41 protein-coding genes and 1 pseudogene are annotated in these 44,698 nt (G+C 71.5%); 25 read left to right on the top strand and 17 right to left on the bottom strand.

The window, feature by feature from the left end; all coding sequences use genetic code 11:
* Positions 1-28: 28 nt before the first annotated feature.
* Positions 29-1,426 carry an MFS transporter gene (locus ACYVM4_RS07105; protein WP_460668084.1) on the bottom strand — a complete coding sequence of 466 codons (1,398 nt, stop codon included), beginning with the start codon at positions 1,424-1,426 and terminating at the stop codon, positions 29-31.
* A 178-nt stretch (positions 1,427-1,604) separates the two neighbouring features.
* Here ACYVM4_RS07105 and ACYVM4_RS07100 point away from each other — a divergent pair, with 178 nt between their 5' ends.
* Together ACYVM4_RS07100 and ACYVM4_RS07095 are read left to right on the top strand one after the other, a co-directional pair.
* Positions 1,605-2,516, top strand: coding sequence for a LysR family transcriptional regulator (locus tag ACYVM4_RS07100; protein ID WP_368821917.1), 912 nt, complete (start codon positions 1,605-1,607; stop codon positions 2,514-2,516).
* 228 nt (positions 2,517-2,744) lie between these two features.
* Positions 2,745-3,506 (top strand): GAF and ANTAR domain-containing protein, encoded by a 762-nt coding sequence (locus ACYVM4_RS07095; protein WP_460668083.1) that lies wholly within the window; start codon positions 2,745-2,747, stop codon positions 3,504-3,506.
* A gap of 158 nt (positions 3,507-3,664) precedes the next feature.
* Here ACYVM4_RS07095 and ACYVM4_RS07090 read toward each other — a convergent pair whose 3' ends face one another.
* Entirely contained in the window at positions 3,665-4,303 is a 639-nt protein-coding gene (locus ACYVM4_RS07090) for an NAD(P)-dependent oxidoreductase (RefSeq protein WP_460668082.1), read from the bottom strand.
* 341 nt (positions 4,304-4,644) lie between these two features.
* On the opposite strand from ACYVM4_RS07090, the gene ACYVM4_RS07085 reads away from it, so the two are divergent.
* Both ACYVM4_RS07085 and ACYVM4_RS07080 read left to right on the top strand, forming a co-directional pair.
* Positions 4,645-5,721 (top strand): aldo/keto reductase, encoded by a 1,077-nt coding sequence (locus ACYVM4_RS07085; protein WP_460668081.1) that lies wholly within the window; start codon positions 4,645-4,647, stop codon positions 5,719-5,721.
* A 49-nt stretch (positions 5,722-5,770) separates the two neighbouring features.
* The gene (locus ACYVM4_RS07080; RefSeq protein ID WP_460668080.1) at positions 5,771-6,841 is read left to right on the top strand and encodes a lysostaphin resistance A-like protein; all 1,071 of its coding nucleotides are present in this window, start codon (positions 5,771-5,773) and stop codon (positions 6,839-6,841) included.
* A 66-nt stretch (positions 6,842-6,907) separates the two neighbouring features.
* On the opposite strand, the gene ACYVM4_RS07075 is transcribed toward ACYVM4_RS07080, so the two are convergent.
* A complete protein-coding gene (locus tag ACYVM4_RS07075; RefSeq protein WP_460668182.1) occupies positions 6,908-7,204 on the bottom strand; it encodes a hypothetical protein in 297 nt (98 codons plus the stop codon).
* 157 nt (positions 7,205-7,361) lie between these two features.
* On the opposite strand from ACYVM4_RS07075, the gene ACYVM4_RS07070 reads away from it, so the two are divergent.
* Positions 7,362-8,468 (top strand): zinc-binding dehydrogenase, encoded by a 1,107-nt coding sequence (locus ACYVM4_RS07070; RefSeq protein ID WP_460668079.1) that lies wholly within the window; start codon positions 7,362-7,364, stop codon positions 8,466-8,468.
* Here the strand turns inward: ACYVM4_RS07070 and ACYVM4_RS07065 are convergent.
* On the bottom strand, positions 8,465-11,674 hold the full coding sequence (locus tag ACYVM4_RS07065; RefSeq protein ID WP_460668078.1) for a DUF3427 domain-containing protein: 3,210 nt from the start codon (positions 11,672-11,674) through the stop codon (positions 8,465-8,467). The two genes, ACYVM4_RS07070 and ACYVM4_RS07065, sit on opposite strands and share 4 nt — an antisense overlap.
* 303 nt (positions 11,675-11,977) lie before the next feature.
* Between ACYVM4_RS07065 and ACYVM4_RS07060 the strand changes: the two genes are divergently transcribed.
* Genes ACYVM4_RS07060 through ACYVM4_RS07050 form a run of 3 tightly spaced genes read left to right on the top strand, consistent with a single transcriptional unit; the run spans position 11,978 to position 15,293 of the window.
* The gene (locus ACYVM4_RS07060; protein WP_460668077.1) at positions 11,978-13,258 is read left to right on the top strand and encodes an MFS transporter; all 1,281 of its coding nucleotides are present in this window, start codon (positions 11,978-11,980) and stop codon (positions 13,256-13,258) included.
* 14 nt (positions 13,259-13,272) lie between these two features.
* The gene (locus tag ACYVM4_RS07055) at positions 13,273-14,388 is read left to right on the top strand and encodes an NAD(P)-dependent alcohol dehydrogenase (RefSeq protein WP_460668076.1); all 1,116 of its coding nucleotides are present in this window, start codon (positions 13,273-13,275) and stop codon (positions 14,386-14,388) included.
* Between the two features lie 2 nt (positions 14,389-14,390).
* Positions 14,391-15,293 (top strand): AraC family transcriptional regulator, encoded by a 903-nt coding sequence (locus tag ACYVM4_RS07050; protein WP_460668075.1) that lies wholly within the window; start codon positions 14,391-14,393, stop codon positions 15,291-15,293.
* Between the two features lie 185 nt (positions 15,294-15,478).
* Here ACYVM4_RS07050 and ACYVM4_RS07045 read toward each other — a convergent pair whose 3' ends face one another.
* Positions 15,479-15,823, bottom strand: a complete 345-nt coding sequence (locus ACYVM4_RS07045; protein WP_460668074.1) for a hypothetical protein — start codon at positions 15,821-15,823, stop codon at positions 15,479-15,481.
* Between the two features lie 80 nt (positions 15,824-15,903).
* Between ACYVM4_RS07045 and ACYVM4_RS07040 the strand changes: the two genes are divergently transcribed.
* From ACYVM4_RS07040 to ACYVM4_RS07030, 3 genes are all read left to right on the top strand, one after another.
* Complete coding sequence (locus ACYVM4_RS07040; RefSeq protein WP_460668073.1) at positions 15,904-17,109, top strand: cupin domain-containing protein; 1,206 nt, start codon at positions 15,904-15,906, stop codon at positions 17,107-17,109.
* Between the two features lie 67 nt (positions 17,110-17,176).
* Positions 17,177-18,016 (top strand): sucrase ferredoxin, encoded by an 840-nt coding sequence (locus ACYVM4_RS07035; RefSeq protein ID WP_460668181.1) that lies wholly within the window; start codon positions 17,177-17,179, stop codon positions 18,014-18,016.
* Between the two features lie 254 nt (positions 18,017-18,270).
* Positions 18,271-18,807, top strand: a complete 537-nt coding sequence (locus ACYVM4_RS07030; protein WP_368821946.1) for a ferritin — start codon at positions 18,271-18,273, stop codon at positions 18,805-18,807.
* 218 nt (positions 18,808-19,025) lie between these two features.
* On the opposite strand, the gene ACYVM4_RS07025 is transcribed toward ACYVM4_RS07030, so the two are convergent.
* The 5 genes from ACYVM4_RS07025 to ACYVM4_RS07005 form a co-directional block, all read right to left on the bottom strand.
* Positions 19,026-20,528, bottom strand: coding sequence for an amino acid permease (locus tag ACYVM4_RS07025; RefSeq protein WP_460668072.1), 1,503 nt, complete (start codon positions 20,526-20,528; stop codon positions 19,026-19,028).
* A gap of 76 nt (positions 20,529-20,604) precedes the next feature.
* Entirely contained in the window at positions 20,605-22,026 is a 1,422-nt protein-coding gene (locus tag ACYVM4_RS07020) for an NAD-dependent succinate-semialdehyde dehydrogenase (protein WP_460668071.1), read from the bottom strand.
* 184 nt (positions 22,027-22,210) lie between these two features.
* A complete protein-coding gene (locus ACYVM4_RS07015) occupies positions 22,211-23,284 on the bottom strand; it encodes a threonine aldolase family protein (protein WP_460668070.1) in 1,074 nt (357 codons plus the stop codon).
* A gap of 8 nt (positions 23,285-23,292) precedes the next feature.
* Positions 23,293-23,964 carry an SDR family NAD(P)-dependent oxidoreductase gene (locus tag ACYVM4_RS07010; protein WP_460668069.1) on the bottom strand — a complete coding sequence of 224 codons (672 nt, stop codon included), beginning with the start codon at positions 23,962-23,964 and terminating at the stop codon, positions 23,293-23,295.
* A gap of 3 nt (positions 23,965-23,967) precedes the next feature.
* Complete coding sequence (locus tag ACYVM4_RS07005; protein ID WP_460668068.1) at positions 23,968-25,398, bottom strand: DUF6421 family protein; 1,431 nt, start codon at positions 25,396-25,398, stop codon at positions 23,968-23,970.
* A gap of 123 nt (positions 25,399-25,521) precedes the next feature.
* On the opposite strand from ACYVM4_RS07005, the gene ACYVM4_RS07000 reads away from it, so the two are divergent.
* Positions 25,522-25,974 carry an Lrp/AsnC family transcriptional regulator gene (locus tag ACYVM4_RS07000; protein WP_460668067.1) on the top strand — a complete coding sequence of 151 codons (453 nt, stop codon included), beginning with the start codon at positions 25,522-25,524 and terminating at the stop codon, positions 25,972-25,974.
* Positions 25,975-26,151: 177 nt separating this feature from the next.
* A complete protein-coding gene (locus ACYVM4_RS06995; protein WP_460668066.1) occupies positions 26,152-26,868 on the top strand; it encodes an HNH endonuclease family protein in 717 nt (238 codons plus the stop codon).
* 87 nt (positions 26,869-26,955) lie between these two features.
* On the opposite strand, the pseudogene ACYVM4_RS06990 reads toward ACYVM4_RS06995, so the two are convergent.
* Both ACYVM4_RS06990 and ACYVM4_RS06985 read right to left on the bottom strand, forming a co-directional pair.
* Positions 26,956-27,393 (bottom strand): annotated as a pseudogene (locus ACYVM4_RS06990) (zinc-binding dehydrogenase); the annotation flags it as partial.
* Positions 27,394-27,453: 60 nt separating this feature from the next.
* On the bottom strand, positions 27,454-28,158 hold the full coding sequence (locus ACYVM4_RS06985; RefSeq protein WP_368822007.1) for a sulfite exporter TauE/SafE family protein: 705 nt from the start codon (positions 28,156-28,158) through the stop codon (positions 27,454-27,456).
* A 91-nt stretch (positions 28,159-28,249) separates the two neighbouring features.
* Between ACYVM4_RS06985 and yczE the strand changes: the two genes are divergently transcribed.
* Positions 28,250-28,897, top strand: a complete 648-nt coding sequence (gene yczE, locus ACYVM4_RS06980) for a membrane protein YczE (protein WP_460668180.1) — start codon at positions 28,250-28,252, stop codon at positions 28,895-28,897.
* 177 nt (positions 28,898-29,074) lie between these two features.
* On the opposite strand, the gene ACYVM4_RS06975 is transcribed toward yczE, so the two are convergent.
* From ACYVM4_RS06975 to ACYVM4_RS06960, 4 genes are all read right to left on the bottom strand, one after another.
* Positions 29,075-29,551 carry a heme-degrading domain-containing protein gene (locus ACYVM4_RS06975; RefSeq protein ID WP_460668065.1) on the bottom strand — a complete coding sequence of 159 codons (477 nt, stop codon included), beginning with the start codon at positions 29,549-29,551 and terminating at the stop codon, positions 29,075-29,077.
* The gene (locus tag ACYVM4_RS06970) at positions 29,548-30,015 is read right to left on the bottom strand and encodes an aldo/keto reductase (protein WP_460668064.1); all 468 of its coding nucleotides are present in this window, start codon (positions 30,013-30,015) and stop codon (positions 29,548-29,550) included. Before ACYVM4_RS06970 ends, ACYVM4_RS06975 begins: the two co-directional genes overlap by 4 nt.
* A gap of 154 nt (positions 30,016-30,169) precedes the next feature.
* Positions 30,170-30,715 carry an alpha/beta hydrolase gene (locus ACYVM4_RS06965; protein ID WP_460668063.1) on the bottom strand — a complete coding sequence of 182 codons (546 nt, stop codon included), beginning with the start codon at positions 30,713-30,715 and terminating at the stop codon, positions 30,170-30,172.
* A 126-nt stretch (positions 30,716-30,841) separates the two neighbouring features.
* On the bottom strand, positions 30,842-32,254 hold the full coding sequence (locus ACYVM4_RS06960) for a phenylacetate--CoA ligase family protein (protein WP_460668062.1): 1,413 nt from the start codon (positions 32,252-32,254) through the stop codon (positions 30,842-30,844).
* 148 nt (positions 32,255-32,402) lie between these two features.
* On the opposite strand from ACYVM4_RS06960, the gene ACYVM4_RS06955 reads away from it, so the two are divergent.
* The 11 genes from ACYVM4_RS06955 (at position 32,403) to ACYVM4_RS06905 (ending at position 43,152) form a co-directional block, all read left to right on the top strand.
* The gene (locus tag ACYVM4_RS06955; RefSeq protein WP_460668061.1) at positions 32,403-33,218 is read left to right on the top strand and encodes an ATP-binding cassette domain-containing protein; all 816 of its coding nucleotides are present in this window, start codon (positions 32,403-32,405) and stop codon (positions 33,216-33,218) included.
* The gene (locus ACYVM4_RS06950) at positions 33,215-33,991 is read left to right on the top strand and encodes an ABC transporter ATP-binding protein (protein WP_460668060.1); all 777 of its coding nucleotides are present in this window, start codon (positions 33,215-33,217) and stop codon (positions 33,989-33,991) included. Before ACYVM4_RS06955 ends, ACYVM4_RS06950 begins: the two co-directional genes overlap by 4 nt.
* 187 nt (positions 33,992-34,178) lie before the next feature.
* A complete protein-coding gene (locus tag ACYVM4_RS06945) occupies positions 34,179-35,729 on the top strand; it encodes an ABC transporter substrate-binding protein (protein ID WP_460668059.1) in 1,551 nt (516 codons plus the stop codon).
* 14 nt (positions 35,730-35,743) lie between these two features.
* On the top strand, positions 35,744-37,546 hold the full coding sequence (locus tag ACYVM4_RS06940; RefSeq protein ID WP_460668058.1) for an ABC transporter permease subunit: 1,803 nt from the start codon (positions 35,744-35,746) through the stop codon (positions 37,544-37,546).
* A 32-nt stretch (positions 37,547-37,578) separates the two neighbouring features.
* Positions 37,579-38,400, top strand: a complete 822-nt coding sequence (locus tag ACYVM4_RS06935) for a metal ABC transporter ATP-binding protein (RefSeq protein WP_460668057.1) — start codon at positions 37,579-37,581, stop codon at positions 38,398-38,400.
* Between the two features lie 2 nt (positions 38,401-38,402).
* Entirely contained in the window at positions 38,403-39,323 is a 921-nt protein-coding gene (locus tag ACYVM4_RS06930) for a metal ABC transporter permease (protein WP_460668056.1), read from the top strand.
* Positions 39,324-39,325: 2 nt separating this feature from the next.
* The gene (locus ACYVM4_RS06925) at positions 39,326-39,715 is read left to right on the top strand and encodes a Fur family transcriptional regulator (protein ID WP_438612829.1); all 390 of its coding nucleotides are present in this window, start codon (positions 39,326-39,328) and stop codon (positions 39,713-39,715) included.
* Between the two features lie 75 nt (positions 39,716-39,790).
* Complete coding sequence (locus ACYVM4_RS06920) at positions 39,791-40,810, top strand: metal ABC transporter substrate-binding protein (RefSeq protein WP_460668055.1); 1,020 nt, start codon at positions 39,791-39,793, stop codon at positions 40,808-40,810.
* A gap of 230 nt (positions 40,811-41,040) precedes the next feature.
* On the top strand, positions 41,041-41,244 hold the full coding sequence (locus tag ACYVM4_RS06915; protein WP_460668054.1) for a hypothetical protein: 204 nt from the start codon (positions 41,041-41,043) through the stop codon (positions 41,242-41,244).
* A 13-nt stretch (positions 41,245-41,257) separates the two neighbouring features.
* Positions 41,258-41,971 (top strand): response regulator, encoded by a 714-nt coding sequence (locus ACYVM4_RS06910; protein WP_368821977.1) that lies wholly within the window; start codon positions 41,258-41,260, stop codon positions 41,969-41,971.
* Positions 41,968-43,152: a sensor histidine kinase gene (locus ACYVM4_RS06905; protein WP_460668053.1), complete on the top strand. Its 1,185-nt coding sequence runs from the start codon at positions 41,968-41,970 to the stop codon at positions 43,150-43,152. The genes ACYVM4_RS06910 and ACYVM4_RS06905 overlap by 4 nt, the downstream gene beginning before the upstream one ends.
* A 76-nt stretch (positions 43,153-43,228) precedes the next feature.
* Here the strand turns inward: ACYVM4_RS06905 and ACYVM4_RS06900 are convergent, their stop codons facing one another.
* A complete protein-coding gene (locus tag ACYVM4_RS06900) occupies positions 43,229-44,389 on the bottom strand; it encodes a heparan-alpha-glucosaminide N-acetyltransferase domain-containing protein (RefSeq protein WP_460668052.1) in 1,161 nt (386 codons plus the stop codon).
* Positions 44,390-44,698: the final 309 nt, after the last annotated feature.

The raw sequence follows: 44,698 nt of genomic DNA, 5'->3' as shown, positions 1-44,698 counted from the left end.
GGGCGCAAGTGGGTGCTGATGGCGGGAATCAGGAAGTCCGGTCCCGGACGGACTTCTCCTCGGAGAGCCGGCGCCGGTCCTCGGCGTCGACGTCCTGGAGGGAGATGCCCTTGGTCTCGCGCAGCGTCCACACCGAGAACAGGGTGATGAGGCAGGCGATGGCGATGTAGATGGCGATCGGCACCCAGGAGTTGAACTCGCGCAGCAGGGCGGTCGCGATGATCGGGGCCAGCGAGCCGGCCACGATCGAGGTCACCTGGTAACCCAGGGAGACGCCCGAGTAGCGCATCCGGGTGGGGAACATCTCGGCCATGATGGCCGGCTGCCCGGCGTACATGAGCGCGTGGATCATCAGGCCGATGGTGATGGCCGCCAGGATGATGAAGCTGTTGTCGGTGTCGAACATCGGGAAGGCGATGAACGCCCAGAAGATGCCGAGGAAGGCGCCCGCGGCGTACATCGGGCGGCGGCCCACCTTGTCGGTGGCCCGGCCGACGAGCGGCACGCAGATCGCGTGGATCACGTGGGCGATCAGGAGCAGGAGCAGGATCCGGCTGGTGTCGACGTCCCGCTGGGTGGACAGGTAGGTGATCGAGAAGGTGACCACCACGTAGTAGAGGATGTTCTCCGCGAAGCGCAGGCCCATGGCGCCGAAGACGCCGCGGGGGTAGCGGCGGAAGACCTCGCCCACGCCGTAGGCGGCGGACTTCTCCTCGAGGACCTCCTTCTGGGCCTCCTTGAAGATCGCGGCGTCCGTCACGTGGGTGCGGATGTAGTAGCCGATGGCCACGATGACGATCGAGAGCCAGAAGCCCACGCGCCAGCCCCAGGAGAGGAATGCCTCCTCGGAGAGCGTGAAGGACAGGGTGAGCAGCACGACGGTGGCCAGCAGGTTGCCCAGCGGCACGGCGGCCTGCGGAAAGCTGGACCAGAAGCCGCGCTCCTTGTTGGGGGAGTGCTCGGCCACGAGCAGGACGGCCCCGCCCCACTCGCCGCCCACCGCGAAGCCCTGCACGAAGCGCAGCACCACGAGCATCGCCGCGGCCCAGTAGCCGACCTGGTCGTAGCCGGGCAGGCAGCCCATCAGGAACGTGGCGGCGCCGACCATCACGATCGAGATCTGCAGCAGGTGCTTGCGCCCGTACTTGTCGCCGAAGTGGCCGAAGACGATGCCGCCCAGCGGGCGGGCGATGAAGCCGACCGCGTAGATCAGGAACGCCTTGAGGATGCCGTCCAGCGGGTTGCCGGTGTCCACGAAGAACAGCTGGCCGAAGACCAGGGTGGACGCGGTGGCGAAGAGGAAGAACTCGTACCACTCCACGACCGTGCCGGCCATCGACGCCGCCACGACCTTCTTCAGCCCGCCCCGGTTCTCGGGCGAGTCGTTCGGGTCCGCCGAGGCGGCGACCCTGTCCTCAGTGCTCATGGAACTCTCCTCCTGCTGGGGAAACGGTGACTGTAGTCACATTGTTTGCCTACAGTCTGCGGATTTGTGTTGCGCTTCACAATGACCATGCGCTCGCGGTGCCTGTGCAAAAATGCACATACCGCCCGGTCGTGTGCGTTCCCCGGGGGCCGGTCCAGTCGTTCGGAGGAGTTCCCCCTTGTCGCACGGTGCCGACGACCTCCTGCTCCTGCTCGCGGTGGTCCGCCACGGCTCCTACGCCGGCGCCGCCGCGGATCTCGGGCTCAGTCACACGACCGTGTCGCGGCGGATGGCCGCGCTCGAGAAGATCGTGGGTGCCCGGCTGCTCGTGCGCACCGGGGAGATGTGGGAGCCCAGCGAGCTCGGCCGGAAGTTCGTGGCCGCCGGCGAGGAGATCGAGGCCGCCATGGGTTCCCTCCCGCTCGGCGCGGGCGGACGCGGCAACTCCATCAACGGCGTGGTGCGGGCGCTGGCCCCGGACGGCTTCGGCGGCGTGGTGATGGGCGCGGCCATGCGGCGGCTCATCGAGGACCACCCCGGGGTGCGGCTGGAGATGATCAACGCGGCCCGGCGGGCGCAGACCAATCCGGTGGGCATCGACCTGGAGGTGGTCGTCGGGCGTCCGGAGGTCTCCCGCAAGGAGGCCTTCCACCTGGCCGACTACTCCCTGGGCGTCTACGCCTCGCGGGACTACCTCGGCGCCCACCCGCCCATCCGCACGCCCGACCAGGTGCAGGAGCACCCGCTCATCTACTTCGTGGACTCCATGCAGGACGTCGCCGAGCTGGACATCCCGCGCCGGCGGTTCCCGCGGATGCGCCAGGGCGTGGGCGCGACGTCCTCGGTGGTGCACGTGGAGCTCACCCGCGCGGGCGCGGGCGTCGGGCTGCTGCCCTGCTATCTCGCCGAGCGCACCGGGGACCTGGTGCGGCTCTTCCCGGAGGAGCTGTGGTTCCCCGTGGAGTACTGGGTGGTCTCGCGCGCCGACCTGCTGCGCCGGCCCGCCGTGCAGGCCGTCATGACGGCGATCCGCGCGGCCGTGGCCGACATGAAGGAGGAGCTCATCGCCGCTCCGCGTCACTCCCCGTGAGAGCTCGAGCCGGGTTCCTGCCCCGTGCGGCGGAGGCGAGCGGGGCCGGGTCCGGGGCGGTGCCCGGGCGCGGCACGGCTGCTGTCCGCACTGTCCGTGCTGTCCCTGCGGCGGTGCCGGGCACGCCTCGCGGCCGCCCTGACCAGCAGGCACCGGCGACCGGGGTGAGCAGGGGATAGCTCTTCCGGCCCGGTGGTGGGCCGGCGGATCGTGCGGAAGACTGGGCGCATGGACGCAACCACGCCGCCACTGCAGCGCGTACCCGCCGGCGGGGGACCGGCCCGGGTGCCGGGCGCGGGCGCGGCAGGAGGGCGGGCCGATCAGCTCGGGGACCTGGCTCGGGTCCTGCAGCAGGGGACCGGCTTCGAGCAGACCCTGGACACGATCGTGGCCGCGGCCCTGGACCTGATCCCCGGCACGGCGGCCGCGTCGATCTCCGTGGTCGAGCACCGCCGGAGGATCCGCTCGCACGCACACTCCAGCGACCTGCCGGTCAGGGTGGACCGACTGCAGGAGGCGATGGGGGAGGGCCCGTGCCTGGACGCGATCTGGCACCAGTGCACCGTGCGGGTGCCCGATGTCGCTCACGAGGACCGGTGGCCGACCTTCGCCCCGGCCGCCGCCGCGGTCGGCGCGGCATCGATGCTGTCCTTCCAGCTGTACGTGGAGGCCGACAACCTCGGGGCGTTGAATCTCTTCGGGGCCGAAGCCGGTGCCTTCGACGCCGAGTCGGAGGAGATCGGCCGGCTGGTCGCCGTCCACGCGGCGGTGGCCTTCGCCGACGCCAAGCGGATCCTCAATCTCGAGGACGCCCTGGCCGCCCGGGACGTGATCGGACGCGCCAAGGGCATCCTGATGGAACGCCACAAGGTCACCGATCAGCAGGCCTTCCTGCTGCTGAGCGCCGCCAGCTCCCGGACCCACGTCAAGCTGCGCGAGGTCGCCGAACAGCTGGCCACCACCGGCATCCTGCCCGGCTCCGGAGGATGATCGCGCCCGGACCGGCCGCACCGGGGGAGGTCAGGGCCGGTCCGGGAGGGTGCGGCCGAGCCCGGCCTGGTGCTGACGGGGTCCGTGGACCCCGGGGCGGCCGAGGTGGTGCTCGCCCGAGCCCCGAGCCCCGAGCCCTGAGGCCCGAGTCCCGGGCCTCAGTTGCTGATCGCCGGCGCCGCGCAGATGTAGTTGGTCTCCAGCACCTGGGCGGCCAGGAACCGCGCTGCATCGGCACGGGTGAGGGAGGGGCCCACACTGTCCCGGTGGGTCATCCCCACCTGCCGCACCCCGCGCGGGGGACCATGGGTGAGGCCCGGGCAGCGCACCACCGTCCAGCTCAGCGGAGAACGCGCCACCGTCTCGAACGCCGAGGCCACCGCCTGCCGGGTCCGGGGGCAGCAGCCCAGCGCCAGCAGCCGCAGGGCGCTGCGCCACCCGAGCCGGCGACTCGCCGGCTCCAGCAGCACGTCCGGGCGCAGCCCGATGTAGCGCAGCCGGCCGTGCCGCTGCATGCCCGCGGCGATCTCCCGGGTGGCCGCCGCGGAGCGCTCCAGGGCGCGTCCGCCGCGGCAGTCACCGAGGGCGTCGACGAAGACCTCGTGGCCGGCGGCGAGATCGTCCACCAGGCCGGCGTCGAGCGGGTCGCCGGTGCGCAGCACCACACGGTCCACCCACTCCTGCGGCACCCACGGGTGGGCCGCGGCCACCGCGGTCACCAGGTGGCCGCGGAAGATGAGATCGGTGACGACCTCGCGTCCCAGGAGGGTGTCGGCGCCGAAGACCACGACCCTCACCGGACGGACCCCGTGGCCGGAGACGGGAGACCGGGCTCGCGGCCGGAGGTGGCGCGCGCACCGGACAGATCAGGCGGGACGGCAGGGAACAGGGCAGCGCTCATGACAGGAAACCTCCGCGGGAGACGTCATGGCCAGCTGTTCGGCCGGGGTCCAGCCTAGACGACGGCGCAGGTCAGCGCGGTCAAACCACTGCCGGTGCCCTGCCGGCCGGGGGTCCCGTCCGCGGATCCGTCGTCGGTGACGGTGCTCCGGGAGTCCCGCGGGCAGCGCTGCCCGTCCGGCCCCCGTACGCTCGGGAACGACCCTGTCGCACGACCACGACCAGAGGAGTTCGCCCCATGGAGTACACCCGACTCGGCAGTTCCGGTCTCTACGTCTCCCGGCTGGCCCTGGGCACCATCCCCTTCGGCTCCGGCGGAGGGTTCGAGAAGATCGCGGGGCTCGGCCCGGACGAGGCGAAGCGACAGATCGACGCGGCCCTGGACCGCGGCGTGAACTTCATCGACACCGCCAACCTGTACTCGGGCGGGGACGCCGAGCGGGTCCTGGGCGAGGTCCTGGGGAGCAAACGGAACGACGTCGTCCTCACCTCCAAGGCGCGGACCCCCACCGGGGACGGCCCGAACGACGGCGGCGCCGGCCGGATCCACCTGACCCGCGCCGTCGAGGACAGCCTGAAGCGGCTGAGGACCGACCACCTCGACCTGCTCTACCTCCACCAGTGGGACGGGCAGACCCCGGTCACCGAGACCATCGCCACCGCCACCGAGCTGATCCGGGCCGGGAAGATCCGGTACTGGGGCGTCTCCAACTACAACGGGTGGCAGCTGGCCAAGACGGTGTACGAGGCCCGGGCGGCCGGTCTCGAGGGCCCAATCGCCCACCAGGCCTACTACACGCCGGAGGCCCGGGAGATCGAGTACGAGATCGTCCCGGCCGCCCGGGACCTCGGGGTCGCGACCTACGGCTGGAGCCCGCTGGGCGAGGGGCTGCTCAACGGCAAGGTCCGCCGCGGCGCCGAGACCCCGTCCGACACCCGCCAGGGCACCGGCTGGCCCGAGCCCCACGTGGTGGACCGGGAGCGCGCCTACGACCTCATCGAGCTGTTCGACGAGATCGCCGGGGAGCTCGGCTGGTCGATCCCCCAGGTGGTGATCTCCTGGATCCTGGGCCGCCCGGGCATCGCCGGGACCGTGATCGCCGCGCGCAGGTTCGAGCACCTCACGGAGGACCTCGCCGCCGCCGAGCTGACGCTGCCGCAGGAGGCCCGGGACCGCATCACCAGGGCGTCGCAGCTGCCCGCGTACTACCCGCTGTGGCACCGGCTGCTCAACGGCCAGGACCGGCCCGAGCCCGCGGAAGCGGAGTTCTACGCCGAGCAGCGGAGCCACGTCCTCGGGGAGGACCAGGGCTGACCGCCGCTCGCGGCGGCTCGCGGTCGGTCCCGAGAACTATTCTGTGGAAATGACCTCGCACCCTCCGCGACGACCGGCTCCCTGGCAGACCGGCGGGCCCGGCCCGCACGTTCCCCCGGGCGCCGGACACCCCGGCCCGCCCGCCGGGCGGCCGGGCGCGCCGGCCCCGCACCACGTCCCGCCGCGAGGCGCCGTTCCACCCCCGGGCGTTCCGACGACGACGGCACCGCTCACCCACTCCGAGTTCTACCGCACGCCAGGGAACCGCTGGTGGAAGGGGCTGGTCAGCATCCTGGCCCTCGGCGCGGCGATCGCCCTGTTCTCGATCGCGCTGTCCTTCGGCGGCACGCTGGTCGACCTCCTGCTGGGCAGCACCACCCTGGAGGAGCTGGGGAGGGGGCAGATCACCCTGACGCCGGCGCTGCTGCTGGCGACCAACCTGTCGCTGATCGCCTCGGCCGCCGTCGCGGTGGTCCTGCACCGGTACCTGCACCGGCAGCCGGTCGGCACGCTCCACGCGGTGGCCGGCCGTTTCCGGTGGGACTGGCTGGGGCGGGCGTCCGTCGTCGTCGTCCCGCTGTTCGTGGCCTACGTGGCGGTCATCGTCCTCATCGAGACACCGGGGCCGATCGTCCTGGACGCGACCGCCTGGGCCTTCCTCGCGATCGTCCTGCTGACCACACCCCTGCAGGCGGCGTCCGAGGAGTACATGTTCCGGGGCGTCATCCAGCGCGCGGCCGGCTCGTGGGTCTCCGGGGCCGTGCCGTCCTTCGTGCTCGGCACCCTGGTGAGCGCGGTGCTGTTCTCCCTGGCGCACTTCGCCACGGACGGGTGGCTCATCGCCTACTACCTGGTGTTCGGGATCGCGATGTCGCTGCTGACCCAGTTCACCGGTGGGCTCGAGGCGGCCTCGCTCGTGCACGCGGCGAACAACGTGATGCTGTTCCTGGTGTCCGCGTCCACGGGACAGATGAGCGAGGGGATGGACCGCTCGGCCGGTGTGGGCGGCCCGTTCATGCTGGCGCCGATGGCCGTCATTGCCGCCATGGCGGCGATCCTCATCGGCCTCGGCCGGTGGCGGGGACTGCAGCGCCGGGCCGTTCCGCCGGTGACGGCCTGAGGCCGCTCTGTCCCCCAGGGAAAGGCAGGGCCGGTGGGTGAGGCCCACCGGCCCTGAGCCGGTCGGCTACAGCTCGCGGTCCTCCACGACGTCGAGGTCGCGGAACGTGGGCTCCCCGTCCATGAGCTCGCGCAGCTTCCCGGCGTACTCCTGGGTCTGCGGGAGCTGGGAGTTCTCCATGGCGGACTCGTAGGAGTCGAAGAAGACAATGTCGCAGTAGCGGTTCGGATCGTTGCGGTCTCTCGTCGACACGGCACGGCGAGCCGTTCGCTCTCCTTGCGAGGCCTGCTCCCATTCCGTGTAGACCTCGGCCACCTGATCCGGCTTCGAGGTGGTGTATTCGATCAGCTGGATGAAGGCCATCACGCACTCTCCTTGGGATGTGACCCCCCCCGGACTCCCAGTTTAAGTCCGTGCGGCCGGGGCGGCGGGCAGATGACGATCATGGTCCCCGTGTACCGGTGGAGCAGAGGGTACGGTGAACGGCGTCACACCCGTGCACCGAACACCGGAGGTCGTCGTGAAGATTCGTGGAGCCGTCCTGGAGACCATGGAGGCCTCCGCCCCGTACGCCGAGTCGCAGCCGTTGCGCGTCGAGGAGCTCGAGCTCGGCGAGCCCGGGCCCACCGAGCTGCGGGTGCGGATCACGGCCGCCGGGGTGTGCCACTCCGACCTCTCCGTGGTCAACGGCAACCGGCCGCGGCCCCTGCCGATGCTGCTGGGGCACGAGGCCGCGGGCGTCGTCGAGCACGTGGGTGCCGAGGTCACGGACCTGGCCGTGGGCCAGCATGTGGTCATGGCGTTCCTGCCGCGCTGCGGCGGGTGCGCCGCGTGCAAGACCGAGGGGCTGCTGCCGTGCACGGTCGGCTCGAAGGCCAACGCCTCGGGCACCCTCATCGAGGGCTCCCAGCACCTCACCTCCGAGACCCGCGGAAACGTTTACCACCACCTGGGGGTCTCCGGGTTCGCCACCCACGCCGTGGTGGACCGCCGCTCCGTGGTGCCCGTGGGCGAGGACGTCCCGGCCGCCATCGCGGCCGTCATGGGCTGCGCGGTGCTCACCGGGGGAGGGGCCGTCATCAACGCGGCACAGGCCGTCCCCGACGACGCCGTGGCCGTGGTCGGCCTCGGCGGCGTAGGACTCGCCGCGGTGCTGGTCGCCAAGGCCGTGGGCTGCCGCCGTGTGATCGCCGTGGACGCGCTCGCCGAGAAGCTGGAGCTGGCGAAAGAGTTCGGCGCGGACGAGGCCCTCACCCCGGACGAGCTCGTGGCGCTCGAGGACAAGCCCCGCGTGGTCATCGAGGCCGCCGGGCACCCCCGGGCGTTCGAGACCGCCTTCAACGCCACCGCCGTGGGCGGGGTGACCGTCACCGTGGGCCTGCCGGCGCCCGGCGCCATGTCCCAGATCGAGCCGCTGAAGATCACCGCCGAGGCCCGCCAGATCATCGGCAGCTACCTCGGCTCCGCCGTGCCGGCGGTGGACATCCCCAAGTACGAGCAGATGTGGCGGGACGGCGTGCTGCCCCTGGAAAAGCTCATCACCTCCCACATCCAGCTGGACCAGATCAACGAGGCGATGGACGAGCTGGACGCGGGGCGAGCGGTGCGGCAGGTCATCGAGTTTTAGGCAATGCCTCCAATATCCCTGCTCAGGGCTCCAGCCGGCGCAACGGTACTGGCTGATGTGAATACCGTGGTCGGCATTGGACGTCGTAAGCGCCAAATAATTGACATGGGCTTGGAGCCCTGGTGAGACACATAGTCCACCGGGCCTAGGAAGATATACGGAGCGGTTCCTGCATCTTGGGTAGCGGATTCGCGAGCAAACAACATGATGTGGCTTTCTTGGGCGGAATGATGTTGATACCGCTGTCCCGCCGTGGATGAGGGAGTCGCCTGATTCTGTGACTCCCAGTGGAAGAGCGTCTCAGAGATCGCGTAGTCCTTATACATGGTGTTGGGCGAGAAGTCCTTCTCCGATTTGTGCAGGGTGACGAGGAGAGCCTCACAGCGTGACGACGGAATCCAGGACACACCCTCGCGAACAGTGCCCGGAGTGCGTTGGCCTTCCTCGCCCATGCCCAGGCCGGCAAGGAGTTCCTCGCGGCTGTAGTGCGCATGGGTCTGCAGAGGAATGTCGGAGTAGTCATGCCCCAGCGGCTGCGGAAGGTTGCGGGCACTGTCTGCCGTGACGTCGATGAGTTGCGACAGCTCGCTACGCAAAATCTCGTGCGAGCGAAGAAGCTGCAGTCCACTGTCGAGGTCTTCTGGGCCACCGCTATTCGGGCCCAGTGGCCAAAAGGAGTAGTAGAGCATGCGGGCTATGCGCTGCTCGCTGAGCGACAGGGACGACATTGTCGGCGCCTCTGGCTGAAGGAGAGCCTCGTAGGCCCGAAGACGAGCAGGGTCGTCCACATAAAGGAATGCCTTCGCGCGCTGCAACAACCTGAGGAGTTCAACTTCCCGATCCGCCTTGGGCCACACAACGTCCGGGATGAGTCCGCTGGCACGCCGAAGAGTGTTCCAGGTCGTCGGACGATCGTTGTACTTGCTTCTCCGGTAGATATCCGAGGCTTCGGACATCGAGTCTGAAAGGTACTGGCGCAGCGTGTACGACTCGGGCGCCGTCTGCTGCGAGGCTAGGTCCTTGATCTCCTCGACAACCTGTCGGGTGGTCAGGCGGAGCTGGCGCTTCACATTGTCGAGAACGACTGATTGAGCAACAGTGTCGAAGACAATCTGCGTTCCCGAAGGCAGGAAGGGGAAGCCATCCTCGAGGTCTTTCGCCAGTCGGGTCCGGCTCGACCCAGTAATGGCCCGGTACTTGAGGTCGAACCGAAAATCTCGGTGCTGGAAACCAATGAAATCCAAAACGGTCAGCACGGGTTTGTCGGGGGCAATGCGTAGGCCGCGTCCCAGTTGCTGCAGAAACAGCGTTGACGACTGTGTCGGCCGCAGCATGAGGATGGTGTCGACCTGCGGAATGTCGAGTCCCTCGTTGAAAAGATCAACGGCGAAGACGGCCCGAAGTTCTCCGCGTTGGAGCGCTTTGAGCGCGGTTCGCCGTTCGTCACTGGAGCTTTCGCCCGACAGGGCAGAGGAGGGCATGCCCGCCTCAGTGAACTTTCGAGCCATGTACTGGGCGTGCTTAATGGAGACACAGAAGCCGATGGCTTTCATGTCGTGAGGATCTAGTACCTTGTCATTCAGTGCTTGAAGCACCTTGGCGGTGCGGGCGTCGTTGCCCGTGTACACGGCATCCAGTTCCGTGTCCTCGTATCGGCCGCGACGGAACTGGAGTGAGGCCAGATCGACGCCGTCTGAGATGCCGAAGTAGTGGAACGGTGTCAATAGTTGTTGGTCAAGGGCGTCCCATAGGCGTAGCTCACTGGCGATGCGTCCATCAAAGAACTTCTGTGCGACATCGACGCCATCGCCCCGTTCTGGAGTCGCGGTGAGTCCTAATAGTTCCGTCGGCCGGAAGTGCCCGATAATTTTCTGGTAGGTCGGGGCGTCGGCGTGGTGGAACTCATCAATGACAACGATGTCAAAGGCGTCGGACGAATAGTTGTCGAGGTTTCTCTGGTTGAGGGATTGAATTGAAGCGAAGACGTGCTTGCCACGAACCGGCCGCTGACCGTCCACCATGAGCTCCCCGAATGCCCCATCTCGGAGCACTGTGGCGTAGGTCTTTTGCGCTTGCTCCAAAATCTCCCGTCGATGCGCCACGAAGAGCAGGGACAGTTCGTCGGCAGACGCTTCCTGAAGGCGGCGAAAATCCAACGCGGCGACGATGGTCTTCCCCGTGCCAGTAGCCGCGACGATGAGATTGCGGTGGCGGTCGTGAATGATTCGCTCGGCTTCTAGCTCTTGCAGCATCTGGGCTTGGTAGGGGTAGGGACGTACATCCACGTTGGCGATGGACACGTCTTTGCCAATGCGTCCACCACACTGCGCGAGGGCTGCCTCCAGACGCTCGTGGTCTGATACGGGATCGTACGGCTCGAACGATTCCGATGCCCAGTAACTGTCGAACGTTGCCTCGAACTTCTGAAGAAGGGCAGGGGTGGCAATGGATGACAGCCGAACGTTCCATTCCACACCATCCAGCATCGCTGAATGGGAGAGATTCGAGCTTCCCACATACGCCGTGCTGAAGCCGCTGTTGCGATGGAACATCCAGGCTTTGGCGTGTAGGCGTGTATTCCGGGTCTCGTAACTGACTCGAATCTCTGCACCGTATTTCCGCGCCAGCGCATTGATCGCTTTGGCATCGCTGGCGCCCATGTAGACGGTCGTCAGTACGCGGAACGGGATGCCCCGGTCCTTCAGAGATTGAAGCTCCTTGTCCATCACGTGCAAACCCGACCACTTGACGAAGGCAATGAGAAGATCCACGCGATCGGCGCTTTCGAGCTCCTTGGCGATCTCACGCCCGACCTGCGGCTCATGCGGTGTATTGGTCAGTAGGGCCGCGTCAGATAGCGGAGTTGCTGGCTTTCGTGCCGCGGCCTTAGTCGTCGGCGCAATCGCCACGAGCTGCCGCGGACCTTCGCCGATGCACGCCGGATCCCGCATTCCATCGTTAAGGGCTGCCAGGATGCGATTGGCTTCGTCCACACGAGAAGCAGCGGGTATGGACTCTAAGTGGAACAGAATGCGGTCGTTGAGATAGCGCGCGAGAACGTGAGGGGTGTCAGCCGGGTCTACGGTGTCGAGAGCGGCACAGCCGTCCGGCAACTCCGTAAGTTTCGTCGCCAACACGGAGTCTTCCAGGAGCTCATACAGGCCGGGGGAAAGACGGTCGACGTTGGCATTTTGCGATTGACCCATAGTGGCAGCCTAAGGTCGCCGACGTCACGGATTGATGAGCGCGGCATCAGTAGACGTGACGCGTCGTGCCAGAAGTTGCGTCGACCTGCCGGGTTGCGTGGCTCGGAGCTTTGGCTGGGTCGGGGAGGGCTTCTAAGTCCTACAAAGACGCACCCACATGTGCATAGAAGTATCAATCTACGTCGGATTAATCGGCTAGTGTCCCGCGTCACACCTCCGTAGCGTTGAGGACATCGCGCACCGGCCGCCCGCTCTTCTGCTCGCCAGGTGCCTTCCCCTTGGTGTCCACGAAGGAGTACCCGCATGTTCGGCATGCCCCGCCGCCTGCTCTTCGGCTATCTCGCCCTCGCCGTCTTCATGACCGGTGATGGTTTTGAGCTCACGTTCCTGTCCCGCTTCCTCGTCGAGAACGGCTTCACGCCCACCCAGGCCGGCCTCGTCTTCACCGTCTACGGCCTGGTGGTCGCCATCTCGGCGTGGACCACCGGCGTGCTGGCCGAGGTCGTCGGCGCCAAGCGCCTCATGGTCCTCGGCGGCGTGCTCTGGATGGTGCTGCACGTCCTGTTCCTCACCGTGGGACTGGAGAGCGTGCTCGGCACGATCCTCATCTACGCCCTGCGCGGGGTCGCCTACCCGCTGTTCATGTACTCGTTCGTGGTGCTCATCGCGCAGTCGGTGCACCCCAGCCGCCTGGCTTCGGCCATGGGCTGGTTCTGGGCGTCCTTCTCGCTGGGCATCGGGGTGATGGGCGCCTACGTGCCCAGCCTCCTGGTCCCCGTCATCGGCGAGTACGCCACCCTGTGGATGTCCCTGCCCTTCGTGGCGGCCGGCACCCTGATGTGCGCCTTCCTGGTCCCCGGCGCCCCGCCCGAGACGGACCTCTCCCAGAAGCTGCACGGCGCGGAGCGCACCCGCGAGCTGCTGCGCGGCGTGACCATCCTGGTGGAGAACCGGCAGATCGCGCTCTCCGTGGTCATCCGGGTGCTGTGCAACCTCACCCTCTACGCGTTCCCGATGATGATGCCGCTGTACCTGACCACCGGCGAGATCGGCGGTGAGTCCTGGTTCACCCTGCCCGAGTGGATGATGCTGTGGGCGATCATGAACACCATCACCATCGGCGCCAACATCGTCTGGGGCCGGCTCGGCGACCGCTACGGCTGGATGCGCCAGATGCGCTGGTTCGGCTTCGGCGGCATGGCGCTTGCGGTCCTCGCCTTCGCCTACGTCCCGGTGTGGTTCGGCCCCAGCTTCCCGGCGATGATCGGGGCCGCCGTGCTCTTCGCCCTGTCCGTCACCGCGTTCGTCCCGATGGGCGCCATCTTTCCAGCCCTGGCCCCCGAGCACCGCGGCGCGGCGATCTCCGCCCACAACCTCGCCTCCGGGCTGACCACGTTCCTCGGCCCCGGCATCGCCACCCTGCTGCTGCCCGTCCTCGGCCCGATCGGGGTGTGCTGGGTCTTCGCCGGCCTGATGCTCCTCGGCACCCTCACCACCTTCTTCATCCACCCGCCCCAGCCCGGCCTCACCACCGAGGACGGCCGGATGCTCCCGCGCCGCGACCGCCTCGCCATGGCCGCCTGAAAGGACCTGAGATCATGAACCCCACCACGCTCACCACCCCGCACCCCACGACCACCGCCGCGAAGTCCCCGAGCATCCAGGAGAGCAGCATGGACGCCGTCGTCCTCGAACGCCAGCACGAGATCCAGGTCCGGCCCGTCCCGGGGCTGCGCCCGGTGGGCCCCGGCGAGGTGCGCATCAGCGTGCACACCGTGGGCATCTGTGGCAGCGACGTCCACTACTTCACGCACGGGCGGATCGGCCCCTACGTCGTCGAGAACCCCATGGTCCTCGGGCACGAGGCCTCCGGCACGGTGCTGGAGGTGGGGGAGGGCGTGGACCACCTGGCCGTGGGGGACCGGGTCTGCATGGAGCCGGGCATTCCCAACCCGCGCTCCCGGGCCGCGCGCCTGGGCATGTACAACGTGGACCCGGACGTGCAGTTCTGGGCCACACCCCCGGTGGACGGCTGCCTGCAGCCCGAGATCATCCACCCCGCCGACTTCACCTATAGGCTCCCCGAGCAGCTCTCGCTGGAGGAGGGCGCCCTGATCGAGCCCTTCGCCGTGGCGGTGCACGCGGTGACCAAGGCCGGTCTGGCGCCGGGCGACGTCGTCGTGGTGGTGGGCGCCGGCACCATCGGGGTGCTCACCGCCATCGCGGCCGCCGCGAGCGGCGCGTCCCGCGTGTACATCTCGGACGTGGCGCCGGAGAAGTTCGCCAAGATCGAGGCCTACCCGACCATCCACGCCGTGGACGTCTCCCGCCAGGACCTCGGCGAGGCGGTGCGGGAGGCCACCGACGGGTGGGGCGCAGACGTGGTGTTCGAGGCCAGCGGCAGCCCGCACGTCTTCGGGAACCTGTGGGAGATCCCCGCGCCCGGCGGGACCGTGGTCCTGGTCGGCATTCCCGTGGACCCGGTGCCGCTGGACGTCGCCGCCGCGCAGGCCCGGGAGCTGCGGATCGAGACGGTGTTCCGCTACGCCAACTCGTACCAGCGGGCCATCGAGCTCGCCGCGTCCCCGGCCGTGGACCTGGGCGCCCTGATCAGCGCCACCTATCCGTTCGCCGCAGCGGTGGCCGCGTTCGAGCGCGGCGCCGAGGGCCGGCCCACCGACACGAAGATCCAGATCCGCGTGGCCGGGGCCTGACCGTGGCTGCCGCCGCACGGAGCACGACGCCGGAGGAGCCCACCTCCCCGGTCCGGGAACTGGTGATCCCGGACCCGTCGAGCTCCGTGCGGTGGCACCAGCACGACTGGCCCCACCCCCTGGCCCGCTGGCACTACCACCCCGAGGTGGAGGTGCACCTGATCCGGGAGTCCTCCGGGACGGTGATGGCCGGCGACTGGGCCGGGCCCTTCGGCCCCGGCCACCTCAGCCTCATGGGCTCCTTCCTGCCGCACAACTGGATCTCCCACCGCGACGACGACGCCGTGGTCCGCCACCGGGACGCCGTGCTCCAGTTCGACCAGGAGCGGTTCTTCGCCGCCGCCGGGACGCTGCCCGAGCTCGAGGCCCTGCGCCCGCTGCTGGCGGCCGCGGCCCGGGGCATCGAGTTCTCCGGCCGCAGCGCCGTCCAGGGCGCCGCGGCGATGGAGGCGGTGAACGGCACGTTCGGTCTCCGGCGGCTGGCCGCTGTGGCCGAGCTGCTGGGGATCCTCGCCGACTCCCCGGAGGCGGAGCGCCGCTACCTGGACAGCCACGGCGGCTCCTACCGGCTGGACGCCGCCGAGGCCGAGGTCTTCAACCGGGCGCTGGGCTACATCACCGAGCACCTCGACGGTCGGATGCTCGTCCCGGACGTGGCCGAGGCCGTGGGGCTGAGCCGGGACGCCTTCTCGAGGCTCTTCGCCAAGGCCACCGGCGTCGGCTTCAACCGCACGGTCACCCGGATGCGGCTCACCGAGGCCTGCCGGCTGCTGCGCGGCACCGACCTGCCGGTCTCGGACATCTGCTACCGGGTGGGCTTCACCAACCTCTCCAACTTCAACCGGCACTTCCGGGCCACCACGGGCACCACGCCGTCCCGCTACCGGCGGATCGACCAGCTGTGAGGGCGGCACGTCGCCGTCGTGCGCTGGATGGAAACGGTGCACGCCACGCCGGTCCTTGTCCGGGTTCCCTGAGAGCCGGGGACGTGAGGGCTGTTCCCTCGTCCGCGCTGCCCGGATAGCCTCGACTTGGGCGGTGCTGCTCACGCATCGCCTGTCCTGGTGACCGGGTGCCTGTTTCAGCCCGGTCACTCGAAATTTGGGAGGTCAACATGACTGATGCACAGCAGGATCCGAACCAGACGGAAGGTCCCGCCGACGGCGGAGCCTTCGGTGCCTCGGGCATTCAGGACGGCGGTGCCGATGGCGGCGCCGACAGCGGCGCCGAAGGCCCCGCTGACGGTGGAGCGGCCGGCACCCCTGGCGTGCACGACGGTGGCGCGGACGGCGGCGCCGATGGCGGTGCCGACAGCGGAGCCGAGGGCCCGGCCGACGGTGGAGCGGCCGGCACCCCTGGTGTTCACGACGGCGGTGCCGACGGTGGCGCCGAGGGCCCCGCTGACGGTGGAGCGGCCGGCACTCCGGGCGTCCACGACGGCGGCGCGGACGGCGGCGCTGACGGTGGTGCCGATGGCGGCGCCGACGGAGAAGCCGGAGCACGAGGCCTCTGAGAGTGGACGCCGTCCGTGCTGACGGGCAGGACCCCGGCGCCCCTGGTGGCGCCGGGGTCCTGGAGACCCGTCTGATCGACATCGGCCGGGAGCGGTTCGCCCGTGACGTCTGGGGCCGGGAGCCGCTGCTCACGCGCCGGGCGGGCGGCTTCTCCGATCTGTTCTCCGCCGAGGCCGTCGACGAGCTGATCTCGCGCCGTGGACTGCGCACACCCTTCCTGCGCGTCGCCAAGGACGGGTCGACGTTCCCCGACTCGTCCTTCACCTCGACCGCCGGTGTCGGCGCCACCATTGCGGATCAGCTCGACGACACCGCGCTGTGGCGGAAGTTCGCCGACGGCGCCACGCTCGTGCTGCAGGCCCTGCACCGCACCTGGGAGCCGGTCGCGGACTTCAGCGCCGCACTGAGCGGCGAGCTCGGGCACCCGGTGCAGGCCAACGCCTACATCACCCCGCCGCAGAACCGCGGGTTCGACGACCACTACGACGTCCACGACGTCTTCGTCCTGCAGATCGAGGGGACGAAGCGCTGGGTCCTCCACGAGCCGGTGCACCCGGACCCGCTGCGGGACCAGCCATGGACCGACCGCCGCTCCGCCGTGGCCGAGGCCGCGAAGGGCGAGGCGCATCTCGACGTGGTGCTCGAACCCGGCGACGCCCTCTACCTGCCGCGCGGCTGGCTGCACGCAGCCCAGGCGCAGGGGGCCGTCTCCATCCACCTCACTCTCGGGATCCACACCTGGACCCGCCACGGCCTGGCCGAGCAGCTCGTCCAGGAGGCGCTGGCGCTGCTGGCCGAGGATCCCGCGATGCGCCGGTCCCTGCCCGTGGGTGTCGACGGACCGGACGGGGAGCTCGGCACCGTCCGCGAGCGCCTGGTGGCCGCGCTCGCCGAAGCCGATCCCGCCCCGCGGTTCCACCGCACCCGCCGAGGGCAGGGGCGCCCGGCCCCGCTGGGACCGCTGGCCCAGCTCGCCGCCGTCCAGGACCTGGACCCCGGGTCCCCCGTGCGGCTGCGCGGTGCGCTGGAGGCTCGGCTGGAGGGTCCTCGGCTGAGCACGCGCGTGGGGTGGCTCGACTTCCCGGACGCCGATCTGCCGTCCGTCTCGTGCCTGCTCGACGGCGAGGTGCACACCGCGGGCGAGCTCGGCCTCGAGCTCGTCGAACGACTGCTGCGGGCGGGGGTCCTTGTTCCCTGTGACCAGTGACACCGCCACCGTGAATGCCTCGTGCCGCTTCTGGTGCGCCGACGGAGCCCGGGGGCGCGGCGACCCGATGGCGGGCACCGCGCCGCGCGGCGTGGTGTGGGTCCTCATCGAGTACCGAGGCGCCTGGCCCGTCAACGGTTTCGACGGCCTGGATCTGGAGCCCGAGACCAAGGCCCTCGTGTTCTCCGCCGCGCAGGCAGCGCGGGCGCGAGTGCTCCTGGTCCGGCGACACGGCCGCCGCAGCCGTGAGGGTACCAGCCGGTGGGCGGTGCTGCGCCAGGACAGCTCCGGCGTCGATCGTCAGCACTGGGGAACGTGGCGCCGCGACGAGGACCTCGCGGAGATCGCCACGGCCCTCGGCGTCCCCGGTGAGACCGGCCATCCACCGGTCCTCCTGGTCTGCGCCCACGGTCAGCACGATCCCTGCTGTGCGGTGCGCGGACGGCCCGTGGGACGTGCCCTGAGCGAGCGCTGGCCGGGGCTGGTCTGGGAGTGCTCGCATGTCGGCGGTGACCGGTTCGCCGCCAACGTCGTCGTGGCCCCGGACGGCGTCTACTACGGAGGACTCGACGCGGAGTCAGCCGTCACCACGATCGAGGAGCATCTGGCCGGCCGTGTGCACGCGGAGCACCTGCGCGGGTACACCGATCTCTTCCCACCCCAGCAGGCCGCTGTCGCGGCCGCGCTCGAACGCTTCGGCCCGGCCGGCCGGCACGATTACACGGTCACCGAGTCGGTTCGCGACGGCGACTGCTGGCGGATGCGTCTGATCGGCCGCCCACCCCGGCCGGGCCTCATCGACGTCGAACTGCGGTCCCACGCCGCCCCGCCGCATCAGCTGACCTGCCACGGACCGGCGACGAGCTCGGCCCAGGTCTACGAGCTCACCGCGATCCGCGTCGTCTGACGAACAGGGCGAGCGAGGGCATGGCACTCTGGCCGTGGCCGTGGCCGTGGCCGTGGCCGTGGCGGGGGCGGGGGCGATGAGGACCGCGGTGTCGTGGACGCCCCCGGTGGCCGGCCTTCACCCGGCGGTGCCACCGCGCTAGGCTCGAACTCCGACCCCCGGCGACCGTTCCCGCTGACCTGCCCCAGGCTCGCACCGGTGGAGCGGCCGGCACGTCGTCACCCCTGTGGCCCCGCCGATGTCAGGAGACCCCGATGGCCCTCGCGACTTTCAACGAGCTGCTCACCCGTCAGGTGGGCCACGAGTTCGCCGCCTCCCACCAGTACATCGCCGTGGCGGTCTGGTTCGACAGCCAGGACCTTCCCCAGCTGGCCCGGCACTTCTACCGGCAGTCCCTGGAGGAGCGCAACCACGCCATGATGATCGTCCAGTACATCCTGGACCGGGACCTGCCCCTGACCGTTCCCGGGGTGGGGGAGGTGCGCAACGACTTCGCCGACGTCCGTGAGCCCCTGGCCCTGGCGCTGTCCCAGGAGCAGGAGGTCACCGAGCAGATCAAGGCGCTGTTCGCCGCCGCCCGGGCCGAGGGGGACGCGCTGGGGGAGCAGTTCATGCTCTGGTTCCTGAAGGAGCAGGTCGAGGAGGTCGCCTCGATGACCACCCTGGTGAACGTCGCGGCCCGGGCCGAGAACCTCTTCGACCTGGAGAACTTCGTGGCCCGGGAGCACGTCGGCGACGGCGGGCACGGCCACGGCTCGGGGGCCCCGGAGGCCGCCGGCGGGGCCGTCTGAGCCGGCAGCCGTCCCAACGCCCTGGTTCCTGGGCCCTCACTCGCGCTCGCCCTCTCCCTTGTTGATTCCTCCGCCGAACCCCCACGCCCCACTCGCCCGATGCGGCGAGTCCCCAGTCCTGTCGCGTTTCCCCACGATCAAACCTGGGGATGTGCGACAGGACTGGGGACTCGGCGGAAGTTCTGGCCCGGAGCCTGGGGACTCGGCGGGAGTGCGGGTCAGTCGGTGGGGCGGGTGAGGTCGGCGTCCTCGTAGCGGACCATCTTGGAACCTGTGACCAGGCGGTGGCCCAGCCACAGGGCCAGGGACAGCGGCAGGCCGATGTAGGCCGACAGGGCGGCGAGCAGGTCGATGTCTCCGATGATGGCCTGGTAGTTCTGCCCCAGGATCACCACCGCGCACAGGGCCAGGGCGATCATCGGGCCGAGCGGGAAGAACCGTGCCCGGTAGGGGAGGTCGGCGAGGTCGTGGCCCTGGGCGGTGTAGGCCTTGCGGAAGCGGTAGTGGCTCCAGGCGATGCCCATCCACACGATGAACCCGGCCAGCCCCGAGGCGCTGACCAGCCACACGTACGCGGCACCGTCGCCGATCAGGGTGGTCAGGAAGCAGGCGGCTCCCACCGCGGTCGTTGCGAGCAGGGCGTTCATCGGCACGCCTCGGCGGTTGACCTTCGCGAGGAACCTGGGGGCCTTGCCGCTGTCGGCCAGGGCCCAGAGCATGCGGGTGGAGGCGTAGAGCCCGGAGTTGCCGGCGGAGAGGATGGCGGTGAGGATCACCGCGTTCATCACCGAGGCCGCCGCGAGCACCCCGGCGTTCTCGAACACGAGGGTGAACGGGGAGATGGAGATGTCCTCGACCCCGCTGCCCAGCAGGAAGGGGCTGGTGTAGGGAATGAGGAAACCCACGATGGCGATGGCCCCGACGTAGAACAGCAGGATCCGCACGAACACGGTGCGGATGGCCTTGGGCACGTTCTTCTCCGGGTTCTCCGCCTCGCCGGCGGCAACACCGACGAGCTCGGTGCCCTGGAAGGAGAAGCCGGCCACCATGAAGATCGCCAGGATCCCGGCCCCGCCCCCGACGAACGGGGCGTCCCCGGTGGTCCAGTTGCTGAAGCCGGCGGAGGTGCCGCCGATGATCCCGACGATCATGAGCACGCCCAGGACGAGGAAGACCACGATGGTGACCACCTTGATGAGGGAGAACCAGAACTCGCTCTCGCCGTAGGCGCGGGTGGACAGGGCGTTGAGGCCGAAGAGGATCGCGAGGAACAGGGCCGACCAGATCCAGGAGGGGACGTCGGGGAGCCAGTAGCGCATGATCAGCGCGGCGGCCACGAGCTCGGCGGCGACCGTGATGGCCCAGTTGTACCAGTAGTTCCAGCCGATGGCGAAGCCGAAGGAGGGGCTGACGAAGCGGGTGGAGTACTCCTCGAAGGCCCCGGAGACGGGCAGGTAGGTCGCCATCTCGCCCAGGGACTGCATGAGCAGGAAGACCATGAACCCGATGGCCACGTAGGCCAGCAGGGCCCCGCCGGGGCCGGCGGTGGCGATGGTGTTGCCCGAGGCCACGAACAGGCCGGTGCCGATGGCCCCGCCCATCGCGATCATGGTCAGGTGGCGGGGCTTGAGACTGCGGCGCAGCCGTGCGTGCGCCTCCGCGGGAGTCGGTGCTCCCCGGCCGGTCGGGGTGGTCGTCTGGGGCGGTGCGATGGTGTCCACGGGAACCTTTCCTCGGAGGTGGCGGGTCTGCACGCCGGGGGGAGGCCGGGGCGGTGTCCGACCGCCCCGGCCCGGGTCAGTCGTTGATGTAGAGCAGGCGCTTGTTGACGAACTCGTCCATGCCCAGCGGGCCCAGCTCGCGGCCGTAGCCGGAGCGCTTGACCCCGCCGAAGGGCATGCCGGCGCCCTCGGCCTCGGCGGCGTTGACGGCGGCCATCCCGCACTCCAGGCCCTCGGCGAGACGCCGGGCGCGGTCGGGGTCGGTGCTGAAGACCGCCCCGCCGAGCCCGTAGGGGGTGTCGTTGGCCAGGGCGAGGGCCTCGTCGTCGTCGGCCACCCGGTAGACCACCGCGACGGGACCGAAGAGCTCCTGATGGTAGGCGGCCATTCCCGGGGTGACGCCGGTGAGCACGGCCGGGGCCAGGTACGCCCCGGGCCCCTCGGTGAGGGTCCCGCCGGTGTGCAGGGTCGCCCCGGCCTCCACGGCCTCGCGGATCTGGGCGGCCAGGGTCTCGGCGGCGGCGCGGGAGGCCATCGGGGCGTAGGTGCCGTCGGCCTCGACGGACGGGTCGCCGGGCACCAGCGCGGCGGCCAGGCGGGTGAGCTCGGCCACGAACTCGTCGAAGATCCCGGCGGTGACGATCATGCGCTTGTTGGAGTTGCAGGCCTGGCCGGTGTTGCCCATCCGGGTGGCGAAGGCCGCGCGGGCGGACTCGCGCACGTCGTCGGTGTCGAGGACCACGTAGGGGTCGGACCCGCCGAGCTCCAGCACGGCCTTCTTCAGGTTCCGTCCGGCGATCGCCGCCACGGCCGCCCCGGCGCGTTCGGACCCGGTCAGGGACACGCCCTGAACGCGGGGGTCGGCGATGATGTCCTCGATCTGGGCGTGGGAGGCGAAGAGGTTCGTGTACACCCCGGCGGGCACCCCGGCGTCGTCCATCAGCTGCTGGAGGGCCGTCGCCGAGCGCGGGCAGGATTCGGCGTGCTTGAGCACGATCGTGTTGCCCAGCACCAGGTTGGGGGCGGCGAAGCGGGCCACCTGGTAGTAGGGGTAGTTCCACGGCATGATCCCCAGCAGCACCCCGACCGGGCGCCGCTGGATCACGGCCCGCCCGGTCCCGTGCGGAGTGGGCAGGACCTGGTCGGCGGCCAGGGCCGGGCCCTGGGCGGCGAAGTAGGCGAAGATCTCGGCGCAGAACTGCGCCTCGTCCCGGGCCTCGGAGACCGGCTTGCCCATCTCCTGGGTCGCGATGACGGCCAGCTCGTCGGCGCGCTCGGCGAACAGCTCGCCGACCCGGGCGGCCACGGCGGCCCGCTCCTCGATCGGCACGGCCCGCCACGCACGGAACGCGGCGTCGGCGGCGGTGAGCGCCTCCTCGACCTCGGTGTCAGTGGCGGTGGGGACCTCGGTCTCGAGCTGACCGGTGGCGGGGTCGATGCTGCGGTAGGCGGGCCGCTCGGTGCCGGCGCGGGCGCGCAGGGCGGATGTGGCAGTCACGGTGGGTCTCCTTCGGGCAGGGGTGGGCGCGGGCACGGGTGGGAGGCTCCTGGCGCGGAGCAGGGGAGAGCGCGGGCAGCGGGTGCGCAGGCTCGCCGGGTGGAGGAGGGTGTGCTCGTCCGGCGGGGGCAGGAAGCTGCCCCCGCGGGCACGGTCTCGAGGAGCGGGCGGGCGCCCGCCGGGGTCAGCCGACCGGGACGAGCTCCGACCGGAGGGCGGACAGGAAGGCGTCGACGTCCTCCGGCGTGGTGTCGAAGCTGCACACCCAGCGGACCTCGCCCTTGGCGGCGTCCCAGTCGTAGAACCGGAACCGCTGACGCAGGCGGTCCGCGAGGCCGGCGGGCAGGGTGGCGAAGACGGAGTTCACGTGGGTCTCCTGCGTGAAGGCGACGCCCGGCATCGACCCGTCGGCGATGCCCGCCTCGATGCCGTCGCGGAGGCGCCGGGCCATCGCGTTCGCGTGGCCCGCGTTGCGCAGGTACAGGTCGCCGTCCAGGAGCGCGAGCAGCTGGGCCGAGACGAACCGCATCTTCGAGGCCAGCTGCATCTGGTTCTTCCGCAGGTAGACCAATCCCTGGGACGCCGCCTCGTTCAGGACCACCAAGGCCTCGGCGCCGAGGGCCCCGTTTTTGGTGCCGCCGAAGGCGAGCACGTCGACGCCGACGTCGGTGGTGAAGGCGCGCAGGGGCAGCCCCAGGGCGGCCGCCGCGTTCGAGAGCCGGGCCCCGTCCAGGTAGACGGACATGCCATGGGCGTGCGCGTAGTGCGTGATCGCCCGGATCTCGTCCGGGGTGTACAGGGTGCCGAGCTCGGTGGACTGGGTGAGGTAGACGACGAGCGGCTGGGCGCGGTGCTCGTCCCCCCACCCCCAGGCCTCCGCGGCCATCAGCTCGGGCGTGAGCTTGCCGTCCCCCGTGGGGACGGGAAGGAGCTTGATGCCGGCGGACTTCTCGGGCGCGCCGCCCTCGTCGACATGGATGTGCGCGGTGTCCGCGCAGATCACCGCGCCCCAGCGCGGGAGCATCGACTGCAGTCCGACGACGTTGGCGCCGGTGCCGTTGAACATCGGCCACACCGAGGCGCCCTCGCCGAAGTGCTGCACGATCACGTCCTGCAGCCGTGCCGTGTACTCGTCCTCGCCGTAGGCGATCTGGTGGCCGCCGTTGGCCTCGACCAGGGCGTCCAGCACCTCCGGGTGGACCCCGGAGTAGTTGTCCGAGGCGAATCCCCTCAGCTCGGCGTCGTGGGACCTCTTCATGTGGTGCCTCATCCTTTCTCCTGGAGCTCGATCGTCGAGTCGTTCAGTTCCGGGGCCTCGGCGGCCCAGAGCCCGGCGTAGGCATCCGCGAGCCGGTCCTCCAGGCCGGCCAGGGCCTTCACCCGGAAGATCACGGCCGCAGCGCGCAGCGGTTCGCCGCTCTCGCGGGCGGCCTTCGCATAGCCCTGCGCCACCGCCCGGGTCCACGCCTCGCTCGCGGCCTTCACGGCGGCGTAGTTGGCGCCGCCGGCCAGCGGACGGGTCACCGCGGTCGAGGACACGATCGCCAGCCGGCCGGCCGGCGAGGTCCGCAGGTCGTCGTCGAAGGCGCGGCTCAGGTGGCGCAGCGCGGAGAAGGAGGTCTCCAGCACGCGGTAGTCCTCCTCCGTCTGCCCGGCGAGCCCACCCCCGCCGCGCCAGCCGCCGACGAGGTGGAGGAGCCCGTCGATCGACCAGCCGCGGTCGTGCAGCCGGCGGGCGAGGTCGTCCACGGCGCGCTCGTCCGCGAGGTCCACCGTCTCCGTGTGCGCCCCCAGCGCGGCGAGGGGAGCGAGCTTCTCCGCGCTGCGCCCCGTGGCGATGACGCGGGCACCGGCCGAGGTCAGGGCACGCGCCGCCGCCAGACCGGACGCACTGGTGGCGCCCGCGATCAGCACGGTGCGGCCGGTCAGATCGGTCATCGCTCAGGCGTCCGTGGCGCGGATGCCGGTCGTCGACGCGATGACGCTCTTCATCTTCTTGTCGAGCGCCTCGAAGAACATCGACAGCGGGAACTCGTCGTCCAGCACCAGGTCCGTGTAGCCTCGCGGCGGCCCGGCCAGCACCTCCCGGGGGAGCCCTTCCGCCCACACCGAGGCGGGATTCGGGGCGACGACGGAGGCGATGAGCTCGTACGCCTTCATCCAGTGCACCGTCTTCGGCCGGTCGATCGACTCCCAGTACAGCTGGTCGATCGCCTCGCCGAGCTCGACGACCGCGTCGGCGACCCGGTCCCAGTCGAAGCTGAGCTCGACGTCACGCCACTGCAGGACGTGCTTCCGGTGGAGCCAGGCGAACAGCAGCTGCCCGCCCAGCCCGTCGTAGTTGCGCACCCGCGAGCCGGTGATGGCGAAACGGAAGATCCGGTCGAAGATCACCGCGTACTGCACGAGCTTCCCGTGCCGACAGGTCTGCTCCTCGATCTCGGTGAGTTCTTCACCGGCGGCTCTGCGCGCCGTGAGCGCACGCTCGATCGTGACCGACTCTCGGAACGCCGTCAGGTCGCAGCGCAGCTCCTCCAGGGAGTACAGGAAGAACGGCATCCGCTGCTTGATCATGAAGGGGTCGAACGGCAGGTCGCCGCGCATGTGCGTGCGGTCGTGGATGATGTCCCACATCACGAAGGTCTTCTCGGCGAGGTCCTGGTCGGCCAGCAGCGCCGCCGCGTCCTCGGGCAGGTCCAGCTTCGTGATGCCGGCGGCCGCGGTGACCACGCGGCGGTAGCGTGCCGCCTCACGGTCCTGGAAGATGGCGCCCCAGGTGAACGTCGGGATCTCCCGCACGGCGACCGTCTCGGGGAACAGGACCGCGGAATTGGAGTCGTAGCCCGGGGTGAAGTCGATGAGCCGCAGGGACACGAACAGCTTGTTGCCGTAGTGCCCGGCCTCGAGCTCGGCGATGAACTCCGGCCAGATCGCCTCGACGATCAGGGCCTCGACGTGCCGGTTCGCCGAGCCGTTCTGGGTGTACATGGGGAACACGACGAGGTGCCGGATGCCGTCGACGCGGTGCTGCTGCGGCTGGAACTCGACGAGGGAGTCGAGGAAGTCCGGCTCCCCGAAGCCGCCGTCCGCCCAGCGCGCGAAGTCGCGGGGCAGGGCCGCCAGGTACGCCGCGTCGTGCGGGAACAGCGGGGAGAGCTCGGCGATCGACTCCACGATCACCTCGACGTGCGCGCGCGCCGTCGGGTGGTCAGCGAGCTCGGGGATCGACCCGTCCTTGACCTGCAGGGCCTGCAGAGCGGTGGCCGCCGACCTGAGCCGGAGCCAGGCCGGGCTCGACTCCACGGTGCGGGCATCCTCCACGACCTCAGGTTCGCCGATGATGGCCTGCACCGCCTGCAGAGACGTGGACATTGAAACCCTCCTGTCGTAGATCAGCGGAAATTTTCCGGTGATGACGATCACACACAGGAACATTCACATGTGCTCGCGGGGCTGTCAACCCCTACGGCGGGATCAACTGGTAGCGTTCGGCCCATGGACGACCCCATGGACGTGCGACTGGCCACCGAGGTGTCCCACGACCCGCGCGCCACCCTCGCCCAGCTGTCCGAGCGGGTCGGCCTCTCGGTCTCGGCCGTGCAGGCGCGCCTGCGCAAGCTCGAGAGCAGCGGGGTGATCGTCGGGTACCAGGCGATCCTCGACCCCGAGGCCATCGGCAAGCCGCTCGCGGCCTTCATCGAGATCACGCCGCTCGATCCCCGTCAGCCCGACAACGCCCCCGAGCTCCTGCAGCCGATCACGGCGATCGAGGCCTGCCACTCGGTGGCGGGGGACTCCGCCTACATGCTGTTCGTCCGGGTGGCGTCGCCGAAGGCGCTCGAGGCCCTCGTCAACGAGGTGCGCCACGTGGCCTCCGTCAACACCCGCACCACGGTGGTGCTGCAGAGCTTCTACGAGCACCGGCCGATGCTCCCCGCCGAGGGCTGAGGTAGATCCCGGCGGGACGCCGCGGAACGGCCACGGCGGCCGCGGGGCCCCCGTCGTCGGGCGGTTGTCCCCAAAAGTGGGATCATGACATAACGCATCTATTTGCAATGGCAATGCCAGGATGAGGGGGCGCCCACCACGGTGCGTCCCCCCCTCCCCCCCTCCTGGAGGCCCCCGATGTTCCTCGGACTGTTGTCCCGCGCCCGCACTCTTGACACCGGTTCCTCCGCCGTCGGTGGCCCGCTCCGGGCTGCCGCGGCCTCGGTGGTCGTGGCGGGCCTGGTCCTCGTCGGTGGCGCGATGCCCGCCGAGGCGGCGACCACCTACAGCGCCCCGCTGCGCACCGCGGTGAAGTCCCTGCCCGTGGCCGCGGAGAACAACGTCGGCTACGACCGGTACCAGCAGTTCGGCGACTGGAACGACGCCAACCGTGACTGCCAGAACACCCGCGCCGAGGTGCTGCAGAACGAGTCCAGGGCGAGCATCAGCTTCACCACCAGCAAGCGGTGCACTGTCAAGGGTGGGCGCTGGATCACCACCTGGGACGGGAGGGCGCACACCTCGGCCACCACCGTGCAGATCGACCACACCGTGCCCGTCCACGAGGCCTGGGGCTCCGGGGCCCGGCACTGGACGAAGGCCAGGCGCGTGGCGTTCTACAACGACCTGGGCGACCACCGCGCGCTCAGCGCCCAGACCTCCGCCCTGAACTCGGCCAAGCAGGCCCGCGGCCCCGAGGCGTGGATGCCGCCGAGGAACCGCTGCGGCTACGTGGGGGAGTGGGTCGCGGTGAAGATCCGCTGGGGTCTCAAGGTCGACAGCGCCGAGAAGGCTGCCCTGACCCGGATCGCCGCCTCCTGCCCCGATGTCGCTCTCACGGTCAGGAAGGCCTGATCGGCGGGCGGATCACCGGACGAGCGCGTCGTGGGCGTCTCCTCGCGGTGTGCAGCGGGGCGTCCGGAACGCGGCGCCGTGCGGGGCTCAGCCCGTGGTGAGCAGGACCTTGATGGCCCGGCGCTCGTCCATGGCCCGGTAGCCCTCGGCGGCCTCCTCCAAGGGCAGGGTGAGGTCGAAGACCTTGCCGGGGTCGATCTCCCGGTCCCAGATCAACCGGATGAGCTCCGGCAGGAACCGGCGCACCGGAGCGGGCCCGCCGTGCAGGTGCACGCCGGAGAGGAACAGCTCCTGGCCGGGCAGCGAGACGTCGTGGGACACGCCCACGTAGCCGACGTGGCCGCCGGGACGGGTGGAGCGGATCGCCTGCATCATCGACTCCTGGGTGCCCACGGCCTCGATGACCGAGTGCGCCCCGAGCCCATCGGTGAGCTCCTTGATCCGCGCCACGCCCTCGTCGCCGCGCTCCTCCACGATGTCGGTGGCGCCGAACTCGCGGGCCAGAGCCTGCTGGTCGTCTCCGCGGACGATCCCGGCCGAGAGCTGTCACGGTGACCAGAGGGAGTTCCTCCTCGTCCGTCCCGCTCAGAGCGCCTGCAGCAGCACGAGCACGGCGCCCAGCGTGGAGGCGCCGAGGCCCACCCGCCGGACGACGCGCCGGTCGATCCGGGCGTTCACCGCTCCGGACGCCGCGAAGCCGAGGACCATGGCCGGCAGGAGGACGGCGGCGAAGAGGAGGGTCCGGCGGTCGATCGATCCCACCGCGGTCAGCGCCGTGAGGGACAGCAGCGTGCCGAACAGGAAGAACGCGCTCATGGTGCCGCGCATCCGGGCGCGCGAGGACCCGTGCCACACGAGCGCCATGGGCGGACCGCCGATGGACGTGGCCGTGCCCAGGAGGCCGGAGGCGGCCCCGGCGGCGGCGACGGTCGCGGGCCGCGGCCTCGGCCGCCAGCCGCACACGCTGAGCAGCACGGCGAGCAGCACGGTGCCCGCCAGGACGAGGGCCAGGGTCCGGGCGGGCAGGGCGGCCACCAGCAAGGCTCCCGCCACCGTGCCGGGGACCTGCCCCATCACGGCCCAGCCCGCGTCCTTGACGTCCACGGCGGCGCGGTCCCGCAGCACGCCGAGCACGGTGAGCCCGGCGGCCACCAGGACGATGGAACCGGGCAGCAGAGTGGGATCGAACAGGGCGATCACGGGGGCGGCGAGCAGCCCCAGGCCGAAGCCGATCGCGCCCTGGAGGCAGGACGCCACGCCCACCACGAGCGCGACGACGGCGAGCTCCATGCCGGTCACGAAGCACCTCCCGGTCGCGAAAGAGGAATGGGTGCATTGTTCCACCCCCGGGGACACCCGGAGGTCCCGCGCCGGTGCGAAGATGATCCGCATGAACTGGAGTCCGCGTGCCCTGGCCCGCTCGATCGACCGGCCGGAGTCACGCCGACTGCCCCGGCGGCTCGTGCAGCTCTACGCCGGCCTGGTGCTCTACGGCATCACCATGGGGATGCTCGTGCGCGCGGAGCTCGGTGTCATCCCGTGGGACGTGCTGCACCAGGGGCTCTCCCGGCAGCTCGGCGTGAGCATGGGCACGGTCGTCATCGTGGTCAGCGTGCTGCTGCTGCTCCTGTGGATCCCGCTGCGGGAGCGGCCCGGACTCGGCACCCTCAGCAACGCGGTGGTGGTCGGGCTGGTGCTCGACGCGACCCTGGCGGTGCTGCCCCCGGTCGAGTCGATGCCGCTGCGGGTGCTGCTCGTGCTCGCCGGCGTGCTCCTCAACGCCGTGGCGACCGCCGCCTACATCGGCGTGCACCTGGGGCCCGGTCCGCGCGACGGGCTGATGACCGGTCTGGTGCGGCGCACCGGGGGATCGGTGCGCGTGGTGCGCACCTCGATCGAGGTGGCCGTGGTGCTCGCCGGGTGGCTGCTCGGGGGCACCGTGGGCCTGGGCACGGTGCTCTACGCACTGGCCATCGGACCGCTGGTCCAGGTCCTGATGCCCCGGCTGAGCGTCCGGCTCCACCGCTGACGCCACGGCCCGAACTCGCGGCTTACGGCTCCTGACGGAGCGTCGCTCGGGTGCCCCCGCACGGAACTCGACGCCGGAGGGCTTCACCGCCCCGGATTCAGGAGCCCACAATCCTGGACCCGTCGGGCTCCGTGCGGCGGACGGGCGCGTGCGTCCGACACGTTCTGTGCTGCCCGGTCAGGCTGCGGAGAGGAACGCCCGAAGGTGTTCCACCAGGAAGGCGTGGTCCTCCCGCTGGGGGAGCCCCGACACCCCGACGGTGCCGACGACGAGCCCGGACTCGCGCAGCCTGATGGGGAACACCCCGCCGTGGGCCGCGTAGCGGTCCGAGGGCAGACGTGAGTCCTCCTCGAAGTTTCGTCCGCGGGTCCTGAACTGCTCGCCCACTCCCATGGAGCTGCGCTCGTAGTGCGTGACGACGGCGGCCTTGCGCTCGAGCCAGGCGTCGTTGTCCGGGGTGGCTCCGGGCAGTGCCGTGTGGAAGACCCGCTGCGCCCCCAGGGTGATGCCGATGACCACGGGCAGGCCCTGTTCGAGCGCGGCACTGCGCAGGGCGTTGCCCAGACGCCAGGCGGCCTCCCGGTCGAAAGCGCTGAACTGCAGATCGTGCTCGTCGGCCTGGATCTGTTCGTAGTAGCTGCGGTCGTGTGTCATTCAAGCCTCGCTCGAAACGGTCCAGAGGTTGAGCCCGCATCGAGGGCGTGCTCCTCGATGCGGGACAGCTCCTCGGTGGTGAAGTCCGGGCCCTGCAGCCTCCGGACGGTGTCGTCCAGTTGTTCCGGTCGGCTCGCGCCGACCAGCACGGATGAGATCCTGCTGCCTGTCAGGACCCAGGCTACGGCCATCTGCGCCATCGACGGTCCCGGCTCCGCGCCGATGCGGGTCAGCGCCCGGACGTGGTCGAGGTTCTCCTCTGACAGCATCCCGTCCTTGAGCGTCTTGCCCTGGGTGGCCCAGGACCTGGCGGGTACACCGATGAGGTGCTCATGGCCGGTGCAACCATCGTCCTGGTCGCGGCACCGGGTGGGTGCATCCCTCGCCGCGTACCTCTCCGTGACCCTGTTCGGGGCAGCCTGCACCGCATGGTGCGGTGTTCTCATCCGCTGGGCCGCGCGCATGGTTCCCGACCGAGCCTCCGAAGGCCCCGCCGCACTGTCCATCGCGATCGGGATCGAACGAAGCAGCGGCGGATCGCTCGTGGTGTTCCCCGGTGTCGCTGTCCGACCGTCCCCGAAGGCCGTGAGCCCAGGTGGTCTGTCTCCTGGACTCTGCTCACCACAGCGCGCGGATGTCGTCGGCGACAACTTGTAGGTCGTTCCCGAGCTGATGCCCGCCCGAGGTCGTGCGCGTGATCGCTCGCGGAATCCTGGCCGCATAGAGGTCGCGGTGGGCGAAGGGAACGGTCTTGTCATCCTCGCTCGCGTACAACAGCACCCGGGCGTCGGCCGGCAGGAGTCGGCCTACATCGTCCGGCAAGTCGAATCCGTCGAAGGTCCAGGCCGGATCGCCGCCGGGGAACGGGGGCGCGATGATGCAGATGGCGGCGATCGACGTCGTGACGTGCTGCATCGCCAGGAACTTGAGCAGCAGATACCCGCCCACCGAATGCCCGACGAGCACGACGGGAGCTGATGCCCGGGCGATCGCCTCGGCGATCGCTTGAAGCCAGGGCCAGTCTTCGGGGTCGTTCTCCGGCGAACGGGGGAAGTCGATTGAGAAGTCGTTGCCGAGGTGGCGAGCAAGACTGCCGGCAAGCTCGGCGTCCTCGGCATAGGCGCCTGTCCCGGCACCGTGGAAGAAGACGACATCAGCGCTCACGACAGGCTGCCTTTCCACCGAGGGCGGCTTGGGCCGTCGAAGCGGCTTCGAGCAACAGATGCGGATCGGGGTGGCCGTCCCACGGCAGGAAGGTCGCCGTGGTCAGCCCCTCGGCCGTCGTGCCCGTCATGGTGCGGGGAGCGGGATCACGGTGCGGTACTTGCCGCCGGTGCTCTGCTGCGGCGGCTCCGGGGCGCGTTCGACGGCGACGTGGCCCAGCCCCAGGTCGCCGAGCAGGCCGGTGACCCCGCTCAGCACGGCGGCCCACACCTGATCGGAGTCCGCGCCGGCCGCCGGGAGCAGCCGGACCTGCAGACCGGTGGGAGCGGTCTGGACGACCTGGAACAACTCCACCCCGGCAGCGCTGTCGATGACGGACTCCAGGGCCAGTGGCGGCACCGCGATCCGGCCGCGCCCGTCGTCGTCGTCGGGAAAGGTGAGCACCTCCGAGGCACGGCCCTGCACGCGCAGGGCCGGTGCCGGGTTCCCGCAGGCGCACGGCCCCGGCTTCAGCAGGACACGGTCGCCGACGTCGTAGCGGATGATCGGCTGGACCCGGTTGGCCAGGTTCGTCAGCAGCACCGTGTGCGAGACGGTCCCGGACGGCACGGGCCGGTGCTCGGCGTCGACCGGTTCGAGGATCACCCAGTCCTCGACCAGGTGCAGCCAGCCCTGGGCGCAGCTGGAGGCGGTGTAGCCGGACTCGGTGCACCCGTAGACCTCCCGCACGGGCGCCCCGAAGGCCTGCTCGAGGCGGGTGCGCTCGCCCGGGGGCAGGCCCTCGGCGGTGCTGAGCACCAGCACCGGGCGCAGGTGCAGCCGGCCGGCCTCCTGCTCGGAGGCCAGCAGGCGCAGCACGCTGGCGTAGGCCCCGAGCATGAGCGGGTCGCAGGCGTTGAGCTCGGCCACCAGCTCGGGCAGCGGCCGGTGGATCGAGAGGATCCTGAGCCGGCGGTGGCGCCGCGGTCGCTCCCGCATCTCCCGGGTGCTGGTGGCCACGGCCAGGAAGTGCCCCCCGGTGGCGACGACCGCGGCGAACCGGCCCCCGCGCACCACGAGCCGCACCGTCTCCCACCCGGACAACCATCCCGTGGACAGCCGGGCCATCAGCCCCGAGGTCACCGCCCGGTACCGGTCGTCGAGCACGAAGACGCCCCGGGTGCCGGTGGTGCCGGCGGTGGTGGCCACCAGGTACTTCCCGGCGAACCGCTCCCCGATCCGGGCCGGGTCCGCCACGAACTCCTGGAGCGCCTCCAGGGTCACGGTGGGGTCCGTGACCACCTCGTCGAAGTGGGCCATCAGCTGCCGCTTGTCCGTCACCGGCAGCGCGGTGACGTCCTCGATCCCCTCGGGCAGCCCCCGGTACAGCCGCCGGTAGTAGGCGGAGTGCTCCCGGGCGAAGGCCACGAGCTCGGCCAGCCGCTCCCGCTGCCGCTGCCGGATCGCCTCCGGGCCCTTCCGGTGGGCGCGGTGGGCGTCCCACCACACCCAGGTCGCGCTGGTCCCCCGGGCGCTCGCCGTCCTCCGCCGTGTCCCCATGGCACGACTCTAGGAACCCGGCGCCGGGGCTGACAGAGCCGCTGCTCAGGTGACAGACCATGTTCCGGTCGGAGAGCGGGTTTGCCTGATGAGAATGAATATCATTACTATGTGCATCTGTTGAGGTGGAGCAGGCCAAAGGAGAAGCATGCGCGGTGCGACCGGAGTGGACGTGCGGGACCTCGAGGTCTCCGCGGCCGGGCGGCCGCTGCTGCGGGGGGTGGCCCTCCAGGTGCCGCCCGGTCGCCGGGTGGCCCTGCTCGGCGCCTCGGGATCGGGGAAGTCCCTGACGGTGCTGGCCCTGCTGGGTCTGCTGGGGCGGCAGTTCGACGTGCAGGGCACGCTGCGGGTCGCCGGCCGTGAGCTGCCCTGGCGCCAGTCACCAGGACGTCGCCCGGGCATGGCTGCGGTCTTCCAGGACTCCCAGGCCGCGCTGAATCCCGTGGTGCGCCTGGACCGGCAGCTCCTGCCCGCCGTGGCGCGGAGACGCCGGCTCGGGACGGCGGACGCCGGCCGGGTCGTGGCGGAACTGCTCCGCGAGGTCGGTTTCGAGGACCCTGAGCGGATCCTGCGCGCCCATCCCTCCCAGCTCTCGGGCGGGCAGCGGCAGCGGGTGTGCCTGGCGCTCGCCGTGGCCGCGGCTCCGGACCTGCTGGTGGCCGACGAGCCGACCACGGCCCTGGACATGATCAGCCGGCGCCAGGTGGTCGAGGCCCTGCGCCGGTGCACCGGCGCGGGCCGAGGCGGGCTGCTGTTCGTCACCCACGACCTGGCGGCCGCCGCCGACCTGTGCGACGACGTCGTCGTCCTGGAACGGGGACGGGTGGTCGAGGCCGGCCCGATCCAGCAGGTGGTCGGATCGCCGCAGGCGCCCTTCACCGCGGCCCTGGTCGAGGCCGCCCGCGCCGGTCTCCGGCCCACCGCGGCCCCGCTGGGCGCGGCCGCCCTGGGCGTGGCGTCGTGAGCCGGCCGGCGGAATCCGCCACCACGCTGCACGGCATCGGGCTCACCAGGACCTACGGCACGCGCTCCGGCGCCGTGGCCGCGGTGCGGGGGATCGACCTCGCGGTGCGCGAGGGGGAGGCCCTGGGGCTGGTGGGCCCCTCCGGCTCGGGCAAGTCCACGCTGCTGTCCCTGCTGCTGGGCATGGAGCGCCCGGACCGGGGCGAGGTCCGCTTCGACGGCGCGCCCCTCACCGGCCGGCAGCGGATCCGGCGGGCCCGGCAGGCTGTGCAGTACGTCCCGCAGGACCCGGCCTCCAGCCTGGACCCGCGGCGCACCGTCGAGCGCCAGTTGCGGGAACCGCTGCGCCGCTTCCGCATCCCCGGCGACCACGCCCGCCTGGTCCGGGTCGCCCTGGAGCAGGTGGGGCTCGGCGCCGACCACCTGGGCCGGCGCGCCCACGAGCTCTCCGGCGGCCAGGCCCAGCGCGTGGCGATCGCCCGGGCGCTGGTGACCCGGCCCCGGATCCTCCTGGCCGACGAGGCGGTCAGCGGGCTCGACCTGCCGCTGCGCCACCAGGTGCTGGACCTGCTGAAGGAGCAGCACGTCCGGGAAGGCCTCGGGCTGCTGTTCGTCTCCCACGACCTCACCGCCGTCCGTCACCTGTGCAACCGGGCGCTGGTGCTCGACCACGGGCAGGTGGTGGAGGAGGGCCCCACCGACCGGCTCCTCGAGACGCCCCACCACCCGACGACGCAGGAGCTGGTGGATGCTGTCCCGCGTTTGGCCGCATGAGCCCCGCACCCTGCCGGAGCGGCTGCCGCCTGTCACCGCCCGGTCCCCATGGCGGGCGGGCACCCTCTGGATCCCGCTGACCCCGCTCTCCGCCGCCGCCCTCCCGCGGGTTCCGCCCGCTCCCCGAGACCCCGATCCCACCGTCCACGTCACCTCCCCTCGATCACCCCACCGAAAGGGCCTCCTGATGCCCCCTCGCCCCGCCGCCCCCCGCCTCACCCCTCGCCGGACCGGTCTCGGCCTCGCCGCGGTCTCCCTCCTGCTGCTCACCGGCTGCTTCGCCGAGAGCTCCGGCACCGCCTCCGCCGAGGGGACCGGCGGCACGACCGACGCCCGGATCCGGGCGGCCATGATGCAGCCGCCCCGTTCGGCGCTGTCCCCGTTCAGCGACGACGCCTTCAAGCTCTCCCGCTGGTCGACCGGAGAGACCCTGGTCCGTCTGGACGAGGCCGGGGACGCGCAGCCGATGCTGGCCACCGAGTGGGAGCAGCTCGACGAGACCACCTGGTCCTTCACGATCCGGGACGGGGTGACCTTCCACGACGGCACCGAGCTCACCGCGCAGAACGCCGCCGATTCCCTGGCCCGGGCCGTGGCTGCCGAGCCGGCCCCGCGCATCCTCGACGGGGTGGAGATGGAGGTGATGGCCGAGGGCGACACCGTGCGGGTCAGCACCGCCGAGGTCGACCCGCTGGTCCCGCAGCGGCTGTCCAGCCCGCAGCTGTCGATCCTGGCCCCGGCCGCCTACGAGGGGACCACGGTGACCCCGGTGGGCCACGGCACGGGCCCGTTCGAGCTCACCTCCCTGGACGGCACCTCTGGGGCCACCCTGGAGCGCTACGAGGACTACTGGGGCGGGGCGGCCGCCGCCGCCGGCATCGACGTGTCCTTCGTGCCCGACGGCACCGCCCGGGCCGCCGCGCTGCGCGCCGGGGAGGCCGACGTCGTCGAGTCCGTCCCGGTCGGACAGGCCGCCCAGGTCGACGAGGACCTGCTGACGGAGGTGCCGATGCCGCGCACCAACACGCTCTACCTCAACACCGAGGACGGCCCGTTCACCGACCCCGTCCTCCGCGCGGCCGCCCGCGAGGCCCTCGACCCGCAGAGCCTCGTGGACGGGGTCTACGAGGGCCGGGCCGACACGGCCGCCGGCCTGCTCGGGCCCGCGCTTCCCTACGCCGCGGCCGGTCGTGACACCGACGAATACCGGCAGGCCCTGGAAGGCCGGGCGGCGGCCGGTGATCCCGCGGGGCAGAAGATCACCATCGGCACCTTCACCGACCGGGCCGAGCTGCCCGAGGTCGCCGTGCAGGTCCAGCAGCAGCTGGAGTCCGCCGGCTTCGAGGTGGAGCTCGACGTCCGTGAGTACCAGTACATCGAGGCCGACGCCCTCGAGGGCGACTTCGACGCCTTCATCCTCTCCCGGGCCACGGTGCTGGACTCCGGGGACCCGGTGGCCTACATGGTCAGCGACTTCGGCTGCGACGGCTCGTTCAACCTCTCCCAGTTCTGCTCCGGGACCGTCGACGACGCCCTGACCGCGGCGGAGCAGGCCACTCCCGGCGAGGAGCGCCGTCAGGCGATCCTGGCCGCCGAAGCAGCGATCCTGGCCGAGGACGCCGCGATCCCGATGCTCCACGAGCGCGTCATCCAGGGCGAGCAGAGCGGCGTGGAGGGAGCCGCCCGCGATCCGCGCGAGCGCGAGCTCATCACGGCCGAGACCACCGCAGCCGAGTGAGGGGACGGGCAGGGGTGGCGGCCCTGATCTCGCGGGCCCTGGCGTTCACCACCGTGGTCGTGCTCATCGGGGCGCTGCCGTGGCTGTCCGGCAACAGCCCGGAGTACACGGTGCTGCGCGCCCGCTACGCCGACCGGCCGGCCACCCCCGAGGTGCTGGCCCAGGTCCGCGCCGAGCTCGGTCTGGACCGCGGGCCGGTGGCGGTCCTCGCCGACTGGGCGTCCGGAGTGCTCGCCGGGGACTTCGGCACCTCCTGGATCAGCGGACGCCCGGTCCTGCCCGGTGTCCTGGACGCCCTGGGGGTCTCCCTGACCCTGATGGGCGCGGCCCTGGCCGTCGCCCTGGTCGTGGCAGCCCTGGTCTGCGTCCCCACCGTCCTGAACGGGCTCGCCGGGCGTCCCTCCCGGGGGGCGGGTGCGGCGGCCGCCGCGCTGACCGCGCTGCCGGAGTTCTTGCTGGCGGCCGTGCTGCTGATCGTGGTGGCGGTGTGGTGGGGCTGGCTGCCGCCCTACGGGTGGCGCGGTCCCGAGCACGTGGTGCTGCCGGCCCTGGCCCTCGGCCTGCCCGCCGGCGGGCTGATCGGCCGCCTGCTCACCACCGCGCTCGCCGGAGCGTTCACCGAGCGCTGGGTGCACACCTGGGCCGTGGCCGGGCACCCCCGCGCCCGGATTGCCGCGGCCGCCCTGCACCGGGCCCTGCCCGGAGTGGTCGGGCAGCTCGCCCTGGTCGTCGTCGGGCTCACCGGCGGTGCCGTGCCGGTCGAGGAGGTCTTCGCGATCCCCGGTCTGGGCCGGACCCTGCTCGGCGCCGCCTCGTCCCAGGACATCCCCGTGCTGCAGGCCGGGGTGCTCCTGCTGCTCGTCCTCGCCGCGCTGTGCGGAGCCCTGGCCGCCCTGGTCCGCCGAACGCTGCTCGGGCCCGCCGCCCGCTCCGGCGACCTGCCCGTCCCCGGCCCTGCGCCGGGGCGGCGCCGGGCGTGGTGGACGGTGCCGGCCGTCTCGGGGGCCCTGCTGCTGGGATCGATCGTCGCCGGGCTGCTCCGGGATCCCTACACCTCCGCCCACGCCCGGCTCGAGGCACCGTCCTGGGCACTGCCGCTCGGGGCCGACGCGTCGGGCCGCGACGTGCTGGCGCGCGTGGGCCACGGCGCGCTGGACACCCTGGGCCTGGCCCTGGTCGTGGTCGCCGCGTGCCTGGTGATCGGGCTGGTCGCCGGGATGACGGGGGCGTGGTCCACCGGCCCGGTGGAGGTCACGAACGCGGCGCCCCCGATCATCGCCGGCATCCTCGTGGTCGCGGTGGCCGGACCGTCGGCGGCCGGGGCCGCCCTGGCCGTCACGCTGGTGAGCTGGGCGCCCCTGGCCGCGCACACCGCGGCCCTGGCCGCGGAGATCTCGGCCCGCCCCTACGTGCGGGTGCTGCCTCTGCTGGGGGTCGGCCGCGGCCGCGTCCTGGCCGGGACCGTCCTGCCCGCCCTGCTGCCGGAGGTGGCCCGGCACGCGATCCTGCGCCTGCCCGGCACCGCCCTGGCCATCGCCGCGCTCGGCTTCCTGGGACTGGGGCAGCAGCCACCGGCCCCGGAGTGGGGGCTGCTGCTGGCCGAGGGCATCGGCTACGTCGAACGGGCGCCGTGGACCGTGCTCGGTCCCGCCGGGGCCCTGGTGCTCGCCTCCGTCCTGGCCGTCTCCCTCTCCAGTGCCGACGGAGCGCGACGGACGTCCCGTCCCGGGGCGGGGCCTGCCGCCACGGTTCCCGTGCCCATCCCCGGGTCGGGGCTCGTGGGGGCTGCCGCGCCGGGGGCCACGACGTCGAATTGACCATCGTTCTCACATTCTTGAGAATGGATCTCATGAAACCTCGATCCACTCCGCCGGTGACGGCCCCCGCGGACCGCTCGGCGATCCGCACAGAGGGCCTCACCGTGGTCCTCGGCGCCGCTCCGGTGCTGCGGGGGGTGGACCTCACCGTGGCCGACGGCGAGGCCGTGGCCCTCATGGGCGGCAACGGCTCCGGGAAGTCGACCCTCATCAAATCCCTGCTCGGCATCGTGCCCATCGCCTCCGGCGAAGCCCGGCTGTTCGGCGCCGACGTCACCGGCGCGCGCCGGGCCGTGCCGTGGTCGCGCATCGGGTACGTCCCCCAGCGCGTCGGCGTGGGCGCCGGGGTGCCAGCCACCGCCCTGGAGGTCGTCGCCTCGGGGCTGACGGGACACCGGCGCCTGCGCCCGGGCGCCGGTGGCGGGCGCGCGTGCCTCGACGCCCTGGAGCAGGTCGGCCTGGCCGACCGGGCGCGCGAGAGCGTGGCGATCTTCTCCGGCGGCCAGCAGCAGCGGGTGCTGATCGCCCGGGCACTGGTGCGTCGGCCCCGGCTGCTGCTGCTGGACGAGCCCCTGTCGGGAGTGGACCAGGTCTCCAAGGAGGCCATGGCCCGCATCCTGGCGCAGCTGCAGGCCGACGGCACCACGCTGCTGGTCGTGCTCCACGAGCTGGGCGAGCTGGCCCCCCTGCTGGACCGCGCCGTGGTGCTGCGCCAGGGGCGCATCGTCCATGACGGCAGCCCCCCGCTGCCGGCCCCGGGGCACGACGCCCCCGACCACGAGCACCTGCACCCCCACGGGGACGCGCCCTCCGCCGTTCCGACCGCCCCCGATCTCCACGGAAAGCCGCAGTGACCATGATCGAGACCCTCGCCGCCATGCTGGCCAGCCCGCTGATGCAGCGCGGTCTGCTGATCGCCGCCCTGGTGGGGATCTCCGCGCCCGTGATCGGCACCTACCTCGTCCAGCGGCGCCTGGCCCTGCTCGGTGACGGCATCGGCCACGTGGCCCTGACCGGCGTGGCCATGGGCTGGCTGGCCGGCTCGGCGGCCGGACTCACCCCGCACGACGCGCTGGCCGTGCCCGGGGCGGTGGTCGCGGCCGTCATCGGCGCGGTGCTCATCGAGGTGATGCGCACCAAGGGGCGCACCAGCGGCGACGTCGCGCTGGCCCTGCTGTTCTACGGCGGCATCGCCGGCGGCGTGCTGCTGATCGGGCTGGCCGGCGGCACATCGGCGAACCTCACCGGCTACCTCTTCGGCTCCATCGCCACCGTCACCCCCCTGGACGTCTGGCTCACCGCCGGGCTGGCCGCGGTGGTCCTCGGCCTCGGGCTCGGACTGCGCCCGGCTCTCTTCTCCCTGTGCCACGACGAGGAGTTCGCCCTCGCCACCGGGCTGCCGGTCCGGGCCCTGAACATCCTGGTGGCCGTCATGGCCGCCCTGACCGTGTCCGTGTCGATGCGCGTGGTCGGCGTCCTCCTGGTCTCGGCCGTGATGATCGTCCCGGTGGCCGTGGCCCAGCTGGTCACCCGCTCCTTCGCCGGGACCATGGGCACGGCCATGGCCGTCGGGGCCGGGGTCTGCGTGACCGGCCTGTCCATCACCTACTTCCACCCGCTGTCCCCGGGGGCGACGATCGTGATGCTGGCCATCGCCTGCTACGTGCTGGCCCTGATCGTCCGGCCCCTCCTGGGGCGCACCCGCCGCCACGGCGGACCGCACGGCGCGGATCGCCTCCACGACATCGAGGACGACCTCCAGCTGCGAGGAGCATGACCATGTCCCGGACCACCCGGCAGCGCTCCGCCCTCACCGAGCTGCTCGAGCGGACCCCCGAGTTCCGCTCCGCCCAGCAGCTCCACGCCATGCTGGGGGAGCAGGGGGAGCCCGTCTCCCTCGCCACCGTCTACCGGAACCTCAACACCCTGGCCGAGACCGGAGAGGTCGACGCCCTCGCCGCCCCGGGAGGGGAGACGCGGTACCGCCGCTGCCGGCGCACCGAGCACCACCACCACCTGGTGTGCCGCCACTGCGGGCACACCGTGGAGGTCGCCGAGACCCAGGTCGAGCGGTGGGCCACCCAGACCGCCCGCCGGCACGGGTTCACGGAGGTCTCCCACGCCATCGAGCTCCACGGGACCTGCGACGCGTGTCGGCGCGCCCCCTGACAGCCCGCCCACCCTGGGAGTCCGCACCCCCGGGATTTTTGACAATGATTCTCAGGTTGACTGAGAATTGTTCTCATGACCCTGTCTCGTGCTCTCACCGTTCCGCTGTCCCTGGCCGCCGCGCTCGCCCTGGCCTCCTGTGCCTCCGGCTCGGCCGACCCCTCGGCGGCCGGGGAGGGATCGGGTGAAGCACTGAGCGTGCAGGCCTCCTTCTACCCGTTGCAGTACGTCGCCGAGCGCGTCGGCGGGGATCTCGTGGAGGTGGAGTCGCTGACCCCGGCCGGGGCCGAGCCGCACGACCTGGAGCTGTCCCCGGCCGCCGTCGACGGACTGCGCACCGCGGACGCCGTCGTGTACCTCTCCGGGTTCCAGCCGGCGGTCGACGACGCGGTGGCCCAGGCGGCCCCCGAGCACGCCCTCGACGCGGTGCACGCCGGGGTGGAGGGCGAGCAGGCCCACTCCGCCGAGGAGCACGGGTCCGCGGAGGAGTCCCACGCCGAAGAAGCCCACGGCGACGCGCCCCCGGCCGGGGAGCAGCAGGCCGGAGGCGCCTCCGGTGACGACGGGCACGGCCACGGCGGGGAGGATCCGCACTTCTGGCTGGACCCGGGCCGGCTCGCCGCGGTGGCCACGGAGGTCGCCCACGAGCTGGCCGAGGTCGACCCGGACAACGCCGCGGCCTACGAGTCCAACGCCGAGCAGCTGACCACGGAACTGGCCGCCCTGGACGAGGAGTTCACCGAGGGGCTGGCCACCTGCGAGCGGAAGACCATCGTGGTCTCCCACGACGCCTACGGGTATCTGGCGGACAAGTACGACCTCGAGCAGGTGTCCATCGCCGGGCTCGACCCCGACACCGAGCCCTCCCCGGCCCGGCTGGCCGAGATCGGCGAGGTCGTCGAGGCCGAGGGCGTCACCACGGTGTTCTCGGAGTCCCTGGTCAACCCGAAGGTCGCCGAGACCCTGGCGGCCGAGCACGGCATCGAGACCGCGGTGCTGGATCCGGTGGAGGGCCAGACCGACGAGAACGCCGACTACCAGCAGGTCATGCGCAACAACCTGGAGGTGCTGCGCACCGCGCTGGACTGCGCGTGAGGCGGTGAAGCCGCCTCCTCGGGTCCTCAGGACGCACCGTCCGGGTGGTCCGGAGGGGCGCGCCCCTGCGCCGGGACGGGAGTCCGGTGACAGGGCGGGTGGGCGCCACCGCCGGGCTGGGCCGGCCCCGGCCGTGCCGACTGTGGTCGCCGCGACCGGGGCCGGTGTCGTGACGGTCTCCTGGTCGCAACAGCCACCGCGCACCGGCCGGGTGGGGGAGGATGGGAGGCGTGGACACCACGACTGAGACCACCGCGGGGCTCACCGCCCTGCGTCACGAGGTGGCCCCGGAGCACCCGGCGGTCGCGACCGCGACGCGGCGGATGCCGGCCGAGCCCGCCCGCCTGCACCTGCTGCGGTCGCTCACCCACGGAGCGCGCAGCGTCCCCCGGGCCACCGGCGCGCCCCGCACGGTCCTGCGCGGGCGCCGCTGACGAAGGAGCCGACATGTCCTCACTCCCCACGGGCCGCGTCCTGGTGGTCGACGACGAGGTCGATCTGGCCCAGCTGGTCGCGGGCTATCTGCGCAAGGCGGGACTCGAGGTCGCGGTGCGCCACGACGGCACCGAGGCGGTGGCCGTGGTCCGGGAGTTCGCCCCGGACGTGCTGGTGCTGGACCTGGGACTGCCCGGGACCGACGGGCTCGAGGTGTGCCGCCAGGTGCGGACCTTCTCGGACTGCCACGTGCTGATGCTCACCGCCCGCGACGACGAGGTCGACAAGATCGTGGGCCTGTCGGTGGGCGCGGACGACTACGTGACCAAGCCGTTCAGCCCGCGCGAGCTCGTGGCCCGGGTCCAGGCCATGCTGCGCCGGGCCCGCACCCGCCCCGCGCCCACACCGGCACCGGCGGGACAGGAGCTGGTGATCGGGGACCTGGTGGTGGACGAGGCCGCCCGGGAGGTGCGTCTGGGCGGGGAACCGGTGCTGCTGACCCGGATCGAGTTCGATCTGCTGGCGGCCCTGGCGGCCCACCCGCACCTGGTGCTCTCGCGCCGGCAGCTGGTGGAGATGGTCTGGGACACCGCCTGGACCGGGGACGCGCACCTGGTGGACGTGCACGTCGGGCGGATCCGCAAGAAGCTCGGCGACGAGGCCGCCAGCTCGAAGTTCATCCACACCGTCCGCGGGGTCGGCTACCGGATGGGCACCGGGCGATGAGCACTGCCGTGACCGGCCGCACCCGGGCCTGGCGGCCGCTGACCGTGCGCCTCATGCTGGCCCAGACCGCGGTGCTGGCCGTGGGTCTGCTCATCGTCGTCGTGACCGCGGTGCTGATCGGGCCGAACATGTTCTACGAGGAGCTCATCGACGTCGGTCACGCCGACGAGGCCGAGGGGCTGGTGCATCTGGAGGACGCCTTCCGCTGGGTGAGCCTCACGGCCCTGGCCATCGGCGTGCTCCCGGCCCTCGGCATCGCCGGGCTGCTCAGCTTCTACCTCTACCGCACCATCGGGCGGTCCCTGGCCTCCTTCGGCACCGCAGCCGGAGAAGTGGCCGCGGGCAACTACGACGTGCGCGTCACCTCCGCCGAGCTGGGGCCGGAGTTCGATGCCCTGGCCGGCTCCTTCAACGACATGGCGGCCAAGCTCAGTGCGGTGGACGCCACCCGGCGCCAGATGCTCGCTGATCTGGCGCACGAGATGCGCACCCCGCTGGCCAGCCTGAAAGGTCACCTGGAGGGCATCGAGGACGGGGTGGTCGCCCTCGACGAGCACACCACCGGGATCCTCCACGCCCAGATCACCCGCCTGGAGCGCCTGGCCCGCGACATCCGCCAGCTCACCGCCGCCGAAGAAGGCATGATCCGGCCGCAGCTCACCCCCCAGAACCCCCAGCACCTGGCGGCCCAGGCGGTCGCGGCGATCGAACCCGACGCCGCAGGCAAGGGCGTGTCGATCACCGCGCTGAGCCCCGGCACGGAGGTCGGCCCGGTGCCGCTGGACCCGGAGCGGATGGGCCAGGTGCTGAGCAACCTGCTGGAGAACGCCCTGCGTCACACCCCGTCCGGGGGCACCATCGTCCTGCGCACCGACCACACCCCGGAGGCGGTCACCTTCACCGTCACCGACTCCGGGGAGGGCATCAGCGCGGAGAGCCTTCCGCACGTCTTCGAGCGCTTCTACCGCGCGAACACCGGCCGGGAGGCCCACCGCGGCGGCTCCGGGCTGGGGCTGGCGATCAGCAAGGCCCTGGTCGAGGCCCAGGGCGGGACCCTGGAGGCCGCCAGTGCCGGCCCCGGGCACGGGGCCAGCTTCCGGATCCACCTGCCCCGCCCCCGGCCCACCGCTCGAGGCGCGGGGGGCGCCGAGCCAGGAGGCCCGGGGAACGGCGACGTCTGAGGACGACGACGGGCCGTGCCCGCCACCACGGCTGTTGCGCATGGCGGCGGGCACGGCCGGTGGGGTGCGGCGTCGGCTACCCGCGCGAGGACCCGGAGGCCCCGGGGGTTCCGTCGAGCACGAGCCGGCGGGTGCCCTTCACGCTGAGCCCGATGACCCGCTCGACCGGGCCCTGGCCGAGGGCCCGGTGCCAGGCCACCGCGAACAGTGCCGCGACCACCAGGTGGATGACGTACCACAGGTAGGGCTGGTCGTCGTGGACCTCGAAGGACAGGGCCACCAGGTGGGCGGTGTAGAGGGTCAAGGTCATCGCGCCCATCGCCGCCAGCGGCAGCAACCAGGCCTCGGCCTTGCGGGCGATCAGCAGGAGGGTTCCGAGCACGGCCAGGCCCACGCCCAGGCTCGCCGCGATCGCCAGCGGGGTGTTGGTGTGCGGAGTGGCGATCGCCAGCCACCACACCGTCTCGGGGGGCAGGGAGTCCGGACCCCACAGAAGGGCCTCTGCCAGCTCCTCCTCCCCCATCGAGGAGGCGACCAGCAACCGCTGGTAGCCGCCGAAGGCGTGGAGCAGGAAGACGGAGGCAGCCCGGGCGAAGATCGCCACCGCGACGCCGACGACGAGCAGCCGGAGCCGGACCTCCTGCTGGCGCAGGTTCAACCGGCCCAGCCCCATCCCGACCAGCAGATAGGTCATGTACGGCAGCGCCGGGTAAGTGCCGGTCAGCAGCAGTTGGGAGATCGTCCCTGCCGGCTCGCTCACCACGTCGGCGAACGTGGGGTTGGAGGAGTTCCACTCGGGGAGCACCTCTGTCAGGCCCTGCATCAGCAGCGGCCCCACGAGCCAGAAGACCGCAGCGCAGCCGAAGAGCACTTGCGGGCCTGCGTGCAGGAACGGGTTCGCCAGCAGGAAGAACAGCCCGTAGTAGATCAGGATGTTGTCCGACGGGGCGTCTGCGGGCATCAGTGCCCCGATGCACAGCCCCACGACCGCGATCAGCGCCGCCCGCACTGCCAGACCGATCCGGTCGGCGGTCATCGTCGCGCCGCCGTGCGGGTGGCGCCCGCCGGAGGTCAGCGACAGCCCGACCCCGGCCAGCAGGGCGAACAGCGCCGCCGAATCCCCCGAGAAGATCAGGTGCGACCAGGTCGGTTCGTCCGTCGCATCGTCGTGGTCGGGCAGGACGTGCACCGATATCAGCCCGATCAGTGCCAGTCCCCGGGCCGCGTCGATGCCCACCAACCGTCGCGTCGGTCGTATCAGTCCACCGTCAGGTCCCGCTGGATCGGTCGTCGCCGCCCGTGACATCGTGCTCATGACTCCCCCTGCTCGTGCCGGCCCGCTCCGGGCCGGTCGACGTGTGCGGCCCGCGGGGTCCGTCCACGGCCCCGGACGTCCGGAGCCGATCTCCCTTCAGGGTGTCCGGCACGCTTGGCGCAGACCTCGCGGGATCCTCAAGATTCCGTCAGGACTTCGACGGATCCCGTCGTGAACCTTCCCCTCCACGGCTCCCATCTACGGTTTCCCTCCACGGCGGGACGGGCGGCG

Source organism: Kocuria himachalensis (genome assembly GCF_054784195.1).
This window is presented reverse-complemented; position numbering and strand designations above follow the sequence as displayed.

What these genes read in the sequence shown, in the direction of transcription:
- ACYVM4_RS07105 (WP_460668084.1), bottom strand. Translation starts at nt 1,426, where the DNA reads ATGAGCACTGAGGACAGGGTCGCCGCCTCGGCGGACCCGAACGACTCG.
- ACYVM4_RS07095 (WP_460668083.1), top strand. Translation starts at nt 2,745, where the DNA reads ATGGACGCAACCACGCCGCCACTGCAGCGCGTACCCGCCGGCGGGGGA.
- ACYVM4_RS07085 (WP_460668081.1), top strand. Translation starts at nt 4,645, where the DNA reads ATGGAGTACACCCGACTCGGCAGTTCCGGTCTCTACGTCTCCCGGCTG.
- ACYVM4_RS07080 (WP_460668080.1), top strand. Translation starts at nt 5,771, where the DNA reads ATGACCTCGCACCCTCCGCGACGACCGGCTCCCTGGCAGACCGGCGGG.
- ACYVM4_RS07075 (WP_460668182.1), bottom strand. Translation starts at nt 7,204, where the DNA reads ATGGCCTTCATCCAGCTGATCGAATACACCACCTCGAAGCCGGATCAG.
- ACYVM4_RS07065 (WP_460668078.1), bottom strand. Translation starts at nt 11,674, where the DNA reads ATGGGTCAATCGCAAAATGCCAACGTCGACCGTCTTTCCCCCGGCCTG.
- ACYVM4_RS07060 (WP_460668077.1), top strand. Translation starts at nt 11,978, where the DNA reads ATGTTCGGCATGCCCCGCCGCCTGCTCTTCGGCTATCTCGCCCTCGCC.
- ACYVM4_RS07055 (WP_460668076.1), top strand. Translation starts at nt 13,273, where the DNA reads ATGAACCCCACCACGCTCACCACCCCGCACCCCACGACCACCGCCGCG.
- ACYVM4_RS07035 (WP_460668181.1), top strand. Translation starts at nt 17,177, where the DNA reads ATGGCGGGCACCGCGCCGCGCGGCGTGGTGTGGGTCCTCATCGAGTAC.
- ACYVM4_RS07030 (WP_368821946.1), top strand. Translation starts at nt 18,271, where the DNA reads ATGGCCCTCGCGACTTTCAACGAGCTGCTCACCCGTCAGGTGGGCCAC.
- ACYVM4_RS07015 (WP_460668070.1), bottom strand. Translation starts at nt 23,284, where the DNA reads ATGAAGAGGTCCCACGACGCCGAGCTGAGGGGATTCGCCTCGGACAAC.
- ACYVM4_RS07010 (WP_460668069.1), bottom strand. Translation starts at nt 23,964, where the DNA reads ATGACCGATCTGACCGGCCGCACCGTGCTGATCGCGGGCGCCACCAGT.
- ACYVM4_RS07005 (WP_460668068.1), bottom strand. Translation starts at nt 25,398, where the DNA reads ATGTCCACGTCTCTGCAGGCGGTGCAGGCCATCATCGGCGAACCTGAG.
- ACYVM4_RS07000 (WP_460668067.1), top strand. Translation starts at nt 25,522, where the DNA reads ATGGACGACCCCATGGACGTGCGACTGGCCACCGAGGTGTCCCACGAC.
- ACYVM4_RS06995 (WP_460668066.1), top strand. Translation starts at nt 26,152, where the DNA reads ATGTTCCTCGGACTGTTGTCCCGCGCCCGCACTCTTGACACCGGTTCC.
- ACYVM4_RS06985 (WP_368822007.1), bottom strand. Translation starts at nt 28,158, where the DNA reads ATGGAGCTCGCCGTCGTCGCGCTCGTGGTGGGCGTGGCGTCCTGCCTC.
- yczE (WP_460668180.1), top strand. Translation starts at nt 28,250, where the DNA reads ATGATCCGCATGAACTGGAGTCCGCGTGCCCTGGCCCGCTCGATCGAC.
- ACYVM4_RS06975 (WP_460668065.1), bottom strand. Translation starts at nt 29,551, where the DNA reads ATGACACACGACCGCAGCTACTACGAACAGATCCAGGCCGACGAGCAC.
- ACYVM4_RS06970 (WP_460668064.1), bottom strand. Translation starts at nt 30,015, where the DNA reads ATGCGCGCGGCCCAGCGGATGAGAACACCGCACCATGCGGTGCAGGCT.
- ACYVM4_RS06960 (WP_460668062.1), bottom strand. Translation starts at nt 32,254, where the DNA reads ATGGGGACACGGCGGAGGACGGCGAGCGCCCGGGGGACCAGCGCGACC.
- ACYVM4_RS06955 (WP_460668061.1), top strand. Translation starts at nt 32,403, where the DNA reads ATGCGCGGTGCGACCGGAGTGGACGTGCGGGACCTCGAGGTCTCCGCG.
- ACYVM4_RS06945 (WP_460668059.1), top strand. Translation starts at nt 34,179, where the DNA reads ATGCCCCCTCGCCCCGCCGCCCCCCGCCTCACCCCTCGCCGGACCGGT.
- ACYVM4_RS06935 (WP_460668057.1), top strand. Translation starts at nt 37,579, where the DNA reads ATGAAACCTCGATCCACTCCGCCGGTGACGGCCCCCGCGGACCGCTCG.
- ACYVM4_RS06930 (WP_460668056.1), top strand. Translation starts at nt 38,403, where the DNA reads ATGATCGAGACCCTCGCCGCCATGCTGGCCAGCCCGCTGATGCAGCGC.
- ACYVM4_RS06925 (WP_438612829.1), top strand. Translation starts at nt 39,326, where the DNA reads ATGTCCCGGACCACCCGGCAGCGCTCCGCCCTCACCGAGCTGCTCGAG.
- ACYVM4_RS06920 (WP_460668055.1), top strand. Translation starts at nt 39,791, where the DNA reads ATGACCCTGTCTCGTGCTCTCACCGTTCCGCTGTCCCTGGCCGCCGCG.
- ACYVM4_RS06910 (WP_368821977.1), top strand. Translation starts at nt 41,258, where the DNA reads ATGTCCTCACTCCCCACGGGCCGCGTCCTGGTGGTCGACGACGAGGTC.
- ACYVM4_RS06905 (WP_460668053.1), top strand. Translation starts at nt 41,968, where the DNA reads ATGAGCACTGCCGTGACCGGCCGCACCCGGGCCTGGCGGCCGCTGACC.